Here is a 55,028-nt window from a genome sequence, read left to right as displayed (position 1 = left end):
CGACTACAACGGCGGCACCGCCCGGTCCGCCAAGGGCTCGGCCCTCGTCACGTACGCCGACCTGACCGCGGCCGCCCAGCCCGGGGTGACGGTCGCCTACGGCGGGGCGCCGGGCAAGCTCAAGGTCACCGCGAGCGTGGAGTTCCTCGGCAGGACCCTCAGTCGCAGCGTGGTGTCGACGGTCTCCCTCGTCGACTCCGGCGACGGGAAGGGCTCGAGAGCCGTCCGGATCCGCGCCGACGAGGTGCCGGGTGAGGGTCTCCCCGGGATCGAGTCCGTGGTCCGCAGGAAGACCGACTTCGACCGCCGGATCGACGAAGGCCTGCCGTCGGGGGTCCGGCTGACGGCGCTGACTTCGGACGAGGCCGGTGTGGTGCTCACCCTGGGCGGTAAGAATCTGGCTCTGGCCGGATAGTGAGACGAGTAGGTCCGATCCGCAGATGGGAGGGCCCCACGGGGCTCCGGGCGACCCGCGCCCGGAGATCCACGAGGGGCCCGATCCCACTATTCGGACGATCCTGTCTCGGAATATGACACGGCGGTGACAGGGCGGCCGATTCGTCCCTACGATCCATGGCTATGAAGCATCAGCAGGCGGACCTCACGAAGCGACGGGCAGTAGACCTGTGTCGCGTCGCCGCCATGCTCTGTCGATCCATGTGACGTGTGAGCGCATCCCGCTCCATAGCCGGACGACGGCCTTCCGCTTTCCCGTGTGACCACCTCTGCCTCCCGCCCTCCTGAAGCCTCCCCGCAACAGGATCCGCAGGGGGTACCTCTCAGCGGTAGCTGGGGGAACACCCGGACGCACGCACCCCGCACCACCAGCACCACCCCGCCGCACACTGCCCCGGAGGAGAACACCATGAGCCGCAGCGACGTCCTCGTAGACGCCGACTGGGTCGAGGCCCACCTGAACGACGCGAACGTCGTCATCGTCGAGGTCGACGAGGACACGTCCGCGTACGACAAGAACCACATCACCAACGCCGTCCGGATCGACTGGAAGAGCGACCTCCAGGACCCGGTCCGCCGCGACTTCGTGGACCAGGAGGGCTTCGAGAAGCTCCTCTCCGCCAAGGGCATCTCCAACGACGACACCGTCGTCCTCTACGGCGGCAACAACAACTGGTTCGCGTCCTACGCCTACTGGTACTTCAAGCTCTACGGCCACCAGGACGTCCGCCTGCTCGACGGCGGCCGCAAGAAGTGGGAGCTCGACTCCCGCGACCTGGTCGACGGCACCGAGGTCCCCAGCCGCCCGGCCACCGAGTACAAGGCCAAGGCCCAGGACACCTCGATCCGCGCCTTCCGTGACGACGCGGTCGCCGCGATCGGCACGAAGAACCTGGTCGACGTCCGCTCGCCCGACGAGTTCTCGGGCAAGCTGCTCGCGCCGGCGCACCTCCCGCAGGAGCAGTCGCAGCGTCCGGGTCACATCCCGAGCGCCCGCAACATCCCGTGGTCGAAGAACGCCAACGACGACGGCACCTTCAAGTCCGACGAGGAGCTCACCGCCCTCTACCAGGCCGAGCAGGTCGACCTGGCGAAGGACACCATCGCCTACTGCCGCATCGGTGAGCGCTCCGCGCTCACCTGGTTCGTGCTGCACGAGCTCCTGGGCCAGGAGAACGTCAAGAACTACGACGGCTCGTGGACCGAGTACGGCTCGCTGGTCGGCGTGCCGATCGAGCTCGGCGCCAACAAGTAGTTCCAGGTACCCGGCGTTCCAGGTACCCGGCGTTCCAGGTGCCCGGCGTTCCGGGTACCCGGCCTTCCAGGCACCCAGCATTCCGGGCATGCGACGCCCGTAGTCATACCTCTCTAGGACAGGACAGAGAACATGTGTGGAGCACAGATCGGCGGGCCCGACCTCTCGACGCTGAAGCCCGGTGAGACGGCCATCCAGGGCCAGGTCACCAAGGACGGCGAGCCCATCAGCGGCTACGTCCGTCTGCTGGACTCGACCGGCGAGTTCACCGCCGAGGTCCCGACCTCGGCCACCGGCCAGTTCCGCTTCTACGCGGCCGAGGGCTCCTGGACGCTGCGCGCACTCGTGCCCGGCGCCCAGGCGGACCGCGCCGTGGTCGTCGTCGAGTCCGGCGGCGTGACGGACGTCGCGATCGCGGTCTGAGCACCGCACTTGTGTGACCGTACGACTGCATAACCGGCCGAAGGGCCGCACCCCCGGGGGTTGGACGCCGCCACTATTTCGGGGTGTGGTCCTTTGGGTCGCTCTTGTGAGTGATACCGCTACTCGGGTGATTCCGATTACGGTCGGTTGTATGAATCTCGCGGGGTGGGCGAAGGTGCGCTCGATGGCATGCCATGGCTGATTCGGTCAGGCAGCTGCGTGCCATCGCTCCCTCGTTCGTGGCCACCGGCCCCTCTGGTGTGGCGATACGGGGCCGTCTCAAGGGTCTGAGTGCCGAGGGCGAGAGCGTTCTCCAGCTGGTCGGCGAGCATCAGGGAAGGCTCGCGGCGCGTGACCTCAAGCGGCGTTGTGCGGATGGCCCGGACCATTCCGTCGAGACGTGGGCGGCCCGTAAGCGGGGGCTGACAAAAGAGTCGTCGTCGCGGATCGCCGGGGCGATCACCAAGGCCAGCCACGATCAGTGGGCGCTCGCCCGCCGCTGCCAGGCCGCGCACATCCAGGACCTGGACGCCGGCATTCGGACGCTGCGACACCGCCTCGCCCTCCCGATTGGGGAGAAGGGAACCAAGCGGGCTGCGGGAGGCTACCGCTCCAGGAGCGAATGGTTTCGAAAGTCCCGGCGTCTCGCGGCTCTGGAAGAGCGGCATGCGGCTGCTGTGGCCGATTGGCGGGCGGGCCGGGTCCGGGTGGTGCGGGGTGGGAAGCGGCTGGCGAACACCCGCCACCACCTGGCCGAAGCCCAGCTCAGTGCGGAGCAGTGGCGTGCCCGCTGGGAAGCCGAACGCTGGTTTCTAGCTGCTGATGGCGAGTCCGGTAAGCGGTTCGGGAACGAGACGATCCGCGTCACCCCCGACGGTGAGGTCAGCATCAAGCTCCCGGCCCCGCTCGCGCACCTGGCCAACGCCAAGTACGGCCGGTACGTCCTGGCCTGCCGGATCGCATTCGCGCACCGGGGCGAGGAATGGGCTGAGCGCATCGAAGCGAACCGGGCGGTGGCCTACCGCATCCACCTGGACGTCGCACGAGGCCGCTGGTACCTGACCGCAGCCTGGCAACGCCCCGTCATCCAGACGATCCCACTCGCCACCGCCCGCGCGAACGGCATGATCGGTGTCGATACCAACGCCGACCACTTCGCCGCCTACCGGCTCGACCCGCACGGCAACCCCATTGGCGAGCCACACCGCTTCCGCTACGACCTGTCCGGCAACGCTGATCACCGCGATGCGCAGATCCGCCATGCCCTCACCAGGCTGCTGCACTGGGCGAAGAGTGTCGGGGTCAAGGCCATCGCGATCGAAGACCTCGACTTCACGACCGAGAAGACCCGCGAGAAGCACGGCCGCAAGAAACGGTTCCGGCAGCTGATCTCCGGCATCCCGACCGGCAAGCTCAAAGCCCGACTCGTATCGATGGCCGCCGAACACGGGCTGGCCATCGTCGCAGTCGATCCCGCGTACACCTCCCAGTGGGGACGCCAGCACTGGCAAAAGCCGCTGGTCACCCCACGCCGCAGAATGTCCCGTCACGATGCCGCCGGCATCGCGATCGGGCGACGCGCCCTCGGACACCCGATCCGGCGACGGACGGCACCGCCCCCACACGACCAGAGTGATCGTGTGGGGCATCGGACCGCCCAGGCCGGACCAGGCGCCCGCAGGCGTGACGGAAACCGCCCACCCGCCACGGAACACGTCCCCAGAGATGTGCCGCCGAGCGGGACGAGAACGCGGGGACCCAGTGCATCCAAAACCGTTCGGGATGCGCCCAGTCAGCACGAGTGGGTTCAAGACCCACTCGTGTCTGCCGGCTAGGAACGGTTGGACGCCATCGGATCGGCCTTCGTGTCCGTCCGGGCCTCGCCGGGAGCGGGGGGCGGTTCTACCCTGGAGGCATGTCCGCCGCCCGGCGCCGGCGCGCCTACTTCCTGCTCATGGGCGGATGTCTGTTCCTCTTCGTCTCCGCCTGGTCCTTCGTGCGCCTGTGGTCCGTCGAGGCAGCCGTGGCGATGTGCGTGGTCGCCATGGTCATTCCGCCGGTCGCCGCGGTGGTCGCGAACCGGCGCGGCCCGGACGACCGCTGGTGGGACGACCCCTCGGGTGACCCGAAGTCCGACGAGTGGTGGGACGAACTGGATGGAAAGCGGCGTAACGAGGATTGAAACCCGTCGATATAAAACTGTAATAAGTATGACGGCCACATCTCCCTCCGGCAGGGTGTCTTGTGTGTACGCGGGCAATCGATCCGCGACTCCAGTCCTGTGGGGGGACTTCTTTTGGAACACGAACAGACCATCTCTGACCAGCGGAAAGAGGGGGAGAGTGGCCCGGAATCGGGCACTCCGGACGTGGCGCCGGTGGCGGTTGCGAACGCACCTTCGGCCACCCCTCGCCGTCGCGGCGGCCGTACGGTCCTCCTGATCACGGGCGCCGCCGTCCTCGGAGTCCTGGCGGGCACGATCACCGGCTACGCGATCCAGTACGACCGCGAACCGACCCCGCTGGCGCCGCTGGCGCAGGCGGACCTGGTGGCGCCGAAGGCACTCGCGCCCGATGACGCCACCACGAACAAGACGATCAACGTCAACCGCTGGCACAAGACGGACCACGACCTCGCGAAGCTGCTGATCGAGGCGCCGGGCGGGGCGAAGAACGGCGGGTCGGGCTACGTCTCCACCGATTTCCTCGCTCTGGACTTCGAGCACCCCGACCGCGCCCTGAGCAACTTCGCCGCGACCGGGCTCCGCCGGGCCGCCTCGGTGCGGTGGTCGCAGGACGACACGACGTTCGTCGATGTGAGGCTGCTGCAGTTCAACGACCGCAGTGCCGCGGAGGATTACCAGACAGACCAGTCCGCGTACACGTCCACGAAGGAGTACGCCGGCAACGACGGCATGCCCATCGACGGACTTCCCTCGGAACTCGGGCACGTCTGGGTGTACTCGAAGGCCTACGAGAAGCCGGGCTACCTGCCGATGCGCACCGCGCGGGCGTACGCCCGACGCGGCGACGTCGTCCTCGAGATCCACTACATGAACAACCGGGGCAAGGTCGCCGCAGGCGATGTCATGGAGCTTGCCAAGCGACAGCTGGAGCGACTGTGACCGAGCCGACGCAGAACGAAGTGACCCCGGCTGCCGTTTCCGAGGCCCCCGCGGGCGGCGGTCCGACGCCCGAGTCCCCAGCCGAGGCCGTGGCCGCAGCCGAGGTGCTTCCCGAGCCGCCCGCGAAACCAGCGCGCCGGATCAACCGCAAGGCAGTCGCCCTGGTCGCGGGCGGCCTCACCGTCGCCGTGCTGGTGGGCGGTGGCGTCGCCGCGTCCTCCGCGATCGCGGACGCGGACCGGGAAGCCCCCACCGCCTACTGGGTGCCCACGGGCGAGCGCATGGGGAAGACCGTCGAGCCCGGTACCGTCCCGGCGAACGAGCTCACCGGCAAGCTGCTGCCGATCTCTGCCGGCTTCACCCTCGGCCCCGACCTGGGGGCGCACGGCAAGGACTTCTACGTCTCCGGGGAGAAGGCGGTCGACGGCTTCAAGGAGTCCCGCGACGGCCTGTCCACCACCGAACGCAAGAAGCGCGACGAGATGCTGGCCGGGCTGAAGCTCAAGGGCTTGGCAGGGCGCAGCTACACCAAGGGGAAGGGCGAGTGGGTCGCGGAGGTCCGCATCATGCAGGCCGACCCGAAGGCGGTGGGCAACCACGCCGAGATCGTCAAGAAGATCCTCGAACTCACCGGCGACAAGCGCGAGGCGCCGAAGGTGGACGGATTCCCTGACGCCAAGTGCTCGCTGATGGCGATGGGGGAGGAGGGCAAGGAGACGATCGACTCGATCGACTGCACGGCCGTCGAGGGCGATGTGGTCGTCACCTTCCGCGCCTACGGGGCCAAGCCCTTCTCCACCTCCGACGCCGTCGCGTTCTTCAAGAACCAGATGAGCCACCTGAAGACCCCCGGGGAGTCCGCGTGACCGAGCAGAACACCACCGGAGCCGTCACGGTGGCCCCCGGGGACGAGGCCGCTGCAGCGAGTCCCGCGGCGGCCGCGGAGGTCTCGGCGGCGCCGGAGGTCCCGGCCGCCGCCCCCGAGCCCGCCCCCGCCGCCCCGGAGGTCCCCGCCGCGCCCAAGGACCGCCGCAAGCTGTTCGCCGCGCTGCGCTGGACCGCCGCCGTACTCGTCTTCGGCGCCGTCGGCACGGGCGTCGCGTACCAGGTCGCCCAGCCCGCGCGCACCGACATCCCGGGCCTGTCCACCAAGGCCGACGGCCGCTGGGCCTACCCGGCCCTGGCCAAGCCGACGCTGCCGGCGGGTGCGGCGCTGCCGTTCGCCAAGGACAACGAGGACGGCATCCACTACGCCGGCCTCACCCAGTTGCTCCTGCCGCCGCCCGCCGGTTCCACCCCCGACTCCACGTTGAAGCTGGAGAAGGACGAGGTGGTGACCCCGGACTCCTTCCTGACGGAGTACGACGCCTCCGCGCACGCGAAGATGAAGGCGCAGTTCGCCAACGACGGCCTGCGGCAGATCGTGGGCCGGGGCTGGACCACCCCGGACGGTACCCTCACACGCATCTACCTGCTGCGGTACCACTCCTCCGGCTTCGCGGACACCTTCCAGGAGTGCAGTGCCGACATGCATCTGAACGCGACCCGCGTGGCCCCGGACCTGTCCTGGGCCGAGGCCAGGAACCGGCAGTCCCGGCCCGACCTCGCGGGCGTGTCGCTCTACGCAGAGCCGGCCCCGTTCGGTGACGCGCAGGCCAAGGTCGGCTGCGTCCCCTCCGGTGACGTGGTCGCCGTGATCCTCCAGTCCCGCAAGGGCGAGGTCGCGACCGTGCCCTTCCACCAGACCGTGGTCCTCCAGTACCAGCTGCTCCGCTAGCGCCGGAGCCCCTCGTACGGGCCACCTCACACCGTGCCCCGGTCCCCAGGCCAGTAGGCTTGGGGACCGGCCCCGTAACGCCACCCTTAACACTCCGAGGAGCACCCCGTGCTTGAGGCAGTCTTCACCTCCCTGCTGGTCCTGGTCTGCGTCGGCGTCCTCGCCTTCTCCGGACTGGCCGTGAAGAAGCTGTACCAGGGCCAGCGCTGATCCCCTCGGATCTGCCGTCGACCGCCCCGGATACCGGAACCCCTCCCACAGATCGCCTGAGCTGAGCAGCCATTCATGATCCAGATCCCGTCCGACCTGAACCCGGGTCTCGTCCCCCTCGCCTTCCTCCTCGGCAACTGGGAGGGCGCAGGCGTCTTCGACTTCCCCGGTGAGGAGAAGTGCAACTTCGGCCAGGAAGTCGTCTTCAGCCACGACGGCCGGGACTTCCTGGAGTACACCTCCCACACCTGGGTGCTCGACGCCGAGGGCAGCAAGGTGCGGCCGCTGGAGTCCGAGTCGGGCTACTGGCGCATCGACAAGGACCGCAAGGTCGAGATCGTCATGGTCCGTGACCAGGGCGTCGTCGAGGTCTGGTACGGCGAGCTCGCCGACAAGAAGCCGCAGATCGACGTGGTCACCGACGCGGTCGCCCGCACCGCGGCCTCCGGCCCGTACAGCGGTGGCAAGCGGCTCTACGGCTACGTGAAGAGCGACCTGATGTGGGTCGGCGAGAAAGCCACCCCCGAGGTGGAGCTGCGCCCCTACATGTCGGCCCAGCTGAAGAAGGTCGTCACGCCCGAGGAGGTCGCGGAGATGGCGCGCAACCTTCCGGACATGCCGGACGACGGCATCGCCTTCTTCCGCTAGGCCGCCGGCGGACCGCGGGACCACTGGGACCGCGCGACCACTGGGACCGCGCGACCACTGGGACCGCGCGACCGCGCGACCCGTGGCAAGCGTGCGCAGGAGCCCCCGGCCGCCCCGGCCGCCGGGGGCTCCCGCACGCGCGGCGCCGTCCCGCACGGCACCGTTCCCGCTTCCCGCACGGCCTCCCCGCTCCCCTGGTGCGGGCCCGAGGCCTACACTGGCCGGGTGGTGACCACCGACAGCACCGAGAACCTCGCCGCCGCCGACGGCGGCGACTGGAAGAGCGACCTGCGCCGGCGCGGATACCGTCTGACCCCGCAGCGCCAGCTCGTGCTGGAAGCCGTGGACGCCCTGGAGCACGCCACCCCGGACGAGATCCTCGTCGAGGTGCGCAAGACGGCCTCCGGGGTCAACATCTCCACGGTCTACCGCACGCTGGAGCTCCTGGAGGAGCTGAAGCTGGTCTCGCACGCCCACCTCGGGCACGGGGCCCCCACGTACCACCTCGCCGACCGGCACCACCACCTCCACCTGGTCTGCCGCGACTGCACCGAGGTCATCGAGGCGGATGTGGACATCGCCGCCGAGTTCAGGTCCAAGCTCCGCGACACCTTCGGCTTCGAGACCGACATGAAGCACTTCGCGATCTTCGGCCGCTGCAAGACCTGCGCCGCCAAGCAGCACTAGGACTGCCCGGGGCAGGGTCGTAGGCTGGAGCCATGACCAGCAGCCCCTTGCTCCATCTCCCCGGCGCCGTGCAGGCCGAAGGCCGCGACGAGGGCGTCGCCGCCCACTACGGAGAGCTGTACGGAGAACAGCGCACCCTCGCCGACGGCCGCGGCTTCGTCGACCTCTCCCACCGCGGGGTCGTCACCGTCACCGGCTCGGACCGGCTGAGCTGGCTGCACCTGCTGATCACTCAGCACGTCACCGCCCTCCCGGCCGGCGAGGCCACCGAGGCGCTGATCCTCTCCGCGAACGGCCACATCGAGCACGCGCTCTACCTCGTCGATGACGGCGAGACGATGTGGATGCACGTCGAGCCCGGCACCCAGGAGGCGCTCATCGCCTACCTGGAGTCGATGATCTTCTTCTACCGCGTGGAAGTCGCCGACCGGACCGCCGAGTTCGCCGTCGTGCACCTGCCGGCCGGCTCCATCGCCGAGGTCCCCAAGGAACTCGTCGTACGGGAAACCCCGTACGGCCGCGACGTGTTCCTGCCGCGCGACGGGCTGGAGGCCTTCGCCGCCTCCCACGGCCCGGCCGCCGGGCTCCTCGCGTACGAGGCCCTGCGCGTCGAGGCGCACCGGCCGCGGCTCGGTCTGGAGACCGACCACCGCACCATCCCGCACGAGCTCGGCTGGATCGGCACCGCCGTGCACCTGCAGAAGGGCTGCTACCGCGGCCAGGAGACGGTGGCCCGCGTCCACAACCTGGGGAAGCCGCCGCGCCGGCTGGTCTTCCTGCACCTGGACGGCTCCGAGGTGCTGCTCCCCGCGCACGGCGCGCCCGTACGGCTGGCCGCGGACGGGGAGGAGGGCCGTCAACTGGGCTTCGTGACCACCTCGGTCCGCCACCACGAGCTGGGCCCGATCGCCCTCGCGCTGGTCAAGCGGAACGTCCCGGTGGACGCCCCGCTGCTGGTGGGCAAGACGGCCGCCGCCCAGGAGGTCGTCGTGGCGCCGTGACCGCCGCGCGCTAGATGTCGATGACGATGGTGAACGGGCCGTGGTTGGTCAGCGAGACCCTCATGTCCGCGCCGAACCGGCCCGTCTCCACCGTCGCGCCCAGCGCCCGCAGCTGCGCCACGACCGCGTCCACGAGCGGCTCGGCGAAGGCCCCGCCGGCGGCCGCGTTCCACGTGGGGCGGCGGCCCTTGCGGGCGTCTCCGTAGAGGGTGAACTGGGAGATCACCAGCAGCGGCGCGTTCACGTCACTGCAGGACTTCTCGGCCTCCAGGATCCGCACCGACCAGAGCTTGCGCGCCAGCAGCTCCGCCTTCTCCGGGGTGTCGTCGTGGGTCACCCCCACCAGAACGCACAGCCCCTCCCCGACGATCTCCCCGACGGTCTCGCCGGCCACCACGACGCTCGCGCCGTCCACCCTCTGCACCACTGCTCGCATACCACCTGTGTACCAGGCGTGCACCCGTCCGGGGCCGATCGGGTGGAGTGGGACTGCGTCGGTACCACGGGGAGTGGCACGATGCACGCAGGCGGTGCCCCCAGCACCGGTCGAGGGGACGGACACGAACGCATGAATACTTCTGGTACCTCCGCACCTGCTTCTGCGCCCATCGCAACCGTGGGCTCCGCAGCGCCCATCGCACCCATGGCGTCCGCGGCGTCCGCCGAGACCTCGGCGCCGCGGCCGCCCGCGCAGCGGACCGGGGCCGCGGACGCCCCGCCGACTGCGACCACCGCGCTCGGCCTGCCGGAGCTGCGCGGGCTGCGCCGCGACGCGCAGCGCGACGAGGCCGACCTGAGCTACGTGCGCCGGCTGCTCCAGGGCCGCATCGACATCCTGCGCGCCGAGCTCGCCCGGCGTACGGACCCCGAGGCGCCGGTGGTGGACCGCCTCTCGGAGATCCTCGCGGACGCCCCCTCCAGCCGCAGCGCCTCCGCCCGGCACGTCACGCTCGGCACCCCGCACGGGGAGGAGTACCGGCTGCTGGCGGCCGAGATGCTCTCCGACGTGGAACTGTCGGACCTGGGTGCCCGCACCGACGAGGAACTCCACGAGGGCATGGGCCGGTTGGTGCGCTACGAGCAGCAGGTCTCGCGGCGCCGCCAGCAGCTCCAGCGCACGGCCGACGACTGCAGCGCGGAGATCACCCGGCGCTACCGGGAGGGCGAGGCCCAGGTGGACGACCTGCTGGCCTGAGCAGGCGCGGGGTCCGCGGAAAATACGGGCGACGGGGGCGGGCCGGGCCGATTAGCGTGGGTCGCTATGAGCGCTGACGTCCGGCCGATCGCCGTAACCGAGCTTCCCGACTGGCTGCGCACCGTGCACACCGGTTTCCTGAACGCGACGCACGGCACGCCCGCGGACGTCGCCCTGCTGGCCGAGAACTTCGACTTCGCCCGGACGCAGGGCGCGTTCGACGCGGACACCGGCCGGTGCGTGGCGACCTTCCGCTCCTTCCCTCAAGAACTGACCGTGCCCGGCCGGGAGTTCGTCCCGTCGAGCGCGATCTCGCACGTGTCCGTGCTGCCCACGCACCGCAGGCAGGGCCTGTTGACCCGGATGATGGCCGCCGAGCTGGCCGCCGCCCACGCCCGCGGTGACGTGCTGTCGACGCTGATCGCCGCCGAGTACCCGATCTACGGGCGCTACGGGTACGGGCCCGCCACCTCCACCGCGGAATGGGAGATCGACGTACCGCGCACCGGGCTCGACGGGCGCTGGTCGGCGCCCGAGGCGGGCGGGCGGATCGAGCTGGTGGACGTGGACGAGGTGCGGAAGGTGGGCCCGGCGCTGCACGAGCGGCTGCGCGCGGCCACGCCCGGCGTGGTGAGCCGCAACGCCCGCTGGTGGCGGTTGAACACGGGTGAGGAGGAGATGTCGCACCACCCGTACGAGCCCGGGTTCCACGCCGTGTACCGGACGGCCGGGGGAGAGGTGGCCGGTCTGGTGCGGTACACCGTGGACGACAACTGGACCGACGCGAAGGTCCCCCACAACACCCTGCGGGTCAAGCAGCTCATCGCCGTCACCCCGGAGGCGGAGCGGGCGCTGTGGCACTTCCTCTGCTCCATCGACTGGGTGGTGAAGGTCCGCACCGGCTACCGCGCCCCCGACGACCTCGTCACCGGGCTCCTGCCCGACGCGCGCGCCGCCCGGCTGGTGACCTCGGCGGACATGTTGTGGGTGCGGCTGCTGGACGTCGTACGGGCCCTGCGCGCGCGGACGTACGCCGTGCCCGGGGTCCTCGTCCTGGAGGTCGCCGACCCGTCCGGGCCGGCGGGCGGGCGCTACCGGCTGGACGCGGGTGCGGGGGACTGCGTACGCACGGAGGAGCCGGCCGATCTGCGCCTGGACGTGGGCACACTGGGGGCGCTCTACCTGGGCGACGAGTCGGCGGTGCGGCTGGCGGCGCTCGGCGCGATCACGGAAGTGCGCCCCGGAGCGCTCGCGCTCGCGGACGTGGTGTTCCGCACGGCGCGCCGGCCGTGGTGCCCGGACATCTTCTGAGCCCTGGCTGTGGCTGCCTGTTGGGTTTGCTCCTGAACTGGAAAGAACGAGGACTGAGGTAGTTGGCAACACTGGTGGAAACCCTGCGCGCGGCCGGCTGCGTCTTCGCGGAGGAGGAGGCGGAGCTGCTGACGGCCGCCGCCGAGGACGCGGGGCACCTGGAGGGGCTGCTGGCCCGGCGGGTGGCGGGCGAACCGCTGGAACACGTCGTCGGCTGGGCGGAGTTCTGCGGGCTGCGCATGGCGGTCGGCGAGGGGGCCTTCGTGCCGCGCCGGCGCAGCGAGTTCCTCGCGCGGGAGGCGGTGGCGGCGGCCCGGCCCGGTGCGGTGGTCGTGGACCTGTGCTGCGGGGTGGGCGCGCTGGGCGCGGCCGTGGCCGCGCAGGTGCCGGGGGCCGAACTGCATGCGGCGGACATCGACCCGGCCGCACTCGCCTACGCCCGGCGCAACCTGGCCCCGTACGGCGGCCGGGTCTGGGAGGGCGACCTCTACACGCCCCTGCCCGCAGCCCTCCGGGGCCGGGTGGACGTGCTGGTGGTCAACGCCCCGTACGTCCCGACCGGGGAGATCGGCCTGTTGCCGCCGGAGGCCCGCGACCACGAGCCGCCCGTCTCCCTGGACGGCGGCGCTGACGGCCTGGACGTCCACCGCCGGGTGGCCGCGGGCGCCCCGCCCTGGCTCGCGCCGGGCGGCAGCCTGCTGATCGAAACGAGCGCCCGCCAGTCCCCGGTCACGGCCTCGGCCCTGACGGCGGCGGGCCTGTCGGTGCGCGCGGTGACCTCCGAGGAGTACTACGCGACGGTGATCATCGCGACGGCGCCGTAGGCGGCGCGGGTCGCCGGCGCAGGGGGGGTGGGAGTTATTGCAAGCAGCTGCTTGCAATAGTTAGCAAGGTGCGGCAGGATCGGGGCATGGCATCGCTCAACGTCGGGAACCTCGGCGAGTACCTGCGCGAGCAGCGGCGGCAGGCGCAGCTTTCGCTGCGGCAGCTGGCCGATGCGGCGGGGGTGTCGAATCCGTACCTCAGTCAGATCGAACGCGGGCTGCGCAAGCCGAGCGCGGACATCCTGCAGCAGCTCGCCAAGGCGCTGCGGATCTCCGCCGAGACGCTGTACGTGCAGGCCGGAATCCTGGACGAGCGGGACCGGGACGCCGTGGAGACGAAGGCCGTGATCCTCGCCGATCCGTCCATCAGCGAGCAGCAGAAGCAGGTGCTGCTCCAGATCTACGCGTCCTTCCGCAAGGAGAACGCCGCAGAGGCCGAGGCGAAGGCCGAGGCGGGAGCGGACGTCGCTGCCGACGGTGGCAGTGGCGATGCCGAGACGCGCCATACGAACTGAGTACGCACCGAGTACGCACTGAGCACGAACTGAGACCGTGATCCGGGAGGACCACCACATGGCCATCGCCGATGACCTGAAGAAGACCCTCACCGACCCGACCCCCCTCTACTTCGCCGCCGGCACCGCCGACCTCGCCGTGCAGCAGGCCAAGAAGGTGCCCGGGCTGATCGAGCAGCTGCGCGCCGAGGCCCCCGCGCGCATCGAGGCCGTGAAGAACACCGACCCGAAGGCCGTGCAGGAGAAGGCCAAGGAGAAGGCCAAGGAGGCGCAGGTGGCGGTCACCGCCACGGTCGCCGAGGTGTTCGGGGCGATCGACGCGAAGAAGCTCGGGGAGACCGCCCAGGACCTGGCGCTGCGCGGGGTCGGCGTGGCCGCCGAGTACGCGGTCAAGGCCAAGGAGGCCTACGACAAGGTCGCCGAGCACGGTGAGCAGGCCGTACGTGCCTGGCGCGGCGAGGTCTCCGAGGAGATCGTCGACATCGCCGTGGTCGTGGAGCCGGAGGCCGCCGAGCCGGTGGCGGAGCCCGCCGCCGAGCCCGCGCCGAAGAAGGCTCCGGCCCGCAAGGCCGCAGCCAAGAAGGCCGCCGCCGAGACGGCCGACGAGAGCTGAGAACTGCGCGACGGACCGGGCACCCGATGGGCGTCCGGTCCGTTGTGGTTTGGGAAAGGGGCTCTGCCGGTAGCGTGGAGGCAGGTGGCATCCGGCGAGCGAGGCGCGAGAAGGCGGTCAGGCGATGTTGATGAACGGGTTCGATAACGGAGTGCTTCCGTTGCTCGGGTTCGCCATGCTCGGGCTTGCCGTGGCGGCCTTCGTGCTGGCGCTGACGGCGCGCGAAGACGCGTACCGGGCGGCCGGCAAGCAGACCAAGACCTTCTGGCTGGTCATCCTCGGCATCACCGTGCTCGTGGACTTCTTCCTCGGGATGCTCTTCCTGGAGATCGCAGGGCTGGTCGCCAGCATCGTGTTCTTCGTCGACGTGCGCCCCGCCATCAAGCAGGTCTCGGGCGGCGGCGGCCGGCGGGGCGGCAGCAGCAGCGACGGGCCGTACGGGCCCTACAACGGCGGACGGTAGGCAGGTAGGCGGCCGCAGGCCGTAGGCGGCCTGTTCGGTCCGGTCGCCCAGCCCGTCAGCCCGTCAGCCCGTCAGCCCTCGGCGCGGGAGAGGAGGACGACGGCGACGTCGTCCGTCAGCTCCCCGCCGTTGAGGCGGCGGGCTTCGGTCACGGAGGCTTCGAGCAGGCCTTCGCCGCTCAGCCCGTCGGCCAGGTGGCGGTTGATCATCTCGACCATGCCGTCCTGCCCCAGCCGCTCCTTGCCCTGGCCGATCTTGCCCTCGATCAGGCCGTCGGTGTAGAGCATCAGGCTCCACGTGCCGCCCAGCTCCACCTGGCGGCGAGGCCAGCGGGCCCGGGGCAGCAGGCCGAGCGCCGGGCCGCTGTTCTCGTACGGGAGCAGTCGCGCGGGGCGGCCCGGCCGGGAGATCAGCGGCGCCGGATGGCCCGCCAGGCACAGGCCCGCGCGCCGGCCGTCGGGGGCGATGTCCACCGTGCAGAGCGTCGCGAAGATCTCCTCGCAGGGGCGCTCGACTTCGAGGACCTCCTGAAGGGTGGCGAGCAGGTCGTCGCCGCACAGGCCGGCCAGGGTCAGCGCCCGCCAGGCGATGCGCAGCTCGACGCCGAGGGCGGCCTCGTCCGGGCCGTGGCCGCAGACGTCGCCGATCATCGCGTGGACGGTGCCGTCGGGGGTGCGGACGGTGTCGTAGAAGTCCCCGCCGAGGAGCGCGCGGCTGCGTCCGGGGCGGTAGCGGGCGGCGAAGCGGAGGTCGGAACCCTCCAGGAGCGGGTGCGGGAGCAGCCCGCGCTCCAGGCGGGCGTTCTCCTGGGCCCGGAGTTTCGATTCTGCGAGCTTGTACTGGGCGATGTCCGCACGTTTTCTCTCCACGGCGTAGCGGATGGCGCGGCTGAGCAGCCGCCCGTCGAGCTCGTCGCGGAAGAGGAAGTCCTGGGCCCCCACGCGTACGGCCTCCGCGGCGCGCTCCGCGTCCTCCTCGGAGGTGAGGACGAGGACGGCGTGCCGCGGGGCGATGCGGAGCACCTGGCGCAGGGCTCGGAACGGATCCGCGGCGTCGCCGACGCCCGCGCCCGCGCCGTGCGGGAGCGCGAGGTCGAGCAGGACGCAGTTCACGTCGGGGGTGAGCAGTCGGGCCGCCTCCGTGAGGTTGCGCGCGCTGCGCAGCCGGATGCGGTGGCCGTCGGCGTCGAGGATCTCGGGGACGGTGAGGCCGCCGGCGGGGTCGTCCTCGATCACCAGCAAGGTGAGCGATGACGTGCCGCCCGGTCCGCTCTCGGTGCCCGGGATGTCCCTCTGCCGCGGTACGGGTACGGGCATCGTCTCCGGTTCCTTCCCGCCCCCTCGGGGGTTCGCTCGTCCGGCGACCCTAGCGGCGGGACGAGAGAAGCGGAATGGCGGGTCCGGCTCGGGGCTCCGGCATATGCCGTTATCGGGGGGGAAAGTCCGCGTCGACGAATGACCAACGTCACGGCGCGGGGGTACGACGTCCCGCCCACCGAGACGTCACCCCGTCGGGGGCGGTCCGTCCCCGCGGGCGGGCCGTCCCGGCGGCGCTGCCCGTCGGTGAGCGGGCGGTCGCTACGCGTCCGGCCGGACCACGGCCTTGATCGGCATGGAGCCCGCGCCCGCCATGGTGACGTTGCGGCCGGGGCGGGGGGCGTGCACCATCGCGCCGTCCCCGACGTACATCCCGACGTGGCTCGCGTCGTCGAAGTAGATGATCAGGTCGCCCGGCCGCATGTCCTTGACCGCGACGTGTCGTAGCCGGAGCTGCTCCTGCGAGGTGCGCGGGATCCTCTTGCCCGCCGCGAGCCAGGCCTGCGAGGTCAGCCCGGAGCAGTCGAACGAACCGGGTCCCTCCGCGCCCCACACGTACGGCTTCCCTATCTGGGCGGCCGCGAACTGCACGGCCCGCTTGCCCGCGTCGGTGGCCGCCGCGCCCGAGGAGCCGGTCATCGCGCCCGTGGACAGCCAGTCGGTCTGCGCCTTGCGCTGCGCTTCCGCCTCCAGCTCCAGCAGCCGGGCCTTCTCCTCGGCCTCCAGCTTGCTCTCGAGGTCCTCCGCAGCCTTGATCTTGTCCTCGACCTGCTTCTTCGCGGTTTCCTGCTTGACCCGGTTGGCCTCCAGGGTCTCCCAGTGCGCGCTCGCGTCCCTCGCGTACTGCTGCAAGTCGCTCTGGGTGCGGTTCAGTTCGGAGAGCAGGTCCGAGGTGGCCTTCTCGCCCTGGCGCAGCCGGGCGTTGCCGTCGAGGAACTGCGACGGGTTGTTGCTCAGGGCCAGCTGCGCGCCGGGCGGGAGCCCGCCCGAGCGGTACTGGGCGCGGGCGGCCGCGCCCGCGCGGCCCTTCAGGGTGGTGATGCGGTCCTGGCCCGCGAGGACCAGGTTGGCGATCTCCACGATCTTGTCGGACTGCGTCTTGGTCTCGCTCTCCGCGAGGTTGAAGGCGTCCGTGGCGGCGCCGGCCTCGCGGTACAGACCCTCTATTTCCTTGCGGACCTGCTCCAGGGACTTGCCCTGCTGGGGCTCCGGCGCAGCGAACGCGGTACCGGCCAGTGCGCCGGGCGCGGACAGCAGCGCCATCGCGCAGAGCAGTGTGAGGGCGATCGAACCCCGTCGTCGTTTCCTCATGGTCCCCCCAGACACCGGATTGACTAACCGTCAGTAACTTGTGATTGCCTTCGGGATGGTGCCACGAGTCGGTGAATTCCAACACCCTTGTGGATATCCATCCGATGCGTCCCGATCGCCCCCGGTGGCCCCACTGGCCCCGGCGGCCTCACTGTCCCGGTGGCCACCGTCTCACCCCGAAGGCCTCAACGCTTCCCACCGCACCGTCAGTTCCCCCTGACGCCACCGCACCGGCCCGTCCGCCAGCGGCCAGTCCCCGGCCAGCGCCCGCGCCGTCCGGATCCAGCGCTGCCGCGCCCCGTAGGAGGCGTACGGAGCCGCCGCCGCCCACGCCCGGTCGAAGTCGCGCAGGAACGCGTGCACCGGCTCGCCCGGCACGTTGCGGTGGATCAGTGCCTTCGGCAGCCGTTCCGCCAGGTCGGAGGGGCGCTCCAGGGAGCCCAGCCGGGTCGCGAAGGTCACCGTGCGCGGCCCTTCGGGTCCCAGCGCGACCCACACGTGCCGCCGCCCGATCTCGTCACAGGTCCCCTCCACCAGCAGCCCGTCGGGAGCCAGCCGGGCACGGAGCCGCTCCCACACCGCCTCGACCTGCTCCTCGTCGTACTGGCGCAGCACGTTCGCCGCCCGGATCAGCGCCGGCCGGACCCCGCCCTCCAGCGGTACCTCGAAGCCGCCGTGCCTGAAGCTCAGGCCCTCCCGCTCGTACGGCTTCGCGCCCGCGACCCGGGCCGGTTCGATCTCGATGCCGACCACCCGCACCCGCGGGGCCGCCTCCCGCAGCCGGGCCAGCAGCTCCACCGCGGTCCAGGGCGCGGCCCCGTAGCCGAGGTCCACCGCGACCGGGTCGTCCGCGCGCCGCAGCGCCGCTCCGTGCGTCGCCGCGATCCAGCGGTCCATGCGGCGCAGGCGGTTCGGGTTCGTCGTCCCGCGGGTCACCGTGCCGACGGGGCGACGAGGGGGAGGGGTGGAGCGGGAGGCCATGTGCAGAGAGTAAGCGGAGGGTTCCCGCCCGATAAAAATCCGGCGCGGCGGCAGGAAATCCGTCCGTCCCGGAATGCGGGAGACGGCTGCCCGGGTTGCACTCCTAGAAGAGAGCGCCGACAGCGCTCTCCGCGTCATGCCGTCCGAGCGAGAGGAACTGCTCCCTTGAGCCAGTACGTGTCCCGCATCGGCGGCAGCATCGGCGGCCGGTTCGCCGCGGCCCGGTCCGCCGCCCGGCACGAGCCGCCCCGCCTGCGCCTGCCCGCCGCCGTCGGCGGCCACCGCAAGCCGCGCCGCGTCGCGATGCTCAGCGTGCACACCTCACCGCTGCACCAGCCCGGCACCGGCGACGCCGGCGGGATGAACGTCTACATCGTCGAGCTGGCCCGGCGCCTCGCCGCGATCAACATCGAGGTCGAGATCTTCACCCGGGCCACCACCGGCGGCCTGCCGCCCGTGGTCGAGCTCGCGCCCGGAGTCCTCGTACGGCACGTGGACGCGGGCCCGTACGAGGGCCTCGCCAAGGAGGAGCTGCCGGCCCAGCTGTGCGCCTTCACCCACGGCGTCATGCAGGCCTGGGCCGGCCACCGCCCCGGCTACTACGACCTGGTCCACTCCCACTACTGGCTCTCCGGCCACGTCGGCTGGCTCGCCGCCGAGCGCTGGGGCGTCCCGCTCGTGCACGCCATGCACACCATGGCCAAGGTGAAGAACGCGGCGCTCGCCGAGGGCGACACCCCCGAGCCCGCCGCCCGCGTCATCGGCGAGACGCAGATCGTGGAGGCCGCCGACCGGCTCATCGCGAACACCGCCGAGGAAGCGGACGAGCTCGTCCGCCACTACGCCGCCGACCCCGGCAAGGTCGCCGTCGTCCACCCCGGCGTCAACCTCGACCGCTTCACCGTCGCCGACGGCCGCGCCGCCGCCCGTGCCCGCCTCGGGCTGCCGCAGGACGCCGTCATCCCGCTCTTCGCGGGCCGCATCCAGCCGCTCAAGGCCCCCGACATCCTGCTGCGGGCCGTCGCCGAACTGGTGGACCGGGAGCCGGCGCTGCGCACCCGGCTGTTCGTGCCCGTCGTCGGCGGGCCGAGCGGCAGCGGCCTCGCGAAGCCGGAGGGGCTGCAGAAGCTGGCCGCGAAGCTCGGCATCGCGGACCTCGTGCACTTCCATCCGCCGGTGGCGCAGGACGCGCTCGCGGACTGGTTCCGGGCGGCGTCCGTGCTGGTCATGCCCTCGTACAGCGAGTCCTTCGGGCTGGTCGCCATAGAGGCGCAGGCCACCGGCACACCGGTGCTGGCCGCGGCCGTCGGCGGGCTGCCGGTCGCCGTCAACGACGGGGTCACGGGGATCCTCGTACCCGGACACGATCCGGTCGACTACGCCCGGGAGCTACGGCGCTTCGTGGACGAGCCGGGCCTCGCGGACCGGATGGGCGCGGCGGCCGCACGGCACGCGCAGTTCTTCGGCTGGGACACCGCCGCGAGCGGCACGGCCGACGTGTACACGGGGGCGATGCACGATCACCGCCGTCACGTACGCTCCCACCATGGCTGACGCTGACCCCACCGACGGCACCGACGGCACCGACACCGCCGCGATCATCGAAGCGACGCTGACCGGCGCGGAACTGAGCTGGGAGAGCCCCGAGCCGGGCTCGTACGTGGTCCAGCTCCCCGGCACCCGCAAGCTGAGCACCACCTGCTCGCTCAAGGCCGGAAAGCACTCCCTGTCGGTCAACGCCTTCGTGATCCGCCACCCGGACGAGAACGAGGCCGGCGTCCACCGGTGGCTCCTGGAGCGCAACCTCAAGCTCTACGGCATGGCCTACGCGGTCGACGCGCTCGGCGACGTCTACCTGACGGCCCGCCTCCCCCTGTCGGTGATCACCCCCGACGATCTGGACCGGCTGCTCGGCACGGTCCTGGAGGCGGCCGACGGGGCCTTCAACACCCTGCTGGAGCTGGGTTTCGCGAGCGCGATCCGGCGGGAGTACGAGTGGCGGGTCTCGCGGGGCGAGTCCACGCGCAACCTGGACGCCTTCAAGAACCTGACGCAGCCGTCGGGCTGACGCGGCACGGTGGTCCGGGCCGCCTCCCCGCCTCAGACCCCCGCGGCGCCGGGGACGACGGCGGTCGCCGGGCCCGGCTCCGCCGTGACGACGGGCTCGGTGGGGCCGGCCGTCCCCGCTCCCGGCTCCCCCTGGGGGAGCCCCCGCATGAGCAGCCAGTAGCCCAGCGCCGCCACCGTGCCCAGGACCGCAGTCGAGCCCCACAGCCACCCCGCGCCGAAGTGCTCGATCGCGAAGCCCGCCATCAGCGGCGCGATCAGCGAGGCCACCGCCCACGACATCGTGTACATGCCCTGGTAGCGGCCGCGCCCGTGCGTCGGGGAGAGCCGCGCGACCAGGCCCATCTGGATCGGCGAGTTGATGATCTCGGCCAGCGTCCACACGCAGACGGTCAGCGCCAGGCTCCACACCGAGCCGCCGAAGGCCGTCAGCCCGAAGCCGTACCCGGCCAGCAGCGCCGAGATGACCAGCAGCTTCTGCGGATCGCGGTGCTCGATGAAGCGGGTGACCGGGATCTGCAGCAGCACGATCAGCACGCCGTTCACGGCGGCGACCAGCCCGTAGTCGGCGGTGGAGAACCCGGCCGCGCCCATCGCGAGCGGCAGCCCGAACGAGCCCTGCATGAAGATCAGCGAGATCAGGAACGACAGCCCGACCACACCCATGAACCGCCCGTCCCGCAGCACCGTCCCCAGGCCGATCTCCGGCCCGGCGGCCGCCTTCTCCGCCGCCGTCTTCTGCGGCTGGGACTCCGGCAGCTTGAGGTAGACGAGCACCGCGCAGACCAGCGTCAGGGCCGCCTCGCCGAGGAACCCGGCCAGGTAGCTGTACTCCGCGACGAAGCCCGCCACGGTCGCGCTGACGGCGAAGCCCAGGTTGATGGCCCAGTAGTTCAGCGCGAAGGCCCGTACCCGGTCCTCCGGCCGGACGATGTCGGCCATCATCGCCTGCACCGCCGGCCGCGAGGCGTTGGAGGTCATGCCGACCAGCAGCGCCACCGCGGCGATCGCCGCCGGCTGCTCCATGAATCCGAGCAGCGCCACCGAGAACGCGGTCGACGCCTGCGCCGCCATCAGCGTGGGCCGCCGCCCCAGCCGGTCCGTGAGCACCCCGGCGACGAGCGAGGACACCACACCGCCGAGCCCGTGCAGGGCCACCACAAGTCCCACGAAGGAGGCCGAATAGCCCCGCTCCAGGGTCAGGTACAAGGTCATGAATGTGGCGACGAAGGCCCCGAGCCTGTTGACCAGCGTGCTCGTCCAGAGCCACCAGAACTCCCGGGGCAGGCCCGCCACGCTCTCGCGGGCGGCCCGTCTCACACTGGCAACGGACATAAGGAATCCCCCCGGAGATGTAAGTGTCCCTCTGCTCGTTTGGACCCTACGGGCCCGGTCACTCGAGAGCCACTGGATTGACGGCTGCCGTCAATCGGGGACCGTTCGCACGCCGTCCATACCGCGCGCGGGGGGCGGGGTGCGTCCATTAGGCTCGTACGCATGGCCGACGCACCGTACAAGCTGATCCTCCTCCGCCACGGCGAGAGCGAATGGAACGCGAAGAACCTGTTCACCGGCTGGGTGGACGTCAATCTCAACGAGAAGGGCGAGAAGGAGGCAGTCCGCGGTGGCGAACTCCTGAAGGACGCCGGACTTCTCCCCGACGTGGTTCACACGTCCCTCCAGAAGCGCGCGATCCGCACCTCCCAGCTCGCGCTGGAGGCCGCCGACCGCCACTGGATCCCCGTCCACCGCTCCTGGCGCCTGAACGAGCGCCACTACGGCGCGCTCCAGGGCAAGGACAAGGCCCAGACCCTCGCCGAGTTCGGCGAGGAGCAGTTCATGCTGTGGCGCCGCTCGTACGACACCCCGCCGCCGGCGCTCGAGGACGGTACGGAGTTCTCGCAGTCCGGGGACCCGCGCTACGCCTCCATCCCGCCGGAGCTGCGCCCGCGTACCGAGTGCCTCAAGGACGTCGTCGTCCGCATGCTCCCGTACTGGTACGACTCGATCGTCCCGGACCTGCTGGACGGCCACACCGTCCTGGTCGCCGCGCACGGCAACTCCCTGCGCGCGCTGGTCAAGCACCTCGACGGGGTCTCCGACGCCGACATCGCGGGCCTGAACATCCCGACCGGCATCCCGCTCTCCTACGAGCTGGACGCCGACTTCAAGCCCCTCAACCCGGGCGGCACCTACCTCGACCCGGACGCCGCCGCGGCCGCCATCGAGGCCGTCAAGAACCAGGGCAAGAAGAAGTAGGTAAAGCGATCACGCCCCTGACCTGCGCACACGGCGCAGATCAGGGGCATTCGTTTGCCCTGGGCCCTCTGTGGGCCCTCAGCGTGGGGGACCGTCCGGCCGCAGAGCCCTGCCGAGAGCCTCCCGCGCGCGGTCGCGGCTGCTGGGCATGAGGTGCGCGTACACCTTCAAGGTGAGCCCCGGATCCGAGTGACCCAGGTACTCGCTCACGGCCTTGATGCTCTCTCCCACGTCCAGGAGCACGGACGCGTAAAAGTGCCTTAGCGCGTGCATGCCGTGCTCCCGAGCGGCGGCGTGCTCGCGGCTCTTAGCCGCGGGGATGACGCCTGCCTTGGCGAGTGCGGGCTTCCAGTGGTCTTCGTTCACCGATGTGCGCCACAGGTGCCCGCCCTGCGGGCCGGTGAAGATCAGGCGCTTCGTGACGGGCTGGCCGCCGGCGCGCATCCAGGGCAGCGTGATCTCCACGGGTGGGAAGAGCTTCATGTGCGCCTTGAGCGCGTCCGCCACGGGGTCGGGCAGCGGTACGTCGCGCAGCTTGCCGCCCTTTGGCGGGGCGAACACGGGCACGCTCAGGCTCTGCTTGAGCTGGTGGACGACATGAAGCGTCCCGTTGTCGAAGTCGAGTTCTTCCACGGACAGCCCCAGGATCTCGCCCTGCCGCAACCCGCAGCCGGCGCCCACGTCCACCATGGGCTGGAACCGTTCGACCAGGGCGCCCCGCATGGCGAAGACCCGATCCGGCTGCCAGGGGACCACACGGCGCGCGCCCATCTCCGGGAGTGCCACCGTGCGCGAGTTGCAGGGGTTCCGGGGCAGGCAGCCGTCTTCGACGGCGGCGCTGAGGACGGCGCGCACGTTGGAGAAGATGACGCGGGCGTACGAGCCGGACATGCCGGAGGCTTCGAGCTGCGTCACGAACTCGCGGATGTGGCTCGGCTGGAACGAGCCCAGCGGCCGGTCCCCGATGCGCGGGAAGGCGTGGAGCTTGAGCTGGGACGTCATCGACGCTCGGGTGTTCGGGTCGCCGCTCTGGCTCGCCAGCCACTTTTCCGCGAACTCCTTGAAGGACGTCCGGGCCGCGCTCGGGTCGATGTACTGGCCGCGCGCCACGTCGGCGCGGATGGTGCTGAGCCACTGCTCGGCGAGGCGCTTCTGCCCGTCCTCGAAGGACTTGGACTTCTGCTTGCCGTCGGGGGCGAAGTAGCGCGCCCTGTAGCGCATGCCGGTGCCGTGGCGAGCGGTCTTGGTGCGGACGGTCTTGCCGTTGTCGTCGGTCTCTGTCTTGAACCAGCGGTCTTGGATGTGGCCAGCCATGGGGCTGTGTCCTCTCGGTTGGGTGTGTCAGGGAGGCCGGACGGGGGTGTCCGGCTGGCTCCCTGCGGGAGTTCTGGGGCTGGCTGGCGGGGCGCCTCCCTGCCTCCCTGAGGGGCTGTCTGCGCAGCTCAGGTGGAGGGAGGTGGTCCAGGGAGGCGGTCAGGGAGTTCTCCCTGCCTCCCTGGTGCCTCCCTGGGTTTTGGGGCGGGGCCCCTTTACCGGTGCTACCGGGCTGGTCAGGGGCCGCTACCGCCCCCGCTACCGGGGTAAAGGGGTGGCTCTACCTGTGGCGCCCTCCCGGACGCTGTGACGGGGAGCTACTGCCTACTGCCTACCGGCTAGTGCCTACTGCCTACTGCCTACTGCCTACAGGCCTGTTCAGGGGCGGTGGGGTGGCTGTTGAAGGGGTTCTACTGCCTAGTGCCCGGTGGGCAGTAGGCAGTAGGCAGTAGCTCTGCGTGGAGGGACGTCAGGCGGCGTCGCGGGTGGCCTGTTCGTGGATCCAGGCGTGGACGGCGGCGGGGTCGTAGCGGATGTGTCGGCCGACGCGGAATCCGGGCGGGCCGGTGCGCTTCTTGCGCCAGCCGTAGATGGTCTCGATGGGGACGACGAGCATGGGGGCGAGGTCTTCGGGGGTCAGGTAGCGGTCGGGGAGTCCGGCGCGGAGGATCGCGCGGGGGTCGTTGTCCGGGCTGTTGGCGGGCATGGGCGGGGTGACTCCTCGTGTCCGTGGCAGGGGTGCTGAGGGTCGATGCGGTCGCGGTCCTAGAGAGTTGCTGTATCGCAGTGTCCGCAGCGCCCCAGCGTCCGCAGGCTCTGCATCCATGCAGGTCGGGCGCGGTTTGCGGTGTGGACGCTCGTGTGGACGCTGCGGACGCCGGCGGGGGCTAGCGTCCGCAGGGGCTGACGTGCCCGGGCCGCTGGTGCGCGGCCCGGTCCGGGGTGATCCGGCGGTGTCAGTGCTGCTCAGGGATGGTGCGGCCTTGCCCGAGTGATGCCACTTCGGGCCAGAGTGGGTCTTGTGGGGGTGTGGACGCTGCGGGCGGGGCGGGGTCGATGCGGGAGAGGACGAGTAGGCGGTGGCGGTGCCGGTCCTGGCTACGCTGCGTGTCGTCCACGGCCACCCCGATGGACCGCAGGAGCGGCGCGAGCCGTTTGATGCGCCCGCTGGCCCGGGTGGCGTCCTTGGGCCAGCCCTGCGGCCGGAACCCTCCGGGGAGCGGGAGCTGTTCAAGGAGTTGGGCGGCGGTCCCGCTCCAGGTCCCGCACTCCTCAACGAGGGTGGCCACGGCTGTGCCGAAGGGGTCCCCTTCGAGTGCGTCTCCGGCGACGTTGGCTGAGGTGGCGAGGTAGGAGTCCAGGGTGTGCCACTCCTGGACCTGGTCGACGGCGGCGAGGACGCGGGCGAAGCCGGCCATGCGGGGCATGGAGTCCAACTTGATGCCGGGCAGGACGGCGAGGACGGCCGCCAGGAGGTCGAACAGGGCGCCCAGGACGGCGGGTCGGACTGCATCGAAGGCGGCGTCGAGTTCTTCCTCGGTGCGGCGCTGGTCCTCTTCGATGAGCTGCAGGTCCAGCATGAGGAGCCGCTCTGCGAGGTCCCCGGCCAGGGCTCCGGCGTCGATGGTGGTCATGGCGAGGACCCGCCGGAAGGAGAGCACGACCACGTCGTCGTCGGTGTAGAGGGCGCGGTCCACGATCCCGTCACCGGTTACGGCCTTGCACAGGGTGTCGGAGAGCCAGGGCGGGATGGTGCTGATGTTGTCCAGGCACAGGGCCCAGGAGTTGAAGGCCTGAGCCGACCACGCCTTGACGTCCCGGGGCTGGCTCCGCTTGCTGGCGGGGGAAGGGTCGATGAGGTTGACGACCATCTGCGCCGTCTTCGACTTCCCCGTGCCCTGCTCGCCCTTGAAGGTGATCACCGGGTGCGGGATGTAGGGGATCCAGGCCGCGATGAGCCAGCCGACGAGCTGGTGGAAGGTGGGCGCGTCCATGTTCAGCAGGGCGTGGAGCTTGGCCAGGCCGTCGCCGTCCAGGACCGGGGCGGGCATGGGCGCCATGGCGCCGGAGCGGCGGAACAGGATCGGCGAGCGGTCCACGATGTGCCAGCCGCCGGCCGACACGGTCACCGCCCGGCCGTCCGCGCTGCCTAGGTCCACGACGATGCCGTTCGGGCCGCCTCCCACCCGCAGGTCCACAGGCGCGGGGTCGTCCTTCTCGGCGACTCCTTCCAGGACCATCATGGCGTCGGCCAGCGCGGACTGTGAGGCGACGTCGCCGTCGTAGGTGTCGGCGTACTTGCGGGCGAGACGCTGGCGCAGTCCGGCCCGGCCGCGCAGGGGGAGGGCGATGTTCGGTCCGTCGATCGCGACCGCGTAGGGGCGGCCGTCGGTCGAGGTGACGAACGTGTACCCCTCCCGGGCCAGCGCGACGAGCCGGGACGCTGCCGAAGGCTTCTTCCCCTCCCCGGTCGCAGCATCGGCCGGGGTCGATCGACTGGCCTTCTGCGGGCCGGTCGGGGGCTGCGGATCGGTGGTCTTGGCGTGGCCGTTCACGGTGTTCACGGCAGTGTTCACGCCGACTCCCTTCGCGGTGTGCGGGCAGGTCCGTGCGGGGCGGTACACAGTCGGGTGCGGGCGGGTCGATCGGCGGTCCGTCCGCCGTGTGAGCTGCGGTGGACGGCCATACGGGGATGACCGTGAACGGGGTGAACGCCCTGGTGAACACCCGACCGTCCACCCGAGTCGACGGCCGTGCGGTCGGCCGACTCCTGGGCCTGAGCCCGGCGCGCCAGCAGCCGCAAAACATCCGGCGTGAACATCTCGGGGGACCGGTGAACATCCACCCGATCCACCGGGCTTCCACCCGACTCGACCGGCCTCGATCCCGCAGCCGGGATGGTCGACCGGTCGAGGGGGGAAGTCGGGTGGACGCCGGGGTGAACGGCTGAAGCGTCCACCCCGTCCACCGACCCGATCAGCAGCAGCGCGATCAGGAGCGGGAAGCGATCGGCCTTGCCCCGGTTGCAGGGCAGGCAGGCCAGCACGAGCGCGCTCGCCGACCAGGTCCGGTAGAGCGAGACCGGGACGACATGGTCCATCGTTGCTTCGTCCAGGCTGCGAAACCGGTGTGAGCAGTAGGCGCACCGCCAGCCGTCGCGGGCCGCAAGCTGGGCCTTACGGGCGCGACGGCGGGCGGAGTTGAGGTGCGGCCGGGCGTGCAGACTCACGCGGCCACCGCCAGGCGGGAGACGTCCAGCGTGACGCGGTAGCCTTGGACGCCGTTGGACTCGATCAGCCCCTCGCGCCGCAGGATCGCCCAGGCGTCGTCCACGGTCGACGTGGAGACCCCGTAGCGGGCCTTCAGGTCGACTCGCCGGGGCAGACGCTCCCCGGGCTGCATCTGCGTGAGGTCGTAGCGCAGGGACTTGGCAAGCTGCGACGCCTTCGACTCCTTGCGCCGTATGCCGGTCTTGCGGGTGGTGGAGGGCTTCTTGCCCGTGGGCGGGCGCAGGACGCTCACGCAGCGGGCGGCGCCCGCAGCCTTGTCCCACCCCACGCCCAGACGCTTGGCGATCTCGTGCACCGTCAGGCCCTGGGCCTTCAGCAGCAGGATCTGACGGGACTCGGTGCTCAGCCGCAGCAGAGCCGCGCGCTTGACGTCGCTCAGCTCAGCCAGGGCCTTGCGCTCCCACTCCTCCAAATCCCCCTCCAGGGCGGCCGGGCCGCACAGGCTGGGGTTGTCGAGCTTGAGCAGCAGCACCGCGGCTTCGACCAGGCGGGCGGCGGTCGCGTCGCTGCACTCCAGGTGCTCCGCCATCAGCGAGGGGTGCAGCCCGTCCAGCTTCAGCAGCAGTGCCTGCCGCTCCGCCTCAGGCAGCCCCGCCACCATGTCCGCCAGGTAGCCGGGCAGCTCCATCAGCGCGCACTGACTCGGTACGAGCGGGCAGTAGATGTTGCAGGTGACCGGATCGGTCCAGTCGATGATCCGCTCGTTGTGGCGGGAGACGTGGAAGTAGCTGGAGATCTCCTGCTTCACCCGGAAGAACAGCACCCTCCGGGTGGCGTCCGTGTCGAATGCTCCCTCGCGCAGCAGGTCCCGTGCGCCGGTCCGGGCTACCCCGAGCCAGACGTTCTGCACGATGTCCTCGGCCAGCATCCAGGCGCCGCCCATGGCCCGGCTGTCCGTCCGCAAGCGGGAGTAGGCGAAGCGCACCAGATTCGGGGAGAACGCTTCGTACAGCTCAGCCAGCCGAGCGGACTGCGCCGGCGTCAGCGGGATGTCTTCCCCCTGCTGCAGCCGCCTCCCACACGGGCTGTTCTCATCCCGTAATGCTGTCTTCGCCTCGTTTCCAGGCATCATGGAAGTACCCCTTCAAGGGTCGGGGAGCGGCTGACTGCTTGGCGGTAGGTGGCCGCTCCCTGTTGAAGCCCTGGCGTTGACCAGGGCTTTCTTGCGTTCTTGGCGCTGTCTCAGGCGCCCTTTCGTTAACTAGCGTGCACTAGTGCGTGCTAGTCGTCAAGGGGTGTCGAGTGGTGTGCACTAGTTCGCTCTGGTGGGTACGCTCAGGGCATGACAGCTACGGGAGGACCCAAGTCGAAAGCCGCCCAAGTCGCCGACGCGCTGCGGGTGGAGGTCACGTCGATGCGTCCCGGCGAGAGGCTCCCCACGCAGAGGGAGCTGGTCGAGCGCTTCGGGTATGCCGGCCAGACCATCCAGAACGGCCTGGCCATCCTGCGGGCTGAAGGGGTGATCGTGTCTTCTGGCAACCTCGGAAACTTCGCTGCGGGCAGTGTGGGGCAGGGTGATAAGTCGGATGAGATCAAGGAAATTCGCTCCCAGATTCAGGCGTTGACTGAACGCGTCGCAGAGCTGGAATCGCGATGCGGCGCTAGTGGTGCTTGATCTGTAACCAGCTTGCTGCGTCGGGGTGTTGATCCGTAAGTGACAGCAAAGTGACAGCTCGTCAGGCAGGGGGGACACCCCCGAAGTCCCCTGACTGTCCCCTTGCGTGTCCCCAGGGGTGACAGGCAAGACTCGCGTTAGGCACTCGGGAGAGAGGGCACATGGGCGACGACAGGCCTGCATGGGCACGACGGATGGCGGCAGAGCGCGCGGCGCGGGACTGGTCGCAACGAGACGCGGTAAGGGCTCTTCGAGCCCATGCCCCAGGCGAGCTTCCCTCCGACGACAGCCTTATCCGTCAGTGGAAGCGCTGGGAGTCAGGCGCCACCCCGAACGACTTCTACCGCCCCGTCATCGCGGCTCTCTTCGGCACCGTGACGCACGCGCTCTTCCCGGCGCCCGCGCGGAGGGATGGGGAGCGGGAGATCATGGAGGCGAGCGGCATGGAGACCTTGGAGATCGTAAGTCGGCTCAATCGCTCCGACGTCGACAACGCGACGCTGGACGCGCTCCGGATCACGACCGACCGGCTGTGCTCCGAGTACCCGTTCATGCCCAGTGCGCAGCTCCTCATTGAGGGCCGTGCTTGGCTGCGGCGCGTGGTCGACCTTCACTCGAAGAGCCTCACGCTGGCCCAGCACCGCGAGGTACTCGCGCTTTCGGGCTGGCTCGCCCTGCTCGTGGGCTGTGTCGAGTACGACTCTGGCGAACGCCACGCGGCCGAGTCGACCCGCCGGGCCGCGCTCTCCATCGCCACCGAGTCCGACCATGGTGAGGTCGCGGGGTGGGCCCATGAAATGCGTGCCTGGTTCGCTCTCACGACCGGCGATTACCGGGGCGTCATCGCGGCGGCTCAGGCGGGGGCCGAGGTCGCGGAGCACCAGGGCGTCGCCGTCCAGCTCGCGGCGCAGGAAGCGAAGGCGTGGGCGCGGCTCGGAGACCGGCGGCAGGTCGAGGTAGCTCTCGACCGTGGCCGGCGCATGCTCGAAGGGATGCCGCACCCGCAGAACCTCGACAACCACTTCGTAGTGGACCCGGCCAAGTTCGATTTCTACGCGATGGACTGCTATCGACTGGTGGGCGAGGACAAGCTCGCGAGCACCCTCGCTGAGGAGGTGCTCCGCGCGGGGACGGACTTCGACGGGACGGAGCGAGCCCCCATGAGGAACGCAGAGGCTCGCGTCACGCTCGGGGTGACGGCCGCCCGAGCGGGTGACCTTGAGGGAGCCCTCATCATGGGTGAACGCGCGCTCCAGGGCGACCGGCAATCCGTGCCGTCGCTCATCATGACCAGTCGCGAACTCGCGGCGGAGATGAAGCGCCGGTACAGCGCTGAACCGGCGGCTCAGGACTACCTCGCCAACCTGCGGACGCTGGGACAGGAGAATCCTGGGTTCCTGCCCGGCTAGCGCGCTGCGCGAGCCCCGAAGCCCCGGTTTCCGGTCGGATGCCGGGGTTTCGTCTGTCCCTTGCTAGTGCCGTATCAGGCAACGTTCGCCCTGTGTTCGAGGTGAGATATGGTCCTCAGCCATGGGCGAATTGGTGTTGATCAGGCACGGCGAGACCGCATGGAGCCGGACCGGCCAGCATGCTGGCCGCACCGACCTGCCGCTGACCGAGGCCGGGGAGGACGCGGCGCGTGCGCTCGCACCTCGGCTGGCCGAACGGGAGTTCGCCGCCGTCTACAGCAGCCTGCTGACTCGCGCCGTGCGGACCGCCGAACTGGCCGGGCTGAGCGGCGCGGAGCCCGACACCGACCTGATCGAGTGGGACTACGGCCGCTACGAGGGGCTGACCGCCGAGCAAATCCAGGAACTCAAGCCCGGCTGGGAGCTGTGGCGCGACGGCGTCGACGCCGGCGAAGACCTCGGGCACGTGACGGTGCGGGTCGACGCTTTCCTCGGCCGGGTCCGGCCGCTGCTGGACAAGGGCGACGTGGCCGTCGTTGCGCACGGCCACCTGTCACGCATACTCACCGCGCGCTGGCTCGGGCTCGACGCGTCGGCCGCGCGGCAGTTCGGGCACCCGCATCCGGGGACGATCAACACGCTGGGTTACGAGCACAAGCTGCCCGTCGTGCTCGGGTGGAACGTGCCGTAATGGCGGCTGTCCATATCCCGTCCAAGGTGTAGCTACTGCCGTGCCATTAGGCGACGTTGGCGCTGTCGACGACGGAGCGTAGGCGCCGGTCGTCGGCGTGGCGATTTCGCCAGATGATGTAGCGGCGGATCATGCTGCCCTGCTCCTTGTGGCAGGCGTGGTCGGTGCCATCGAGGGTGAAGTAGCGCAGGGCGGTGAACTGGGCTTCTATGCGGTTGAGCCAGGAGCTGTTTGTAGGGGTGTAGGCGATCTCGACGTTGTTCGCCGCGGCCCAGGTGCCGACCCGCTGGCACCTCTTCGTGGTCAGGTGCGGGGAGAAGGTGTCACAGACGATCGCGATACGGACCTCGGGCGGGTAGAGGGTTCGCAGGTAGCGGCAGAACTCCAGGAACTGGGTGCGCTTCTTGACCGGCTTGATGTGGCCGTAGAGCTTGTCCTTGGCCAGGTCCAGGGCGGCGAACAGGTGCCGTACTCCGCCGTAGCGGTTGTAGGTCGCCCGCCGCCTGCGGCGGGGTTCGCGGTCGGGGTCCTTGTGTTTGCCGGAGCGTTCGGCCCACTGCCGGCCCGGGTGGGGCATCAGGTTGAGCGGCCCGAACTCGTCCATACATAAGACGACTTCGGGCTCGCCCTCCTCGGGTATGACCTCGCCGTCGGCGATCGCGTAGAGGTGTTCGACGCGGGCCTTCTTGGCCGCGTAGTCGGGGTCGCGGGAGGTCTTCCAGGTCTTCAGGCGTTGAAAGGAGACGCCTTCCTCGCGGAGCAGGATGCGCAGGCCCTCGTGGCTGATGTCGTCGACCACCCCCTCGGCGACCAGAAAGTCCGCCAGCTTGGTCAGGCTCCAGGTCGAAAAGGGCAGGTCGTGTTCGGTCGGCTTGGACTTCGCGATCTTCTTGATCTCGCGCCGCTCGGGCAGGGTGAACGTCCTGGGCCGGCCGCCCTTGTACTTCGGATACAGGGAGACGAAGCTGTCGGCGTTGAAGTTGTGGATCACATCCCGGACCCGGTCCGCGCTGGTGAACGTCACCCCGGCAATCTTCGCCACCGGCATGCCCTGGGCGGACAGCAGGACCATCTGGGCCCGCCGCCAGGTCACTACCGACCCGGTTCCCCGGCGGATGATCCGAAGCAGCCGTCTGCCTTCGTCATCGTCGATCTCGCGTACACGTACTCGTTCTGCCACCCGGACAGGGTGACGGCCACGCGTCGCCCGGCACAGCACCGGGACGGCGCGTCACATCACAACAGGGCAAACGTTGCCTGTTAAGGCACTAGTCGCTAGTTCCCAGGTCAGATGCCCTTCAAGTTGCTAGGACTGGTGCTAGACCTAGCGACCCCTGTTGCTAGACCTAGCACCTGTTTCCGGGGCTCTGCGAGTCGGAGAAGGAGCTAGAAGGAGCGGCCTTCGGCCGCCGACCCCTGGCAGCTCGCTGCGCTCGCGCTCGCCGCTCACTTGGGCATGGCCGTGTGGGCGACTGGCGGGGCGTCATGGGTGTGACGCCCCGGCGTTACGCCTCGTTGCGCGTGACGGCCTGGCTGGCCTCGGTGCCTGGACCTGCGTGACTTGGGCGTCACGGCTGCCGTGACGCCCGTGACGCCCAGCCTCCTTCCGAGGCGCCGTGGGGCGGTTACCGGTTACCGGTTACAGGCCCCGTGGACGCCGGTTCGCGCTGTTCAGGGTGGGGAAGGGCGGTGTCTTCGGCCTGTAACCGGTAACCGGTAACCGCGTCCGATGTCTCTGACCGTTTGGTCTCCCTGCCGTCGCCCGCCGGCCGCCGTATGGAAGAGGCCACCCGGTCGCGCCTCGGTGGCCTCTTCGTCCCCCGGCCGCGCCGAGTGGGGGCATAGCGTCCGCAGGCCTTCCGCTAGAGACAGCTTTGACCTGCGCTGATGCTCTTAGCCTGGGGCGGGTGTTGCGGACGCTGCGGACACTGCCGGACGCTAGCCAATTCTCGTAGCGTCCGCACGATTCGGGCAGGTCAGAGCAGAGCGAGAGTGTCCAGCGGACGCTGCGGACACTGTCTTCCCTCAACTCTCTAGGACGGCAGGTGCCCCCCGGCTAAGAGCTGCAAGTCGCCCGTGGCCCCGACGGCTCTTCAGGTGGCTGCGACCGTCTTCTCTGAAGAGCCGTCGTTGCCTGCGACTGGAGCGGCCTTCCAAGGGTGCGGGCGCCCCCACCCGCCCTCTTGGAAGGCCCCCTCCCACGTGGCTCTTCTACTGGGTAGTGGGGTGCCCGCCCCACTACCCAGTGGGACACCCCACTAGAGCCCGTGGGGCCCTTCAACAGCCCGTTTCTACTGGGGACCCCACTACCCACTACCCAGTAGGCGCCCAGGTTCGGCGGTAACTTCCCGCAGGCACAGGCAAGAGGAGCACCCCCGCCAACGTCGGGGGTGCTCCTCTTGCTTGTGTGTTACCCCTCCTGCCGAGCCTCGTAGAGCTCCCACGCACGTTCCAGGGTCTCCACCGCAGCCGGGATCGCGCCCCGCTCCTCCAGATACTCCCGTTGGCCGCTGAGCTGCCGCCGACTTGGCCAGTCGGGATCGGCAGCGACATCACGCGCCAAGTCACCGATCGCGCTCTGATCCTTCGCGTGCGTCTTCAACCACGATGTGAAGCCTTGGGTTCGACTCATTCCGGCATCGTTCCACCACCTCGGCGGCGCGGTGGGGGAAACGGCAATCCCCAAGCCCACCCCCTGAAGCGCTCCTCTTTGGAAGGCCCGAGTGCGAACCCGGTAGCCGCCACGTTCCCGGAGTCTCGCCGGCCGGGGCGCCGATGGGTCGCCGCCCGGAGGGCGGTTCTTCCCGTCCTTGTCTGTGTCGCTTGTCGCCTCAAGGGGAAAGGCGCCCGAGAAATCGGCAGGCAAGCTGATGAGCTGCGAAAACAAGGACGGCAAGCGACAAGCGACAAGACAAGCGACAAGCAAGCCGGGGCACGGCCCTGAGGCGGTGGACGCGGCTGGTGGTGGCGCGGGAATCAGATCAAGGGCCGAACCTGGGCCCTCGCTGGGCCCTCCGAGGGTGACAAACGTCGACGGGTAACGACCAACGATGACCGCTCGGATGCAGGTCAGCGCAGGTGCCCAAGCCCGTGAGCAGGGGCCAAAGATGGGCCCGCCAGACCCAGGGCAAGAAGAAGTAGCACGAGCGGTCACGCCCCCGGTCTGCGCACACGGCGCGGACCGGGGGCGTTCGTCTGTCCCGGGGCCCGTCATGGGCCCGGGCCCGGGCCCATGACGGGTGCGCCGCGGTGTGGTATCTCGTACAACCGTTCCGGCCCAACGGGAGTCTTAGGGGCGGACATTGGATCGAGTTTTTGGGGGAACCGGCCGTGAGGCGCCACATCCATCACGCCGTCGCAGTGATCGCGACGCTCACCACGTTCACCGGAGGCCTGCTGGCCGCCACGGGCACCGAGGCCGAGGCGGCGACGACCGGTCCCGCGGCCACCCGGTACGCCGACGACTTCAACGGCGACGGCTACCACGACCTGGCGATCGGCGCCCCGGACGCCGCCGTGAACGTCACGGGCACGGACGGGGTCATCACCCCCGTGTACGCCGCGGGCTACGTGACCGTCTCCTACGGCGGCCAGTACGGCGCCCAGAAGACCGGCCTGAAGGTCATCACCCAGAACAGCCCCGGCATACCGGGTGACCCGACGGCGAACCGGGCCTTCGGGGCGGTCCTCACCAACGGCGACTTCAACGGCGACGGCTACGCGGACCTCGCCGTGGGCGCGCGGGACGAAACGGTCACCCTGATCTGGGGCAGCGCCACGGGCCTCAAGGGCGCCACCACGATGGCCGACCCGCAGAAGAAGCCCGGCTACGGCGTCGTCCTGAAGGCCGGTGACTTCACCGGTGACGGCAGGACCGACCTCGTCGTCGGCTACTCCACCTCGCTCCGGCTGTTCCGCGGCCCCTTCAAGGCGGACGGCTCGCCGCTCTCGACGCAGGCGGTGGACCTCGGCCGCGACTACCCCGTCTTCGGGGCGGAGGACGCGCAGAACCGGATCGCGGTGGGCCGGATCAACAAGGGCGCCATCGACGACCTCGTGGTCCTCGGCGAGCGCAGGAACTACGACGAAGCGATGCGGGGCCGGGTGCTCCTCGGCGGGACGTCCGGACTGCGCTTCACCCCGGTCACCATCCGCGGCGGCGGCAGCGTCGCCATCGCGGACTTCGACAAGGACGGCTACGGCGACATCGCGGTGGGCGACTCCGCGGTCCAGATCGACACCGACTACGCCGCGGGCGTGGTCCGGATCAACTACGGCTCCGCCAACGGCGTGGACGACACCCGTGGCGTCCGGACGTTCACCGAGGACAGCGACGGCCTCCCGGGCACCGTGGAGAAGTACGACCGCTTCGGCCACTCCGTCGCCGCGGCCGACCTCAACCTGGACGGCAACCCCGAGCTGATCATCGGCGCCCTGGGCGAGCGGAAGGCCACCTGCGAGCACTGCTACATCAGCGGCGGCGGCTTCTACGTGCTGAAGGGCACGGCCAAGGGCGTCACCGGCATCGGCGCCGCCTGGTACGCGCACAACGCGCCGGGCCTGCCCACGCCCGCCGGCACGTTCCGCATCCCCTCGCTGCTCAAGGTCACCGACCTGAACAACGACAAGCAGCCCGAGCTCACCTTCGCGGTCGCGGCGACCGTCCCGCAGGTCTGGTCCGTCGGCACGAAGGACGGCAAGGTCGCCGGGACCTCGCCCACCCGCGTCGTCAACCCGCCGGCCGACTCCCGGGTCACCACCGGCACCGAGTTCGGCATACTGGCCCGCTGACCGGGGTCCGAGGCCAGCCCCCCACCTGCCGCTCCTCGGCGGATGGGGGCTTCTCGTTGCCGTAAGCCCCGCCGGTCACGGGCCGCAGCGGCCGGGCCGCGTCGCGCGCTCGGAGATCCTGCGGTCCATCTCCGCGCGCCACGCACGGCCGTGTCCTCCTCGCTCGGACCGGTGCGAAGGGCCCCGGCCGACGGGGTGTCGGACGGGGCCCTTCGTGTACGGGTGGCCAGACGGGCGGCCAGACGGGCGGCCTCAGCCGCCGCACTGGCAGGGGGCGCCGGACTGGCAGCCGCAGCCGCAGCCCGAGCCGCAGCCGCAGGCCGCGAGCAGGGGCAAGCGCAGGCGCAGGCCCTCCGGGGGCTGCGCCTCCTGCTCCGGGGTGATGGGGACGGGGGAATCGGGCATGGATCCTCCTCGTAGGCGTTGTGCCTTCGCCCTCATTCATGCCCAGCCCGGCCCCCGCGTCAACGGCGCATTGGGGGCTCGTTGTTGATCCGGGCCCCGTCGATCGGGTCCCGTCGATCCAGGCCCCGCCGGCCCCTACGGCTCAGACGCCCTCGACCTGCGTGGGCGCCTGGAGCTCGTCCGCGTGCTCGCCCGTCACCAGGTAGACCACGCGCTTGGCGACCGACACCGCGTGGTCCGCGAAGCGCTCGTAGTAGCGACCCAGCAGCGTCACGTCGACCGCCGTCTCGATGCCGTGCTTCCAGCGGTCGTCCATCAGGTGCTGGAACAGCGTGCGGTGCAGCTGGTCCATCTCGTCGTCGTCCTGCTCCAGCTGGAGCGCCAGGTCGACGTCCTTCGTGATGATGACCTCGGCGGCCTTCGCCATCAGCCGCTGCGCGAGCTGCCCCATCTCCAGGATGGTCGCGTGCAGGTCGCGCGGGACCGCCGTGTCCGGGAAGCGCAGCCGCGCGAGCTTGGCCACGTGCTGCGCCAGGTCGCCGGAGCGCTCCAGGTCGGCGCTCATGCGCAGCGAGGTGACGACGATGCGCAGGTCGGTGGCGACCGGCTGCTGGCGCGCGAGCAGCGCGATGGCACGGGCCTCCAGGTCGTGCTGGAGGTCGTCCACCTTCTGGTCGGCGGCGATGACGCTCTCGGCGAGCTTCAGGTCGGCGTCGAGCATCGAGGTCGTGGCCCGCCCGATGGCGGAGCCGACCAGCCGGGCCATTTCGACCAGGCCTTCACCGATCGAGTCCAGTTCCTCGTGGTACGCGTCACGCATGTCTCGTGTCCCTCTCTCGACCTACTACGACCTACTACCGCCTACTGCAAGTACTGCCCAGGGAGCGGGCCGGTGCGGCCATCGGCCCCACGTTGCCACGGTGAACCCCGAACGCGACCGACTCCGGCATCCCAAGTGAATCAGCACGGTCGTCAGGGTGAACTCTGGGCGACGACTGTTCGAGGTGCCACCCGAACGGCTGTGGAAGTGTCCCCCGGCCTGCTTAACCTGGAGTCATGGACGTGAACGCGGCGGTCGCCGCAGCTGCAGCGATCGCCGGTCTTTGCACCGGTGTGATCGCGATGCTGGCGTTCCGCTGGAGCGAGCGCGACCAAGCCCGCCCCACCCGGAGCTCCATGCGCCCCGACATCAATGCGGTGCTCCCACCAGGAGTGGACACCGTCCTCTCCGTGCTCCGCTCCTCCGCCGTCGTACTCGACGAAGGGGACGCGGTGGTCAAGGCCAGCTCGGCGGCATATGCCCTCGGCCTGGTCCGCGGCGGCAAGCTGGCCGTGGAGCCGATGCTCCACATGGCCCGCGACACCCGGCGCGACGGGGAGATACGCCAGGTCGAGCTCGACCTGCCCCGGCGCGGCACCGGCCGCGGCGAAGCGCTCGCCGTCTCGGCACGCGTCGCCCCACTCGGCTCCCGCCTGGTGCTCCTCCTCGTGGAGGACCTCACCGAGGCCCGCCGCATCGAGGCCGTACGCCGCGACTTCGTCGCGAACGTGTCGCACGAGCTCAAGACCCCGGTCGGTGCGATCTCCCTGCTCTCCGAGGCCGTCATGGACGCCTCGGACGACCCCGAGGCGGTCCACCGCTTCGCCGGCCGCATGCAGATCGAGGCCACCCGCCTGATCAACCTCGTACAAGAACTCATCGACCTCTCCCGGGTACAGAACGACGACCCCCTGGAGGACGCGGAGCCCGTCCGCGTGGACACGCTCGTGGCCGAGGCCATCGATCGCTGCCGCCACACGGCCTCCGCGAAACAGATCACCATGGCCGCCGGCGGCACCGCCGACCTGCGGGTATGGGGCAACCGGGGGCAGCTCGCGGCCGCCCTCGGCAACCTGGTCGAGAACGCCGTCAACTACAGCCCCGCCCGCACCCGCGTCGGCATCGCCGCGCGCCGGGTCACCGCGCCGGGTGGAGACTTGATCGAGATAGCCGTGACCGACCAGGGCATCGGCATCCCGGAAAAGGACCGCGAGCGCATCTTCGAACGCTTCTACCGTGTGGACCCGGCCCGCTCCCGCGCCACGGGAGGAACCGGCCTGGGCCTTGCGATCGTGAAGCACGTAGCGGCTTCGCACGGCGGGGAGGTGTCGGTATGGAGCTCGGAGGGTCAGGGTTCCACGTTCACCCTGCGACTCCCCGAAGCGGCCGCGCCGGTCCCGGCGACGGCCTCCGCACCCGCCAACACCCAGCTCGAACCTCACACCGCACCAGCCATCCCTGCCCCGGAGGTCCTTCCGTGACCCGAGTGCTAGTCGTCGAGGATGAGGAATCCTTCAGCGACGCCCTGTCCTACATGCTCCGCAAGGAGGGCTTCGAGGTCGCGATCGCCGCGACCGGGCCCGACGGGCTCGACGAGTTCGAGCGCAACGGCGCCGACCTCGTCCTCCTCGACCTGATGCTCCCCGGCCTGCCCGGCACCGAAGTCTGCCGGCAGCTCCGCGGCCGCTCCAACGTCCCCGTGATCATGGTGACCGCCAAGGACAGCGAGATCGACAAGGTCGTCGGGCTGGAGATAGGAGCCGACGACTACGTCACGAAGCCCTTCTCCTCGCGGGAGCTGGTCGCCCGCATCCGCGCGGTCCTGCGCCGCCGCGGCGAGCCGGAAGAGGTCACCCCGGCGGCCCTGGAAGCGGGCCCCGTCCGGATGGACGTCGACCGCCACGTGGTCACCGTCGCCGGAGCCAAGGTGGACCTCCCGCTGAAGGAGTTCGACCTGCTGGAGATGCTGCTGCGCAACGCGGGCCGCGTACTGACCCGCATGCAGCTCATCGACCGGGTCTGGGGCGCCGACTACGTCGGCGACACCAAGACCCTCGACGTCCACGTCAAGCGCCTGCGCGCCAAGATCGAGCCGGACCCGGGCGCCCCGCGCTACCTGGTCACGGTCCGTGGCCTCGGCTACAAGTTCGAGCCGTAAACCGTAAGCCGTACGCACACATACGGGAACGGCCCCCGTCCGCATCGAGCGGACGGGGGCCGTTCCCGTTGAGTACGGTGCTGCGCGCCTCAGTGACCGGTGCCGGTGGACGCGGACGCGGATCCGGAGGGGGACCCGGACGGGCTGCTCGCGGGCGAGCCCGAGGGGGACCCGGACGGCGAGCCCGAGGGGGAACCCGACGGGGAACCGGAGGGGGAGCCCGACGGGCTGGCGGCCGGGGTGGCGCCCGGGACGGCCGCGGCGGCGGTCGCGCCGTAGCCCGCGTACATGCCGGTGGCCGGGACGACAAAGCCCTCGAGCTCGACGTCACCCGTGGTGCTCAGCTGGAAGACGATCTTCTGGACGTTGCCGTCCACGACGGAGTCGCCGCCGACGATCACGGCGGAGGCGTTGCCCTTGCCGCCCAGGACGACGGAGCCGCCGGCCGGGATGACCACCTTGGAGCCGCTGCCCGCGGGCTTCAGCGTCACGACGGCCTTGGCGCCCGGAAGGGTGATGCCCTCGAGCGTCTGCTCCTTGGTGCCGGTGTTGAACACCGTCGCGGAGACCGCGGCCGGGCCCTTCTTGTCCTTCTCCTGGGTGATCACCAGAGCGTTCTGGACCTTGATGTCGCCCTTGGTGACGGCGGCATTGTCCGGCTTGACCTGGAGAGTCGGAGCGTCGTGGCCCGCGGCGCAGGCGCCCAGCGAGACGATCGAGAACACGACGGCGGTGGCGGCGAGGGCGCCGCGTCGAAGGCTGCGGCTCACGGGGGAGGCAACTCCTTGGACGTACGGAACGGAAGGGTGGACGCCTCGGAGCAGCGAAGTAAAGCCGCTCTAAGGATGTGTCAGCGCGCTTAGGTTACCGAGCCGCCGCCCCGCCCCCGCACCCGACCCTCCGCAGTGTGGGGCCGGGCCCTGGCCGGTCCTCAACGGGGAACCCGCCCCCGCACCGGCGGGTTCCGTCACCGCCGCGCCGGGGCCGGGTGATCTTCCATTCGCAAAAGGACCGCTCGCAAAGGCCGGCGCGCCTCCGGTGATCAATTTCCGGATTTCCTCGAACACCGCCCCGGTGATCAATTCCGGATTGGGCCGGAACGGGCGCCGTACGGGTGGCCGCCAGTCGAACGGAGTAGTTCGGTTTCCCGCCCCGGAAACCGTCAAAACGGGACGTACGCCACATCGTCGGGGGTCCCGGGCGGGTGTAGCGTAGCCGTTTCGCCTGGTCCGCACAGCGCCTCCGACCTGCGAATACCCCCTTCCGGAAGCCTCCCGCAGCACGTTCCTGTCGCTGTTGTCAAGCCCTGAGATGGGCCCTGACCTGCGAAAACGCCATTCATAACGGTCGATTCTCGTGTTACCCTGGATAGCCACGGAAGGGGTACCTGTCACATGACGTTCAAGGTTGGCGACACCGTGGTCTATCCCCATCACGGGGCCGCGCTGATCGAGGCTATCGAAACTCGCCAGATCAAAGGCGTGGACAAGACCTACTTGGTGCTCAAGGTCGCGCAGGGTGACCTGACCGTTCGCGTCCCCGCGGACAATGCGGAGTTCGTAGGCGTTCGCGACGTAGTCGGCCAGGACGGGCTGGACCGGGTCTTCGAGGTGCTCCGCGCACCGTACGCAGAAGAGCCGACGAACTGGTCCCGGCGCTACAAGGCAAATCTGGAAAAGCTCGCTTCTGGCGATGTCATCAAGGTCGCCGAGGTTGTGCGTGACCTGTGGCGTCGTGAGCGTGAGCGTGGTCTTTCCGCAGGTGAGAAGCGCATGCTCGCAAAGGCGCGCCAGATCCTGGTGAGCGAGCTCGCGCTCGCCGAGAACACCAACGAGGACAAGGCCGAGGCCCTCCTCGACGAAGTGCTCGCGTCCTGACGCGATCATTCGTACGCTTTGTCGTACACAGTTGTGCCGCGGTGCCCGATGACAAGGAGACTTGTTGCCGGGCGCTGCGGCATGTCTGGACCCATACCCGTACTCACTGATGCCTGTGCTCACTGGCGTGGGTCACTGGCGTGCCGGGTCCGGGCAGCCGACTCGACCGGTCGTCACGGAAGGGGCGAGGGCGTCGCACCCGGCACCCTTCAGGCCATACCCATGTCGGCCGAAGTCACAAACCTGGCTCGGAGCTACTGATGTCTGACGAATCGCGCCCCCACCGCACCGCCGCGGTGATCCCGGCCGCCGGCCGCGGTGTCCGTCTCGGTCCCGGAGCCCCCAAAGCCCTGCGGACCCTGGGCGGCACCCCCATGCTCATCCACGCCGTGCGCGCCATGGCACGCTCCCGCGCGGTCGCTCTCGTCGTCGTCGTGGCCCCGGCCGACGGCACCGCCGAGGTGCGCCGGCTGCTCGACGAGCACGCGCTGCCCGAGCGCACGGAGATCCTCGTCGTCCCCGGCGGGGAGACCCGGCAGGAATCCGTACGCGCCGGCCTGGACGCGCTCCCGGCCGACATCACCGCCGTCCTCATCCACGACGCGGCCCGCCCCCTGGTCCCCGTGGACACCGTCGACTCCGTCGTCGAGGCCGTCCGCGACGGCGCACCCGCCGTCGTCCCCGCGCTGCCGCTGGCCGACACCGTCAAGGAGGTCGAGCCCGGCCGGCCCGGCGAGCCCGAGCGGGTCGTCGCCACCCCCGTACGGGCCCGGCTGCGCGCCGTACAGACCCCGCAGGGCTTCGACCTCGCCACGCTCCGCCTCGCACACGAGAAGCTCGCAGCGGGCACGGCCGACGGCGAGGGCGCCACGGACGACGCCGGCATGGTGGAACAGCTCGGCGTCACCGTCGTGGTGGTCCCCGGCCACGAAGAGGCCTTCAAGGTCACCCGCCCGCTCGACCTGGTCCTCGCCGAGGCCGTACTCGCCCGCCGGAGGGCCACCGATGCCTACTAGCCACGCCGCCGACGCCGCCGCCCCCGCGGCGCCGCTGATCCCGCTCGTCGGCATCGGCACCGACGTGCACGCCTTCGAGACCGGCCGCGAGCTGTGGTGCGCCGGCCTGCTCTGGGAGGGCGAGGACGGCCTCGCCGGGCACTCCGACGGGGACGTCGCCGCGCACGCCGCCTGCGACGCGCTCTTCTCCGCCGCCGGCGTCGGCGACCTCGGCGCACACTTCGGCACCTCCCGCCCCGAGTGGTCCGGCGCCGCCGGAGTCACCCTTCTGGCGGAAGCCGCCCGGATCGTCCGCGCCGAAGGCTTCGAGATCGGCAACATCGCCATCCAGGTGATCGGCGTACGCCCGAAGATCGGCAAGCGGCGCGAAGAGGCGCAGAAGGCGCTCGCAGCCGCCGCGGGCGCCCCCGTCTCCGTCTCCGGCACCACCACCGACGGACTGGGGCTCACCGGCCGCGCCGAAGGCCTCGCCGCCATCGCCACGGCCCTCGTCTACCGGACGAACCGGGTCTAGTACCCCGTACGCCCACACCGCTCACGCGGCTCTTCGACAACAAAGCGGGCCCCGCGTGCCGAAAGGGTCGCGGGGCACTGCTACAGGCGCACTACCCTGGATGCCGTGACTATTCGCCTGTACGACACCAGCGCCCGGCAGATCCGTGACTTCATCCCGCTCGTTCCGGGCTGCGTCTCGATCTACCTCTGTGGCGCCACCGTGCAGGCGGCTCCGCACATCGGGCACGTCCGCTCGTACCTGAACTTCGACATCGCGCGCCGCTGGTTCACCTACCGCGGGCTCGACGTCACCTTCATCCGCAACGTCACCGACATCGACGACAAGATCATCGCGAAGGGCGAGGCCCAGGGCCGCCCCTGGTGGTCCATCGGCTACGAGAACGAGCGCGCCTTCAACGACGGCTACAACGCGCTGGGCTGCCTCCCGCCCACGTACGAGCCGCGCGCCACCGGCCACGTGCCCGAGATGATCGAGATGATGCGCGGGCTCATCGAGCGGGGCCACGCCTACGTCGCCGACGGCAGCGTCTACTTCGACGTGCGCTCCTTCCCCGGCTACCTGGAGCTGTCGAACCAGGACATCGACGACCTGCGCCAGCCCGCGGAGTCGGGCATCACCGGCAAGCGCGACCCGCGCGACTTCGCGATGTGGAAGGCCTCCAAGCCGGGAGAGCCCGACTGGGAGACCCCGTGGGGCCGCGGCCGTCCCGGCTGGCACCTGGAGTGCTCCGCGATGGCGCACAAGTACCTCGGCAGCGCCTTCGACATCCACGGCGGCGGGCTCGACCTGATCTTCCCGCACCACGAGAACGAGATCGTCCAGGCCAAGGCCTACGGCGACGAGTTCGCGAAGTACTGGATGCACAACGCCTGGGTCACCCTCTCCGGCGAGAAGATGTCCAAGTCGCTCGGCAACTCCGTCCTCGTCTCCGAGATGCTCAAGGTCTGGCGCCCGATCGTCCTGCGCTACTACCTCGGCACCCCGCACTACCGCTCGATGATCGAGTACAGCGTGGAGTCCCTGCGCGAGGCCGAGTCCGGCTTCGCGCGCATCGAGGGCTTCATCCAGCGCGTCATCGAGAAGGCCGGCGGCTCCGTCGAGCCCGCCGCCGAGGTCCCGCCCGCCTTCGCCGAGGCCATGGACGACGACCTGGGCGTCCCGCAGGCGCTCGCGATCATCCACACCACCGTCCGCCAGGGCAACAGCGCGCTCGCCGCCGACGACAAGGACGCGGCCATCGCGCGCCTGTCGGAGGTACGGGCCATGCTGGGCGTCCTCGGCCTCGACCCCCTCGACCCGCACTGGGCCGGCGAGGCGGACCGCGGGGAGGACCTCCACGGAGCCGTGGACACCCTCGTACGCCTGGTCCTGGAGCAGCGCGAATCCGCGCGCGCCCGCAAGGACTGGGCCACCGCCGACGCCATCCGCGACCAGCTCCAGCAGTCGGGCCTGGTCATCGAGGACAGCCCCACCGGACCCCGATGGACGCTCGGCCCCCGCTGAGCCCACCGGCGCAGTCCCACTGGAGCACTCGGATTGGGCTGCCCGGCGTCCCGGGCGGCACACTCTTCATACGTACATATCGCAGAACCAACGAAATCAGGTAGAGGTCATGGCCGGGAACAGCCAGCGCAGGAACCGCCGCACGTCCAACAAGAAGGGCGCGACGGTCGGCAGCGGTGGCCAGCGGCGCAAGGCCCTGGAAGGCAAGGGGCCCACGCCCAAGGCCGAGGACCGCAAGAAGCACAAGGCCAACCGCATCAGCAACGCCATGGCCCGCCAGGCGGCCAAGCGCCGCCCGGCGCCGCGCCGCGGCGGCCCCAAGGGCACCAGCGAGATGGTCGTCGGCCGCAACCCGGTCTTCGAGGCGCTGCGCGACGGCGTGCCGGCCGTCACCCTGTACGTACAGCAGTTCATCGACAACGACGAGCGCGTCCGCGAGGCCCTCCAGCTCGCGGCCGAGCGCGGCAACATCAACCTGATGGAAGCCCCGCGCCCCGAGCTCGACCGCCTCACCAACGGGCTCAACCACCAGGGCCTGGTCCTCCAGGTCCCGCCCTACGAGTACGCGCACCCGGAGGACCTCACCGCCGCCGCGTACGAAAACCACGAGGACCCCCTCATCGTCGCCCTCGACGGCGTCACCGACCCCCGCAACCTCGGCGCGATCGTCCGCTCCGTCTCCGCCTTCGGCGGCCACGGCGTGGTCATCCCCGAGCGCCGCGCCGCCGGCATGACCGCCGGTGCCTGGAAGTCCTCGGCCGGCACCGCCGCCCGTACCCCGGTCTCCCGGGTCACCAACCTGACCCGCGCCATCCAGGAGTACAAGAAGGCCGGCATCACCGTCGTCGGCCTCGCCGCCGAGGGCACCCACGAGGTCCACGAGCTCGAAGCGCTCGGCGGCCCCGTCGTCATCGTCGTCGGCTCCGAGGGCAAGGGCCTCGGCCGCCTCGTCGGCGAGAACTGCGACTACCTCGTGCGCATCCCGATGCCGGGCGGCGCCGAGTCGCTCAACGCCGGTGTCGCCGCGGGCGTCGTCCTCTACGAGGCCTCCCGCCGCCGCGCCACCCGCGGCCGCGCCTGAGCACCACCGGCGCACCCGGCAGCACCACCGGCGGCAGCCGCCTGAGCACCACCGCGGCCGCCGCTTGATCCACTTGGCTCATCGGACGTGACCCGTGAGCGTGCCACCCCGCCCCTTACGGGCGGGGTGGCTTGATTTGACGGGTCTCGGACACATCCCTGATGTCAAGGCAGTGTCCTAAACACTCATCACTCGGTTAGATGAGTGTGGACACCAGAACGCCAGGGTTCGACGACCAGCCCGCGCTGAGCATGGTCAAGGTGCCGTGCGACCCCGCACAGGTCATCGTCAACCACGCCAGCTTCCGCGTGCGGCTCGCAGCGAGCCCCAGCGCGCGTCCCAGGCCCTCGGGCGCCCCCGGGCTCGCCCCGGCACTCGGCGGGGCCCTCGCGGCCGCCGGAGCCGGCGCAGCCCGCCGCCGGCCCGTCGTCTGGAGCGGCAAGTCCGCCCCCGGCGACGCCGCCGCCAGCGCTGCCATGGGCGGCCTGCTCCAGGCCGTGCGCGAGCACGGGCGCGGCCACGAGGCGTACGACGGCGGGGCCACCCAGGTCATCCCGCGCATCGACCTCGCCCACGACCTCGCGGACGACACCCTCGCCACCCCGACCGTCGTCGGCCAGCGCAGCTACGGCTCCTCCCCCGAGGACACCGACACCCGCCTGCAGCCCGTCGTGGGGGGCCTCTCCCACCCCCACGACGCCTACGACGACGCCCACTTCGAAGGCACCGGATCCGCGGACTCCCGCCGGGCCCAGGGCGACGCCCGCGCGCAGGCCTCGTACTACCCGGGCCGCCGCATGAACCTCGGCGTCGTGCTGCTCCCGCTGCGCGTCTTCCTCGGCTTCATCTCCATCTACGCCGGCATGGGCAAGCTGTGCGACCCCGTCTACTTCGACGGCGGCGAGCGCGGCTCCATGGTCACCTGGCTGCAGACCCTGCAGCCCTGGGCGCTCGCCGAACCGCTGCGCGACTTCGCACTGGCCCACCCGGTCGGCGCCGGTCTCAGCGTGGCCTTCCTCCAGGTCATCGTGGGCGTACTGACGGTCTTCGGCCTGTGGCAGCGGTTCGCCGCCTGCTTCGGCGCGCTGCTGTCCGCCGCGCTGCTGATGACGGTGAGCTGGAAGACCGTCCCCGCCTACGACGCGCCCGACATCATCTACCTCGCCGCCTGGAGCCCGCTGATCATCGCGGGCGCCCCCGTCTACTCCCTGGACGGCCGCCTCGCGAGCGAGGCCTGGCGCACGCTCGGCCCGCGCTCCGAGGTCTGGCGGCTGCGCCGCCGGGTCCTTCGCCGCGGGGCCGTCATGGCCACCGTCGTCTGCGGGCTCACCCTGCTCATCGGCTCGCTCCTCGGCGGCGCCGTCCGCTCCACCACCGTGGTCACCGTGCCCGGACCGGGCGAGGCCCCGAGCAACTACCTGCCCGGGCGGCCCCTGCCGAGCACCTCCAAGCAGCAGTCCGCGCGTCCCAGCCCCTCGAAGCCGGCCGCGCAGCCCTCGGCCGGAGCCTCCTCGCCGACGGCCAAGACCGGGCGCGGGGCGGCCGGTTCGGCCTCCCCGACGGCAGGCTCCGGCTCGCCCTCCGCGACCCGGGGAACCACCAGCGGCACCAAGACCCCGCGCAGCACCCCCCGCCAGTCCACCCCGCAGAAGCCCCCGGCCAGCTCCACGGGAACGGGCAGCGGCGGCTCCACAGCAGGAACGGGGAGCACCGCACCGTCGCAGCCCGACCTGCTGGGCGGACTCCTCGGCGGCTGACAGCCGCCCCACGAAGGCGAAGGGCCCGGTACGCGAGAGCGTGCCGGGCCTTCTTCGTGTGCCGCGTGCGGAGGCGCTACGGGGCCTTCTGCGCGGCCAACTCCCGTGCCGCCTCGGTCAGGTCCTTCGCCGTGTCGATCGCCCGCCAGTAGGCGCCCTGGGGCAGCGGGAAGCCTGCGAGGCGCCGCTCACGGGCCAGGCGCGGAAAGGTGGTCCGCTCGTGGTCGCCCAAATCCGGGAGGAGAGCGGCGAATTCGGGACCGAAGACGTACACGCCGGCATTGACCGGGTACGGGGACTGCGGCGCCTCGATGAAGTCCAGTACGTGCCCGTACTCGTTGATCTCCACCACCCCCCACGGAATGCGCGGCCGGGCGAGCGCGAGGGTCGCCGTGGCGCCGCGTTCGGCGTGGAAGGCGGCCATCTCGCGCAGCGAGAAGCGGGTCCACACATCGCCGTTGGTCGCGTACCAGGACCGGTCGGGGTGCGGGAGGTGCCGGGCGGCGTACTTCAGGCCGCCGCCCCGGCCCAGCGGTTCGTTCTCCACGACGGTGGTCACCCGTAGCGGCAACGGGGCCTCGGCCAGCCACTTCTGGAGCACCTCGGCGAGGTGCCCGCAGGAGACCACGGCGTCCGTCACCCCCTCGGAGGCCAGCCACGCGAGCTGGTGCCCGATGATCGGCATCCCCGTTCCGGGGATCTCCACCATCGGCTTGGGGCGGTCGTCCGTATAAGGCCGCAGCCGCGAACCCTGGCCCCCCGCCAGGACAACCGCCTGGGTCGGGGAAGCCGGGAACGCGGCCGCGTGGGGTCGGTCGGAACGCTCGGAATCGGTCATGTCGTTGTCGTTGTCGTCGATGTCGTTGTCGTCGTCGTGTCCGGTGCGGAAGGAGGGCGCGCGGCGGCGGCCGTCAGCCCATGGAGGCGACACCGGACGCGTACGCCGTGTCGCAGACCGGCCGCGCGTACGACTGGGCCTTCGTGGGCCCGTAGGCGTCCACCGCGGCCCGCCCGAGGGCGCGCGCGATGCCCACGCAGTGCGCGGCGAGGGACGGCCGCCGGTCGACCTCCTGCTGGAGGTGGGTGAGGACGTCACCCGGCTGCTCGCCCTGCTGGATCTCGCTCAACAGCTTGTCGCGCAGCACGTCCTGGGCGGCGCGCGGCTTGGCGGGGACGGAGACGTCCTCGGCGGACGCGGTCAGGATCTGGGAGGGGGTGTTGTCCGCCCAGGGAACCATGGTGACCGCGAGGGTCCCGGACAGGACCAGGACGACGGGCAGGACCAGGGCGAGGGATCGGCCGATACGGCGGGCAGTGTGGGTCACGAGGGCGAGAGTAGCGCTCGGTGAAGATATGGCGACATTTAGTCACCCGGTCGGGGGATGGTTCGAGGTGACTTTTCGAATTAAGGGTTGACGGTTGGGGCCGAATGGCCCGATCTGCCGGACCTCGTGCCAGACCTCGTGCCGGAACTCACGCCGAAGGGGCGCCCCTTGACGGGACGCCCCTTCGGTACGTGCGGTTCGCGCGTACGGGTCAGCCGGAGAGGCGGGCACCCGAGGACGTCGAGAACACGTGGATCTCATTGCCGCGCGGCACCACGTGCAGGGTGGAGCCCTTCTCGGGCACCTGGCGGCCGTTCACGCGCACCACGATGTCCTGCGAGCCCTCGGAGTGCGAGGTCGAACCGTAGACGTACCCGTCGGCGCCCAGCTCCTCGACGACGTTCACGGTGATGGTCAGACCGCCCGTGTCGCCGATGTCGAAGTGCTCCGGACGCACGCCCACGGTGACCGTGCGGTCGCCCGCGTCGGCGGCGGCGGACAGCGCCTCGCGCGACACCGGGACCACGCTGTCGCCGAACTTCACGCCGCCGTCGGCGATCGGGACCTCGACCAGGTTCATGGCCGGCGAGCCGATGAAGCCGGCGACGAACAGGTTCGCCGGGCGGTCGTACATGTTGCGCGGGGTGTCGACCTGCTGCAGCAGACCGTCCTTCAGCACGGCCACGCGGTCGCCCATCGTCATGGCCTCGACCTGGTCGTGGGTGACGTAGACGGTGGTGATGCCCAGGTTGCGCTGGAGGGCCGCGATCTGGGTACGGGTGGACACGCGGAGCTTGGCGTCCAGGTTCGACAGCGGCTCGTCCATGAGGAACACCTGCGGCTTGCGCACGATCGCACGGCCCATCGCGACGCGCTGGCGCTGACCGCCGGAGAGCGCCTTCGGCTTGCGGTCGAGGTACTGGGTCAGGTCCAGCATCTTCGCCGCGTCCTCCACCTTCTTGCGGATGGTGGCCTTGTCCTCGCCGGCGATCTTGAGCGCGAAGCCCATGTTGTCGGCGACGGACATGTGCGGGTAGAGCGCGTAGTTCTGGAACACCATCGCGATGTCCCGGTCCTTGGGCGGCAGGTGCGTGACGTCGCGGTCACCGATGCGGATGGCGCCGCCGTTGACGTCCTCCAGGCCGGCCAGCATGCGCAGCGAGGTGGACTTGCCGCAGCCGGAGGGGCCGACGAGGACGAGGAACTCGCCGTCCGCGATCTCCAGCTCCAGCTGGTCGACGGCGGGCTTGTCGCCGCCGGGGTACAGACGGGTCGCCTTGTCGAAAGTGACAGAAGCCATGGTGATGAATCCCTTCTACCGGCAGGAACGTGCCGGACGATCCGAGTGGAAGGTCTAGTCCAGTGGACTGAACTCCGCTCGACGCTACCCGCCCGATCCGCTCCTGTCAGCACCTGGGCGGGGGTGACTTCCCCGACGCGCCCCGGGCGTCCCCGACCGCCCCGGGCGACTGTCAGAGGCGGCTGCTTTGATCACGACCATGACCATCTACGACGTGACCCGCGCGCTGCCCGACATCGAGACGCTGCGCGACCGCTGCCGGGCGATGGCGGCGCTGGACCTGGTGATCAGCGGCGAGGAGGACGACGGCTACTTCGCCTACGACCCGAAGTGGGGCCCGGGCGAGGAAGCGGCACTGATGGACAACGGCTCCGGCGACGACTACGCGATCGTCTTCACGGCGGCCGGGGTCTTCGGGCACGGCTTCGACCACGAGTCGGTGATGAGCCCGTGGGCGGACACCGACCACGAGGACGGGTGGCCGGGCCTGACCGACGGCATACCGGAGGCCTTCCGGCCGTACCTGACGGAGCCGGCGTTCTGCGTGGACGGCGTGCTCAACGCGACCGCCGTCTTCTGGCGCGAGACCGCCGACACGCAGTGGCGTACGGGCAACGTGGACTTCCCGGAGGGCAAGTCCGACCCGGACGGCGCGGACTACCTCTTCGAGCTGCTCGTTGCGGGCACCCCGGAGGCCTACCGCGACTTCGCCGAGGACTACTACGAGACGGACCTCCCCCTGGAAGCGGTCCGCCACGTGTGGGAGCTGCGCCCGCTCACCCAGGCCGTCGTGGACGCCCTGAACCCGGGCCTGCCGCTGGCGGCTGTGGTCCCTAGGGTGGCGCGGGCCGGATATCCGGGGGTTTGAGAGGGGTCGCCCACGGCGGCCGCGGACACCGGAAAGTTCTTCGCTGCGGGGTCGGGGCGATGTGTAGAGTGAAGGCGATTCCGTGCCTTGCACAGACTCACCACGCCCCCTTAGCTCAGTCCGGCCAGAGCAACGCACTTGTAATGCGTAGGTCGTCGGTTCGAATCCGACAGGGGGCTCCATCCCAGGCCGGAGTCTTGTCGGCCAGGAAATTCGTACAGAAGCGGAAGGCCCCGGGCTGTTGCCCGGGGCCTTTTGCGTGGCCGTCAGTGGCGGCCCGAGATGCGATCTGCCAGGCGGGCCAGTGGGGTTGTGGTCGGGGTGTGGGTGGTGGTTTCCCGGCGGTCCGCTTCGCGGTAGGCGGCGTAGAGGGCCTGGACGCCCAGCCAGCGGAAGGGTTCCGGCTCCCAGCGGCGGACGCGGTGGTTGACCCAGGGGAGGGTCGTGAGGTCCGTGCTGTCGCCCAGGACCAGGTCGCGGAGGGTGCGGGCCGCGAGGTTGGCCGTGGCGACGCCGGAGCCCACGTAGCCTCCCGCCCAGCCGAGGCCCGTCGTGGCGTCGAGAGTGACCGTGGCGCACCAGTCTCGGGGGACGCCCAGGACGCCCGACCAGGCGTGGGTGATCTCGACTCCCGTGAGGGCCGGGAAGAAGGAGGTGAGGAGGTTGGTGAGGGCCGTGATTGTGGCGGGCTGGGTGCGGCCGTCGTTGTCGGTGCGGGAGCCGTAGCGGTACGGGACGCCGCGGCCGCCGATGGCGATGCGGTCGTCGGCCGTGCGCTGGGCGTACATGTAGGCGTGGGCCATGTCGCCGAGGGTCGAGGCGTCGGACCAGCCGAGTTGGGACCAGGTCTCCGGCGGGAGCGGGGCCGTGGCGATCATCGAGGAGTTCATCGGGAGCCAGGAGCGCTTCTGGCCCTTGAGGGCGGCGGTGAAGCCTTCCGTGCAGCGCAGGACGTACGGGGCACGGACCGTGCCGTACGGGGTGAGGGCGCGGCGGGGGGCGATCTCCGTGACGGGGGTGGACTCGTGGATGACGACGCCGAGGCGTTCGCAGGCGGCCGCCAGGCCCTTGACCAGCTTCAGGGGGTGGATGCGGGCTCCGTGCGGGGTCCAGGAGGAGCCCACGGCGTCCGCGATGTTGATGCGGGCGCGGGTGTCGGTGGCGTCGTAGAGCTCGCGGTCCGTTTCGCCGAAGGCGAGTTCGGTGGTGTGGAAGGCCTTGAGGCGGGAGAGCTGGGCGGGGGTGCGGGCCACTTCGAGGACGCCGCCGCGGTGGATGTCGGCGTCGATGCCTTCCTTGGCGGCGGTGTCGATGACCTCGGTGACGGTCTCGTTCATGGCGTGCTGGAGGCGCTGGGCGGCCGGGCGGCCGTGGAGGGCGGCGTAGCGGTCGCGGCCGGCGATGCCGTTGTAGAGCCAGCCGCCGTTGCGGCCGGAGGCCCCGTAGCCGCAGAACTTCTGCTCCAGGACGGTGACGCGCAGGTCGGGGGCGGCGGTCTTGAGGTAGTAGGCCGTCCACAGGCCGGTGTAGCCGCCGCCGACGATGACGACGTCGGCCGTGGTGTTGCCGGTGAGCGGGGCGCGGGGTGGGTGGGCGGGGGCGGTCTCATCTGTCGCGTACCAGAAGGAAATTCCGCCGTTGATCGTCATGGGGGAGTTGGTACACGGCGATTTGGGCGGGTGTCCAGGGGCGTGACGTCGGGTTTTAGGGGCTGAGGGGTGGCCGAATGGCTGATGTGGGCGGTGTGGTTCCCTCCTTAGGGTGGGGCGGGGATTTTGTCAGGTTTTTGTATGAGAGGTACTGGTTCGTATGGCGCGGGTTGTGGTGGCGGGGAGGCTGGTCGCGGCGGTCGCGTCCGTGGCTCTGCTGGGTGGGGCGGTCGTCGGATGCGGCTCCGGCGAGCAGGGGGACGCGGTCGCTTCCGAGGCTGCGGTGCGGACCAGTCCGATCGCCGGACAGCTCGCGGGGCTGCCCACGACGGTGGACGGGGCGAAGATCGTCGTGGGGAAGCCGGACGCGCCGCGTACCGCGCAGGTGCTGGTGGACCCCAAGTGCGGTCACTGCGCGCGGTTCGAGGGGGCCGGCGGGGAGTCGCTGCTGAAGCTCGCGGTGGCCGGTCAGGTGAAGATCGAGTACCTGCTGGCCTCCTTCCTGGACCGGGGCGGGGTGAGCGGTTCGGCCAAGGCGGTCAACGCGTTGCGCGCGTCGGCGGACGCCGGGAAGTTCGCGGAGTTCCATGCGGCGGTCTTCGCCAGTCAGCCGAGGGGCAAGTTCACCGACGAGCTGCTCCTGAAGATCGCGGACCGGGTGCCGGGGCTGCGCGGGGCGGACTTCGACGCGGCGGTGAGGGACGAGAAGTACCAGGGGTGGGTCGCCGAGGCCGAGCAGGGTTTCGAGGCGACGGGTGCGCAGGCGACGCCGATGGTGCTGGTGGAGGGGAAGCCGGTCGGGTCGAGGGACGGGTCGCTGTTCGACGCGGGGGCGTTCACGCGGGCGTTGAAGGGGGTCGGGATCGGGGCTTCCGCCTAGGCCGTCCCCCTTTCCTGTCGTGTCGTGCCCGGTCCGCAGGCCTAGGGTCGGGCCATGGAGGGTGCGACGGCGGGTGTGGCGGGCGGTGCGGGCGCGGGTGCGGGTGGCTCGGGTGGTGGCGGGTTCCGCGGGGTGCCCGAGCGGTTCGCGCGGGCGCAGGTGCGGGACAACGGGGCGGCCGGGCGGGAGTTCGTCGATGCGCTGCCCGCGCGGGTGGCGGCCTTCCTGGAGCGGTGGGAGCTACGGGTGACCGGGCCCGGGATGCACGGGGTGACGGCCCTGGTGCTGCCGGTGGTGCGGGCCGACGGGACGGCGGCGGCGCTGAAGCTGCCGGCGCTGGACGAGGAGAACGCGGGGGAGGCGCTCGCGCTGCGCGCGTGGGCCGGGGAGGGCTGCGTACGGCTGCTGGCGGACGATGCGCAGACCGGCACGCTGCTGCTGGAGCGCCTCGACGAGAGCAGGCACCTGTCGGCGCTGGCCGTACGGGACTCCGGGCGGGCGGTGGAACTCGTCGGCGGGTTGCTGGCCCGGCTGACGGCGGTTCCGGCGCCGGCCGGGCTGCGGCGGCTCGGGGACGTGGCGGCGGCGATGCTGGAGGCGGTGCCGGGTGCGTTGGCGCAGTTGGGGGACGCCCGGGAGCGGGGGCTGGTCGCGGACTGCGCGGCGGCGCTGGCGGAGGTGGCGGGGGAGCCGGGGGACCGGTTGCTGCACTGGGACCTGCACTACGACAACGTGCTGGCGGGCGGGCGCGAGGCGTGGCTGGCCATCGATCCGAAGCCGCTGGCCGGTGATCCGGGGTTCGAGCTGTTGCCGGCGCTGGTCAACAACTTCCGTGCGCGGGAGGTGCGGTGGCGCTTCGAGTCGCTCGCGGAGGCGGTGGGAGCGGACCGGGAACGGGCGCGGGCGTGGACGCTGGGGCGGGTGCTGCAGAACTGCCTGTGGGACGTGGAGGACGGGGGCCGGCCGGCGGCGGTGCAGCTGAGGGTCGCGGAGTCGTTGCTGGGGCGGGTGGGGAAGGGGAGGGGCGGTCGCGGTGGCTCGTAGGGTGCAGGCATGATCCGTAGCGCCGTCGTCAGCGACGTACCCGTCATCCACGCCATGATCCGCGAGCTCGCGGAGTACGAGAAGGTGCCGCACGAGGCGCGCGCCACCGAGGAGCAGTTGCGGGAGGCGCTCTTCGGGGAGCGGCCGGCGGCGTTCGCGCACCTCGCGTTGACGCCGGAGGGCGAGGCGGTCGGGTTCTCGCTGTGGTTCCTCAGCTTCTCGACGTGGCGCGGGGTGCACGGCATCTACCTGGAGGACCTGTACGTCCCGTCCGGGCGTGCGCGGTGGGGGCCACGGGAAGGCGCTGCTGCGGGAGTTGGCGCGGATCTGTGTGGAGCGCGGGTACGAGCGGCTGGAGTGGTCGGTCCTGAAGTGGAACGAGCCGACGATCGCCTTCTACGAGGCCCTGGGTGCGCGGCCGCAGGACGAGTGGTCGGTGTACCGGCTGACCGACGGGGCGCTGGCGGAGCTCGGGGGCGCGTAGGCCGCCGGGGCCGGCCGGCTCTCAGGGTTCCAGGACGACCTTGCCGGTGGTGGCGCGGGTCTCCAGGTCGTGGTGGGCCGCGGCGGCTTCGGCGAGGGGGTAGCGCTGGAGGGCGGGGCGCAGGCGGCCGGCGGCGGCTTCGGCCAGGGCGCGGGTTTCGAGGCGGCGCAGGGGGTCGTCGCCGCCGGCGCGCCGGAGCATGGCGGGGCCGAGGACGTGCTGTGTGGTGATGCCGCGGGCGTCCAGGCCGGCCTGCTCGGTGTCGGTGAGCGCGAGCGGGCCGCCGGACCAGCCGAAGACGAGGTGTTGGGCGCCGTCGCGGAGCAGACCGAGGGCGGTGCGGGCGACGGCGCCGCCGACGGAGTCGAAGAGGACGGTGGCGCCGTCGGGGTGGTGGGCGCGGAGGGTGTCGGCCCAGTCCGGGGCGGTGTAGTCGAGGGCGAGGCCGGCGCCGTTGGCGGCGGCCCGGGCGGTTTTGGCGGGGCCGCCGGCGAGGGCGACGACGGTGGCTCCGGCGTGCTGGGCGTACTGGACCAGCAGGGTGCCGATGCCGCCCGCGGCGGCGGGGACCAGGGCGACGGAGCCGGGGCCGAGCTCGGCGAACTGGAGGATGCCGAGGGTGGTGCGGCCGGTGCCGATCATGGCGACGGCGGTGGCGGGGTCGAGGCCGGGCGGGATGGCGTGCAGCCGGGTGGCGTCGGTGACGGCGTACTCGGCGTAGCCGCCGGGGGTGAATCCGAGGTGGGCGACGACGGGCTGGCCGAGCCATGCGGGGTCCGTGCCGGGGCCGAGGGCGTC

Annotated in this window: 56 protein-coding genes, 1 tRNA gene and 1 pseudogene (2 of these 58 running past the window's edge); 38 read left to right on the top strand and 20 right to left on the bottom strand. The window is 70.9% G+C overall.

Annotated features, from left to right (window positions below; translation table 11 throughout):
- The 12 genes from AC3IYI_RS19285 to ygfZ all read left to right on the top strand — a co-directional run.
- On the top strand, positions 1-415 hold the 3' portion of the coding sequence (locus AC3IYI_RS19285) for an LmeA family phospholipid-binding protein (RefSeq protein WP_489411347.1). It extends 299 nt beyond the left edge of the window; the window shows 415 of its 714 coding nt (coding positions 300-714); the start codon falls outside the window, past its left edge; the stop codon is at positions 413-415.
- 158 nt (positions 416-573) lie between these two features.
- Positions 574-663 (top strand): Ms5788A family Cys-rich leader peptide, encoded by a 90-nt coding sequence (locus AC3IYI_RS19280; RefSeq protein ID WP_350875872.1) that lies wholly within the window; start codon positions 574-576, stop codon positions 661-663.
- 202 nt (positions 664-865) lie between these two features.
- Positions 866-1,711 carry a sulfurtransferase gene (locus tag AC3IYI_RS19275; protein WP_112449118.1) on the top strand — a complete coding sequence of 282 codons (846 nt, stop codon included), beginning with the start codon at positions 866-868 and terminating at the stop codon, positions 1,709-1,711.
- Positions 1,712-1,843: 132 nt separating this feature from the next.
- Positions 1,844-2,134: a DUF1416 domain-containing protein gene (locus tag AC3IYI_RS19270; RefSeq protein WP_489411346.1), complete on the top strand. Its 291-nt coding sequence runs from the start codon at positions 1,844-1,846 to the stop codon at positions 2,132-2,134.
- A 194-nt stretch (positions 2,135-2,328) separates the two neighbouring features.
- A complete protein-coding gene (locus AC3IYI_RS19265; RefSeq protein WP_489411345.1) occupies positions 2,329-3,969 on the top strand; it encodes a nuclease/transposase family protein in 1,641 nt (546 codons plus the stop codon).
- 80 nt (positions 3,970-4,049) lie between these two features.
- Complete coding sequence (locus AC3IYI_RS19260; RefSeq protein ID WP_489411344.1) at positions 4,050-4,316, top strand: DUF3099 domain-containing protein; 267 nt, start codon at positions 4,050-4,052, stop codon at positions 4,314-4,316.
- A 195-nt stretch (positions 4,317-4,511) separates the two neighbouring features.
- On the top strand, positions 4,512-5,258 hold the full coding sequence (locus AC3IYI_RS19255) for a hypothetical protein (protein ID WP_489411343.1): 747 nt from the start codon (positions 4,512-4,514) through the stop codon (positions 5,256-5,258).
- Positions 5,255-6,124, top strand: a complete 870-nt coding sequence (locus AC3IYI_RS19250; RefSeq protein ID WP_489411342.1) for a hypothetical protein — start codon at positions 5,255-5,257, stop codon at positions 6,122-6,124. The genes AC3IYI_RS19255 and AC3IYI_RS19250 overlap by 4 nt, the downstream gene beginning before the upstream one ends.
- Entirely contained in the window at positions 6,121-7,035 is a 915-nt protein-coding gene (locus AC3IYI_RS19245) for a hypothetical protein (RefSeq protein WP_489411341.1), read from the top strand. Before AC3IYI_RS19250 ends, AC3IYI_RS19245 begins: the two co-directional genes overlap by 4 nt.
- Before the next feature lie 285 nt (positions 7,036-7,320).
- Positions 7,321-7,893, top strand: coding sequence for a heme-binding beta-barrel domain-containing protein (locus AC3IYI_RS19240; RefSeq protein ID WP_489411340.1), 573 nt, complete (start codon positions 7,321-7,323; stop codon positions 7,891-7,893).
- Positions 7,894-8,118: 225 nt separating this feature from the next.
- On the top strand, positions 8,119-8,580 hold the full coding sequence (locus AC3IYI_RS19235) for a Fur family transcriptional regulator (RefSeq protein ID WP_489411339.1): 462 nt from the start codon (positions 8,119-8,121) through the stop codon (positions 8,578-8,580).
- Positions 8,581-8,612: 32 nt separating this feature from the next.
- A complete protein-coding gene (gene ygfZ / locus AC3IYI_RS19230; protein ID WP_489411338.1) occupies positions 8,613-9,581 on the top strand; it encodes a CAF17-like 4Fe-4S cluster assembly/insertion protein YgfZ in 969 nt (322 codons plus the stop codon).
- Between the two features lie 10 nt (positions 9,582-9,591).
- On the opposite strand, the gene dtd is transcribed toward ygfZ, so the two are convergent.
- On the bottom strand, positions 9,592-10,017 hold the full coding sequence (gene dtd / locus AC3IYI_RS19225; RefSeq protein WP_243339461.1) for a D-aminoacyl-tRNA deacylase: 426 nt from the start codon (positions 10,015-10,017) through the stop codon (positions 9,592-9,594).
- A gap of 207 nt (positions 10,018-10,224) precedes the next feature.
- Between dtd and AC3IYI_RS19220 the strand changes: the two genes are divergently transcribed.
- The 6 genes from AC3IYI_RS19220 (at position 10,225) to AC3IYI_RS19195 (ending at position 14,502) form a co-directional block, all read left to right on the top strand.
- Positions 10,225-10,776, top strand: a complete 552-nt coding sequence (locus AC3IYI_RS19220) for an RsiG family protein (RefSeq protein WP_489411337.1) — start codon at positions 10,225-10,227, stop codon at positions 10,774-10,776.
- Positions 10,777-10,842: 66 nt separating this feature from the next.
- A complete protein-coding gene (locus tag AC3IYI_RS19215) occupies positions 10,843-12,087 on the top strand; it encodes a GNAT family N-acetyltransferase (protein ID WP_489411336.1) in 1,245 nt (414 codons plus the stop codon).
- 62 nt (positions 12,088-12,149) lie between these two features.
- Entirely contained in the window at positions 12,150-12,911 is a 762-nt protein-coding gene (locus AC3IYI_RS19210; RefSeq protein WP_489411335.1) for a putative protein N(5)-glutamine methyltransferase, read from the top strand.
- Between the two features lie 86 nt (positions 12,912-12,997).
- On the top strand, positions 12,998-13,426 hold the full coding sequence (locus AC3IYI_RS19205; RefSeq protein ID WP_489411334.1) for a helix-turn-helix domain-containing protein: 429 nt from the start codon (positions 12,998-13,000) through the stop codon (positions 13,424-13,426).
- Between the two features lie 58 nt (positions 13,427-13,484).
- Positions 13,485-14,039, top strand: a complete 555-nt coding sequence (locus AC3IYI_RS19200; RefSeq protein ID WP_489411333.1) for a hypothetical protein — start codon at positions 13,485-13,487, stop codon at positions 14,037-14,039.
- Between the two features lie 124 nt (positions 14,040-14,163).
- Entirely contained in the window at positions 14,164-14,502 is a 339-nt protein-coding gene (locus tag AC3IYI_RS19195) for a DUF2516 family protein (protein WP_489411332.1), read from the top strand.
- Between the two features lie 71 nt (positions 14,503-14,573).
- Here the strand turns inward: AC3IYI_RS19195 and AC3IYI_RS19190 are convergent, their stop codons facing one another.
- The 3 genes from AC3IYI_RS19190 to AC3IYI_RS19180 form a co-directional block, all read right to left on the bottom strand.
- The gene (locus AC3IYI_RS19190) at positions 14,574-15,818 is read right to left on the bottom strand and encodes a PP2C family protein-serine/threonine phosphatase (protein WP_489411331.1); all 1,245 of its coding nucleotides are present in this window, start codon (positions 15,816-15,818) and stop codon (positions 14,574-14,576) included.
- Positions 15,819-16,079: 261 nt separating this feature from the next.
- A complete protein-coding gene (locus tag AC3IYI_RS19185) occupies positions 16,080-17,129 on the bottom strand; it encodes a C40 family peptidase (RefSeq protein WP_489411330.1) in 1,050 nt (349 codons plus the stop codon).
- A gap of 171 nt (positions 17,130-17,300) precedes the next feature.
- A complete protein-coding gene (locus tag AC3IYI_RS19180; RefSeq protein WP_489411329.1) occupies positions 17,301-18,110 on the bottom strand; it encodes a class I SAM-dependent methyltransferase in 810 nt (269 codons plus the stop codon).
- 165 nt (positions 18,111-18,275) lie between these two features.
- Here AC3IYI_RS19180 and mshA point away from each other — a divergent pair, with 165 nt between their 5' ends.
- Both mshA and AC3IYI_RS19170 read left to right on the top strand, forming a co-directional pair.
- Positions 18,276-19,664: a D-inositol-3-phosphate glycosyltransferase gene (gene mshA, locus AC3IYI_RS19175; RefSeq protein WP_489411328.1), complete on the top strand. Its 1,389-nt coding sequence runs from the start codon at positions 18,276-18,278 to the stop codon at positions 19,662-19,664.
- A complete protein-coding gene (locus AC3IYI_RS19170) occupies positions 19,657-20,178 on the top strand; it encodes a type III secretion system chaperone family protein (RefSeq protein WP_489411327.1) in 522 nt (173 codons plus the stop codon). Before mshA ends, AC3IYI_RS19170 begins: the two co-directional genes overlap by 8 nt.
- Positions 20,179-20,210: 32 nt before the next feature.
- Here the strand turns inward: AC3IYI_RS19170 and AC3IYI_RS19165 are convergent, their stop codons facing one another.
- A complete protein-coding gene (locus AC3IYI_RS19165) occupies positions 20,211-21,512 on the bottom strand; it encodes an MDR family MFS transporter (protein ID WP_489411326.1) in 1,302 nt (433 codons plus the stop codon).
- A 162-nt stretch (positions 21,513-21,674) separates the two neighbouring features.
- Between AC3IYI_RS19165 and AC3IYI_RS19160 the strand changes: the two genes are divergently transcribed.
- Entirely contained in the window at positions 21,675-22,436 is a 762-nt protein-coding gene (locus AC3IYI_RS19160; protein ID WP_243339478.1) for a phosphoglyceromutase, read from the top strand.
- 78 nt (positions 22,437-22,514) lie between these two features.
- Here AC3IYI_RS19160 and AC3IYI_RS19155 read toward each other — a convergent pair whose 3' ends face one another.
- From AC3IYI_RS19155 to AC3IYI_RS19135, 5 genes are all read right to left on the bottom strand, one after another.
- Complete coding sequence (locus AC3IYI_RS19155; RefSeq protein WP_489411325.1) at positions 22,515-23,750, bottom strand: tyrosine-type recombinase/integrase; 1,236 nt, start codon at positions 23,748-23,750, stop codon at positions 22,515-22,517.
- Between the two features lie 469 nt (positions 23,751-24,219).
- Positions 24,220-24,456 carry a helix-turn-helix transcriptional regulator gene (locus tag AC3IYI_RS19150; protein WP_489411324.1) on the bottom strand — a complete coding sequence of 79 codons (237 nt, stop codon included), beginning with the start codon at positions 24,454-24,456 and terminating at the stop codon, positions 24,220-24,222.
- 250 nt (positions 24,457-24,706) lie between these two features.
- Positions 24,707-26,326, bottom strand: coding sequence for an ATP-binding protein (locus tag AC3IYI_RS19145; RefSeq protein WP_489411323.1), 1,620 nt, complete (start codon positions 26,324-26,326; stop codon positions 24,707-24,709).
- Positions 26,323-26,979: an HNH endonuclease gene (locus AC3IYI_RS19140; protein WP_489411322.1), complete on the bottom strand. Its 657-nt coding sequence runs from the start codon at positions 26,977-26,979 to the stop codon at positions 26,323-26,325. Before AC3IYI_RS19140 ends, AC3IYI_RS19145 begins: the two co-directional genes overlap by 4 nt.
- On the bottom strand, positions 26,976-28,112 hold the full coding sequence (locus AC3IYI_RS19135; RefSeq protein WP_489411321.1) for a GntR family transcriptional regulator: 1,137 nt from the start codon (positions 28,110-28,112) through the stop codon (positions 26,976-26,978). Before AC3IYI_RS19135 ends, AC3IYI_RS19140 begins: the two co-directional genes overlap by 4 nt.
- Positions 28,113-28,322: 210 nt before the next feature.
- Here AC3IYI_RS19135 and AC3IYI_RS19130 point away from each other — a divergent pair, with 210 nt between their 5' ends.
- The 3 genes from AC3IYI_RS19130 (at position 28,323) to AC3IYI_RS19120 (ending at position 30,755) form a co-directional block, all read left to right on the top strand.
- On the top strand, positions 28,323-28,655 hold the full coding sequence (locus AC3IYI_RS19130; RefSeq protein ID WP_489411320.1) for a GntR family transcriptional regulator: 333 nt from the start codon (positions 28,323-28,325) through the stop codon (positions 28,653-28,655).
- Between the two features lie 161 nt (positions 28,656-28,816).
- Positions 28,817-30,064 (top strand): NsdA family TPR-like regulatory protein, encoded by a 1,248-nt coding sequence (locus tag AC3IYI_RS19125; protein ID WP_489411319.1) that lies wholly within the window; start codon positions 28,817-28,819, stop codon positions 30,062-30,064.
- Positions 30,065-30,185: 121 nt separating this feature from the next.
- Positions 30,186-30,755 carry a histidine phosphatase family protein gene (locus tag AC3IYI_RS19120; protein ID WP_489406380.1) on the top strand — a complete coding sequence of 190 codons (570 nt, stop codon included), beginning with the start codon at positions 30,186-30,188 and terminating at the stop codon, positions 30,753-30,755.
- Between the two features lie 46 nt (positions 30,756-30,801).
- On the opposite strand, the gene AC3IYI_RS19115 is transcribed toward AC3IYI_RS19120, so the two are convergent.
- Both AC3IYI_RS19115 and AC3IYI_RS19110 read right to left on the bottom strand, forming a co-directional pair.
- Positions 30,802-31,935 carry an IS630 family transposase gene (locus AC3IYI_RS19115; protein WP_489411318.1) on the bottom strand — a complete coding sequence of 378 codons (1,134 nt, stop codon included), beginning with the start codon at positions 31,933-31,935 and terminating at the stop codon, positions 30,802-30,804.
- Between the two features lie 1,230 nt (positions 31,936-33,165).
- Positions 33,166-33,387: a YozE family protein gene (locus AC3IYI_RS19110; protein WP_272259715.1), complete on the bottom strand. Its 222-nt coding sequence runs from the start codon at positions 33,385-33,387 to the stop codon at positions 33,166-33,168.
- 698 nt (positions 33,388-34,085) lie between these two features.
- Here AC3IYI_RS19110 and AC3IYI_RS19105 point away from each other — a divergent pair.
- Positions 34,086-35,546, top strand: coding sequence for an FG-GAP-like repeat-containing protein (locus AC3IYI_RS19105; protein WP_489411317.1), 1,461 nt, complete (start codon positions 34,086-34,088; stop codon positions 35,544-35,546).
- Between the two features lie 252 nt (positions 35,547-35,798).
- Here the strand turns inward: AC3IYI_RS19105 and AC3IYI_RS19100 are convergent, their stop codons facing one another.
- The gene (locus AC3IYI_RS19100; RefSeq protein WP_243339483.1) at positions 35,799-35,951 is read right to left on the bottom strand and encodes a hypothetical protein; all 153 of its coding nucleotides are present in this window, start codon (positions 35,949-35,951) and stop codon (positions 35,799-35,801) included.
- Positions 35,952-36,093: 142 nt separating this feature from the next.
- Positions 36,094-36,771 (bottom strand): phosphate signaling complex protein PhoU, encoded by a 678-nt coding sequence (phoU, locus tag AC3IYI_RS19095; RefSeq protein ID WP_030858619.1) that lies wholly within the window; start codon positions 36,769-36,771, stop codon positions 36,094-36,096.
- A gap of 236 nt (positions 36,772-37,007) precedes the next feature.
- On the opposite strand from phoU, the gene phoR reads away from it, so the two are divergent.
- Both phoR and phoP read left to right on the top strand, forming a co-directional pair.
- Positions 37,008-38,252, top strand: a complete 1,245-nt coding sequence (gene phoR / locus AC3IYI_RS19090; RefSeq protein ID WP_489411316.1) for a two-component system sensor histidine kinase PhoR — start codon at positions 37,008-37,010, stop codon at positions 38,250-38,252.
- A gap of 5 nt (positions 38,253-38,257) precedes the next feature.
- The gene (gene phoP, locus AC3IYI_RS19085; RefSeq protein WP_466527820.1) at positions 38,258-38,929 is read left to right on the top strand and encodes a two-component system response regulator PhoP; all 672 of its coding nucleotides are present in this window, start codon (positions 38,258-38,260) and stop codon (positions 38,927-38,929) included.
- A gap of 89 nt (positions 38,930-39,018) precedes the next feature.
- On the opposite strand, the gene AC3IYI_RS19080 is transcribed toward phoP, so the two are convergent.
- Positions 39,019-39,699: a DUF461 domain-containing protein gene (locus AC3IYI_RS19080; protein ID WP_489411315.1), complete on the bottom strand. Its 681-nt coding sequence runs from the start codon at positions 39,697-39,699 to the stop codon at positions 39,019-39,021.
- Positions 39,700-40,323: 624 nt separating this feature from the next.
- Between AC3IYI_RS19080 and AC3IYI_RS19075 the strand changes: the two genes are divergently transcribed.
- From AC3IYI_RS19075 to AC3IYI_RS19050, 6 genes are all read left to right on the top strand, one after another.
- Positions 40,324-40,806, top strand: a complete 483-nt coding sequence (locus AC3IYI_RS19075) for a CarD family transcriptional regulator (RefSeq protein ID WP_003953493.1) — start codon at positions 40,324-40,326, stop codon at positions 40,804-40,806.
- A 260-nt stretch (positions 40,807-41,066) separates the two neighbouring features.
- Positions 41,067-41,822, top strand: coding sequence for a 2-C-methyl-D-erythritol 4-phosphate cytidylyltransferase (gene ispD / locus AC3IYI_RS19070; protein ID WP_489411314.1), 756 nt, complete (start codon positions 41,067-41,069; stop codon positions 41,820-41,822).
- Positions 41,812-42,336 carry a 2-C-methyl-D-erythritol 2,4-cyclodiphosphate synthase gene (gene ispF, locus AC3IYI_RS19065; protein WP_489411313.1) on the top strand — a complete coding sequence of 175 codons (525 nt, stop codon included), beginning with the start codon at positions 41,812-41,814 and terminating at the stop codon, positions 42,334-42,336. Before ispD ends, ispF begins: the two co-directional genes overlap by 11 nt.
- A gap of 105 nt (positions 42,337-42,441) precedes the next feature.
- Positions 42,442-43,842 carry a cysteine--tRNA ligase gene (gene cysS / locus AC3IYI_RS19060; RefSeq protein WP_489411312.1) on the top strand — a complete coding sequence of 467 codons (1,401 nt, stop codon included), beginning with the start codon at positions 42,442-42,444 and terminating at the stop codon, positions 43,840-43,842.
- A 109-nt stretch (positions 43,843-43,951) separates the two neighbouring features.
- Entirely contained in the window at positions 43,952-44,923 is a 972-nt protein-coding gene (gene rlmB / locus AC3IYI_RS19055; protein ID WP_327253530.1) for a 23S rRNA (guanosine(2251)-2'-O)-methyltransferase RlmB, read from the top strand.
- 200 nt (positions 44,924-45,123) lie between these two features.
- Positions 45,124-46,680 carry a DoxX family protein gene (locus AC3IYI_RS19050; protein WP_489411311.1) on the top strand — a complete coding sequence of 519 codons (1,557 nt, stop codon included), beginning with the start codon at positions 45,124-45,126 and terminating at the stop codon, positions 46,678-46,680.
- Between the two features lie 76 nt (positions 46,681-46,756).
- Here AC3IYI_RS19050 and AC3IYI_RS19045 read toward each other — a convergent pair whose 3' ends face one another.
- The 3 genes from AC3IYI_RS19045 to AC3IYI_RS19035 form a co-directional block, all read right to left on the bottom strand.
- The gene (locus AC3IYI_RS19045) at positions 46,757-47,518 is read right to left on the bottom strand and encodes a nucleotidyltransferase family protein (RefSeq protein ID WP_489411585.1); all 762 of its coding nucleotides are present in this window, start codon (positions 47,516-47,518) and stop codon (positions 46,757-46,759) included.
- 73 nt (positions 47,519-47,591) lie between these two features.
- Positions 47,592-48,005, bottom strand: a complete 414-nt coding sequence (locus AC3IYI_RS19040; protein ID WP_243339499.1) for a hypothetical protein — start codon at positions 48,003-48,005, stop codon at positions 47,592-47,594.
- A 211-nt stretch (positions 48,006-48,216) separates the two neighbouring features.
- Positions 48,217-49,305 carry an ABC transporter ATP-binding protein gene (locus AC3IYI_RS19035; RefSeq protein ID WP_489411310.1) on the bottom strand — a complete coding sequence of 363 codons (1,089 nt, stop codon included), beginning with the start codon at positions 49,303-49,305 and terminating at the stop codon, positions 48,217-48,219.
- A gap of 199 nt (positions 49,306-49,504) precedes the next feature.
- On the opposite strand from AC3IYI_RS19035, the gene AC3IYI_RS19030 reads away from it, so the two are divergent.
- Both AC3IYI_RS19030 and AC3IYI_RS19025 read left to right on the top strand, forming a co-directional pair.
- Entirely contained in the window at positions 49,505-50,173 is a 669-nt protein-coding gene (locus AC3IYI_RS19030) for a hypothetical protein (RefSeq protein ID WP_489411309.1), read from the top strand.
- Positions 50,174-50,277: 104 nt separating this feature from the next.
- Positions 50,278-50,355 (top strand) — tRNA-Thr (locus AC3IYI_RS19025).
- An 84-nt stretch (positions 50,356-50,439) separates the two neighbouring features.
- On the opposite strand, the gene AC3IYI_RS19020 is transcribed toward AC3IYI_RS19025, so the two are convergent.
- On the bottom strand, positions 50,440-51,822 hold the full coding sequence (locus AC3IYI_RS19020) for an NAD(P)/FAD-dependent oxidoreductase (protein WP_489411308.1): 1,383 nt from the start codon (positions 51,820-51,822) through the stop codon (positions 50,440-50,442).
- Positions 51,823-51,982: 160 nt separating this feature from the next.
- On the opposite strand from AC3IYI_RS19020, the gene AC3IYI_RS19015 reads away from it, so the two are divergent.
- From AC3IYI_RS19015 to AC3IYI_RS19005, 3 genes and pseudogenes are all read left to right on the top strand, one after another.
- Entirely contained in the window at positions 51,983-52,702 is a 720-nt protein-coding gene (locus AC3IYI_RS19015; protein WP_489411307.1) for a DsbA family protein, read from the top strand.
- 54 nt (positions 52,703-52,756) lie between these two features.
- Complete coding sequence (locus AC3IYI_RS19010; protein WP_489411306.1) at positions 52,757-53,746, top strand: aminoglycoside phosphotransferase family protein; 990 nt, start codon at positions 52,757-52,759, stop codon at positions 53,744-53,746.
- A 9-nt stretch (positions 53,747-53,755) separates the two neighbouring features.
- Positions 53,756-54,230: pseudogene (locus AC3IYI_RS19005) on the top strand (GNAT family N-acetyltransferase).
- A gap of 21 nt (positions 54,231-54,251) precedes the next feature.
- Here AC3IYI_RS19005 and AC3IYI_RS19000 read toward each other — a convergent pair.
- Positions 54,252-55,028: the 3' portion of a zinc-binding dehydrogenase gene (locus AC3IYI_RS19000; RefSeq protein WP_489411584.1), read on the bottom strand. It continues 216 nt past the right edge of the window; 777 of the gene's 993 nt are visible here — the last part of the coding sequence; its start codon lies beyond the right edge, outside the window; the stop codon is at positions 54,252-54,254.

It is taken from the genome of Streptomyces sp. GL_148, assembly GCF_057834205.1.
The sequence above is the reverse complement of the archived record's forward strand: the minus strand, read 5'-3'. Positions and strand labels throughout refer to the sequence as shown.

What these genes read in the sequence shown, in the direction of transcription:
- AC3IYI_RS19280 (WP_350875872.1), top strand. Translation starts at nt 574, where the DNA reads ATGGCTATGAAGCATCAGCAGGCGGACCTCACGAAGCGACGGGCAGTA.
- AC3IYI_RS19275 (WP_112449118.1), top strand. Translation starts at nt 866, where the DNA reads ATGAGCCGCAGCGACGTCCTCGTAGACGCCGACTGGGTCGAGGCCCAC.
- AC3IYI_RS19270 (WP_489411346.1), top strand. Translation starts at nt 1,844, where the DNA reads ATGTGTGGAGCACAGATCGGCGGGCCCGACCTCTCGACGCTGAAGCCC.
- AC3IYI_RS19265 (WP_489411345.1), top strand. Translation starts at nt 2,329, where the DNA reads ATGGCTGATTCGGTCAGGCAGCTGCGTGCCATCGCTCCCTCGTTCGTG.
- AC3IYI_RS19260 (WP_489411344.1), top strand. Translation starts at nt 4,050, where the DNA reads ATGTCCGCCGCCCGGCGCCGGCGCGCCTACTTCCTGCTCATGGGCGGA.
- AC3IYI_RS19240 (WP_489411340.1), top strand. Translation starts at nt 7,321, where the DNA reads ATGATCCAGATCCCGTCCGACCTGAACCCGGGTCTCGTCCCCCTCGCC.
- ygfZ (WP_489411338.1), top strand. Translation starts at nt 8,613, where the DNA reads ATGACCAGCAGCCCCTTGCTCCATCTCCCCGGCGCCGTGCAGGCCGAA.
- dtd (WP_243339461.1), bottom strand. Translation starts at nt 10,017, where the DNA reads ATGCGAGCAGTGGTGCAGAGGGTGGACGGCGCGAGCGTCGTGGTGGCC.
- AC3IYI_RS19220 (WP_489411337.1), top strand. Translation starts at nt 10,225, where the DNA reads ATGGCGTCCGCGGCGTCCGCCGAGACCTCGGCGCCGCGGCCGCCCGCG.
- AC3IYI_RS19215 (WP_489411336.1), top strand. Translation starts at nt 10,843, where the DNA reads ATGAGCGCTGACGTCCGGCCGATCGCCGTAACCGAGCTTCCCGACTGG.
- AC3IYI_RS19205 (WP_489411334.1), top strand. Translation starts at nt 12,998, where the DNA reads ATGGCATCGCTCAACGTCGGGAACCTCGGCGAGTACCTGCGCGAGCAG.
- AC3IYI_RS19200 (WP_489411333.1), top strand. Translation starts at nt 13,485, where the DNA reads ATGGCCATCGCCGATGACCTGAAGAAGACCCTCACCGACCCGACCCCC.
- AC3IYI_RS19195 (WP_489411332.1), top strand. Translation starts at nt 14,164, where the DNA reads ATGTTGATGAACGGGTTCGATAACGGAGTGCTTCCGTTGCTCGGGTTC.
- AC3IYI_RS19190 (WP_489411331.1), bottom strand. Translation starts at nt 15,818, where the DNA reads ATGCCCGTACCCGTACCGCGGCAGAGGGACATCCCGGGCACCGAGAGC.
- AC3IYI_RS19185 (WP_489411330.1), bottom strand. Translation starts at nt 17,129, where the DNA reads ATGAGGAAACGACGACGGGGTTCGATCGCCCTCACACTGCTCTGCGCG.
- AC3IYI_RS19180 (WP_489411329.1), bottom strand. Translation starts at nt 18,110, where the DNA reads ATGGCCTCCCGCTCCACCCCTCCCCCTCGTCGCCCCGTCGGCACGGTG.
- AC3IYI_RS19170 (WP_489411327.1), top strand. Translation starts at nt 19,657, where the DNA reads ATGGCTGACGCTGACCCCACCGACGGCACCGACGGCACCGACACCGCC.
- AC3IYI_RS19165 (WP_489411326.1), bottom strand. Translation starts at nt 21,512, where the DNA reads ATGTCCGTTGCCAGTGTGAGACGGGCCGCCCGCGAGAGCGTGGCGGGC.
- AC3IYI_RS19160 (WP_243339478.1), top strand. Translation starts at nt 21,675, where the DNA reads ATGGCCGACGCACCGTACAAGCTGATCCTCCTCCGCCACGGCGAGAGC.
- AC3IYI_RS19155 (WP_489411325.1), bottom strand. Translation starts at nt 23,750, where the DNA reads ATGGCTGGCCACATCCAAGACCGCTGGTTCAAGACAGAGACCGACGAC.
- AC3IYI_RS19150 (WP_489411324.1), bottom strand. Translation starts at nt 24,456, where the DNA reads ATGCCCGCCAACAGCCCGGACAACGACCCCCGCGCGATCCTCCGCGCC.
- AC3IYI_RS19135 (WP_489411321.1), bottom strand. Translation starts at nt 28,112, where the DNA reads ATGATGCCTGGAAACGAGGCGAAGACAGCATTACGGGATGAGAACAGC.
- AC3IYI_RS19130 (WP_489411320.1), top strand. Translation starts at nt 28,323, where the DNA reads ATGACAGCTACGGGAGGACCCAAGTCGAAAGCCGCCCAAGTCGCCGAC.
- AC3IYI_RS19125 (WP_489411319.1), top strand. Translation starts at nt 28,817, where the DNA reads ATGGGCGACGACAGGCCTGCATGGGCACGACGGATGGCGGCAGAGCGC.
- AC3IYI_RS19120 (WP_489406380.1), top strand. Translation starts at nt 30,186, where the DNA reads ATGGGCGAATTGGTGTTGATCAGGCACGGCGAGACCGCATGGAGCCGG.
- AC3IYI_RS19110 (WP_272259715.1), bottom strand. Translation starts at nt 33,387, where the DNA reads ATGAGTCGAACCCAAGGCTTCACATCGTGGTTGAAGACGCACGCGAAG.
- AC3IYI_RS19100 (WP_243339483.1), bottom strand. Translation starts at nt 35,951, where the DNA reads ATGCCCGATTCCCCCGTCCCCATCACCCCGGAGCAGGAGGCGCAGCCC.
- phoU (WP_030858619.1), bottom strand. Translation starts at nt 36,771, where the DNA reads ATGCGTGACGCGTACCACGAGGAACTGGACTCGATCGGTGAAGGCCTG.
- phoR (WP_489411316.1), top strand. Translation starts at nt 37,008, where the DNA reads ATGGACGTGAACGCGGCGGTCGCCGCAGCTGCAGCGATCGCCGGTCTT.
- AC3IYI_RS19075 (WP_003953493.1), top strand. Translation starts at nt 40,324, where the DNA reads ATGACGTTCAAGGTTGGCGACACCGTGGTCTATCCCCATCACGGGGCC.
- ispD (WP_489411314.1), top strand. Translation starts at nt 41,067, where the DNA reads ATGTCTGACGAATCGCGCCCCCACCGCACCGCCGCGGTGATCCCGGCC.
- ispF (WP_489411313.1), top strand. Translation starts at nt 41,812, where the DNA reads ATGCCTACTAGCCACGCCGCCGACGCCGCCGCCCCCGCGGCGCCGCTG.
- rlmB (WP_327253530.1), top strand. Translation starts at nt 43,952, where the DNA reads ATGGCCGGGAACAGCCAGCGCAGGAACCGCCGCACGTCCAACAAGAAG.
- AC3IYI_RS19050 (WP_489411311.1), top strand. Translation starts at nt 45,124, where the DNA reads ATGAGTGTGGACACCAGAACGCCAGGGTTCGACGACCAGCCCGCGCTG.
- AC3IYI_RS19045 (WP_489411585.1), bottom strand. Translation starts at nt 47,518, where the DNA reads ATGACCGATTCCGAGCGTTCCGACCGACCCCACGCGGCCGCGTTCCCG.
- AC3IYI_RS19035 (WP_489411310.1), bottom strand. Translation starts at nt 49,305, where the DNA reads ATGGCTTCTGTCACTTTCGACAAGGCGACCCGTCTGTACCCCGGCGGC.
- AC3IYI_RS19030 (WP_489411309.1), top strand. Translation starts at nt 49,505, where the DNA reads ATGACCATCTACGACGTGACCCGCGCGCTGCCCGACATCGAGACGCTG.
- AC3IYI_RS19020 (WP_489411308.1), bottom strand. Translation starts at nt 51,822, where the DNA reads ATGACGATCAACGGCGGAATTTCCTTCTGGTACGCGACAGATGAGACC.
- AC3IYI_RS19015 (WP_489411307.1), top strand. Translation starts at nt 51,983, where the DNA reads ATGGCGCGGGTTGTGGTGGCGGGGAGGCTGGTCGCGGCGGTCGCGTCC.
- AC3IYI_RS19010 (WP_489411306.1), top strand. Translation starts at nt 52,757, where the DNA reads ATGGAGGGTGCGACGGCGGGTGTGGCGGGCGGTGCGGGCGCGGGTGCG.